General features: G+C 74.2%; 38 protein-coding genes and 1 pseudogene (1 of these 39 cut by a window edge). 7 read left to right on the top strand and 32 right to left on the bottom strand.

Translation table 11 applies throughout. The annotated features are described in order from the left end of the window. From MNY62_RS03655 to guaB, 6 genes are all read right to left on the bottom strand, one after another. Positions 1-4, bottom strand: the 5' portion of a protein-coding gene (locus tag MNY62_RS03655) for an AMP-dependent synthetase/ligase (RefSeq protein ID WP_242342740.1). 1811 nt of this gene lie to the left of the window's left edge; only the first 4 of its 1815 coding nucleotides appear in the window; its start codon is at positions 2-4; the stop codon falls past the left edge of the window. A gap of 10 nt (positions 5-14) precedes the next feature. Next, positions 15-773 (bottom strand): tetratricopeptide repeat protein, encoded by a 759-nt coding sequence (locus tag MNY62_RS03660; protein ID WP_242342741.1) that lies wholly within the window; start codon positions 771-773, stop codon positions 15-17. A gap of 92 nt (positions 774-865) precedes the next feature. Further along, positions 866-2095, bottom strand: coding sequence for a hypothetical protein (locus MNY62_RS03665; protein ID WP_242342742.1), 1230 nt, complete (start codon positions 2093-2095; stop codon positions 866-868). Then, positions 2092-3927: a hypothetical protein gene (locus tag MNY62_RS03670; protein ID WP_242342743.1), complete on the bottom strand. Its 1836-nt coding sequence runs from the start codon at positions 3925-3927 to the stop codon at positions 2092-2094. The genes MNY62_RS03665 and MNY62_RS03670 overlap by 4 nt, the downstream gene beginning before the upstream one ends. Positions 3928-4086: 159 nt before the next feature. Then, positions 4087-5643 (bottom strand): glutamine-hydrolyzing GMP synthase, encoded by a 1557-nt coding sequence (guaA, locus tag MNY62_RS03675; RefSeq protein ID WP_242342744.1) that lies wholly within the window; start codon positions 5641-5643, stop codon positions 4087-4089. Positions 5644-5763: 120 nt separating this feature from the next. Then, on the bottom strand, positions 5764-7227 hold the full coding sequence (gene guaB / locus MNY62_RS03680) for an IMP dehydrogenase (RefSeq protein WP_242342745.1): 1464 nt from the start codon (positions 7225-7227) through the stop codon (positions 5764-5766). Positions 7228-7462: 235 nt separating this feature from the next. On the opposite strand from guaB, the gene MNY62_RS03685 reads away from it, so the two are divergent. Further along, positions 7463-9766, top strand: coding sequence for a TIGR02266 family protein (locus MNY62_RS03685; RefSeq protein WP_242342746.1), 2304 nt, complete (start codon positions 7463-7465; stop codon positions 9764-9766). Positions 9767-9788: 22 nt separating this feature from the next. Here the strand turns inward: MNY62_RS03685 and MNY62_RS03690 are convergent, their stop codons facing one another. From MNY62_RS03690 to MNY62_RS03725, 8 genes are all read right to left on the bottom strand, one after another. Beyond that, entirely contained in the window at positions 9789-10469 is a 681-nt protein-coding gene (locus tag MNY62_RS03690) for a DedA family protein (RefSeq protein WP_242342747.1), read from the bottom strand. A gap of 165 nt (positions 10470-10634) precedes the next feature. Next, on the bottom strand, positions 10635-11093 hold the full coding sequence (locus MNY62_RS03695; RefSeq protein ID WP_242342748.1) for a cyclic nucleotide-binding domain-containing protein: 459 nt from the start codon (positions 11091-11093) through the stop codon (positions 10635-10637). Beyond that, the gene (locus MNY62_RS03700) at positions 11090-11617 is read right to left on the bottom strand and encodes a gamma carbonic anhydrase family protein (RefSeq protein WP_242342749.1); all 528 of its coding nucleotides are present in this window, start codon (positions 11615-11617) and stop codon (positions 11090-11092) included. Before MNY62_RS03700 ends, MNY62_RS03695 begins: the two co-directional genes overlap by 4 nt. Next, a complete protein-coding gene (locus MNY62_RS03705) occupies positions 11617-12009 on the bottom strand; it encodes a VanZ family protein (protein ID WP_242342750.1) in 393 nt (130 codons plus the stop codon). Before MNY62_RS03705 ends, MNY62_RS03700 begins: the two co-directional genes overlap by 1 nt. Next, positions 12006-13388, bottom strand: a complete 1383-nt coding sequence (gene miaB / locus MNY62_RS03710; RefSeq protein WP_242342751.1) for a tRNA (N6-isopentenyl adenosine(37)-C2)-methylthiotransferase MiaB — start codon at positions 13386-13388, stop codon at positions 12006-12008. The genes MNY62_RS03705 and miaB overlap by 4 nt, the downstream gene beginning before the upstream one ends. Before the next feature lie 232 nt (positions 13389-13620). Further along, positions 13621-14838, bottom strand: a complete 1218-nt coding sequence (locus tag MNY62_RS03715; RefSeq protein WP_242342752.1) for an energy transducer TonB family protein — start codon at positions 14836-14838, stop codon at positions 13621-13623. Beyond that, on the bottom strand, positions 14835-16238 hold the full coding sequence (locus MNY62_RS03720; protein WP_242342753.1) for a VWA domain-containing protein: 1404 nt from the start codon (positions 16236-16238) through the stop codon (positions 14835-14837). Before MNY62_RS03720 ends, MNY62_RS03715 begins: the two co-directional genes overlap by 4 nt. Before the next feature lie 10 nt (positions 16239-16248). Further along, positions 16249-16890, bottom strand: a complete 642-nt coding sequence (locus tag MNY62_RS03725) for a hypothetical protein (RefSeq protein WP_242342754.1) — start codon at positions 16888-16890, stop codon at positions 16249-16251. 40 nt (positions 16891-16930) lie between these two features. Between MNY62_RS03725 and MNY62_RS03730 the strand changes: the two genes are divergently transcribed. After that, complete coding sequence (locus MNY62_RS03730; RefSeq protein ID WP_242342755.1) at positions 16931-18208, top strand: M48 family metallopeptidase; 1278 nt, start codon at positions 16931-16933, stop codon at positions 18206-18208. A gap of 33 nt (positions 18209-18241) precedes the next feature. Here MNY62_RS03730 and MNY62_RS03735 read toward each other — a convergent pair whose 3' ends face one another. From MNY62_RS03735 to MNY62_RS03765, 7 genes are all read right to left on the bottom strand, one after another. Further along, positions 18242-20038, bottom strand: a complete 1797-nt coding sequence (locus tag MNY62_RS03735; RefSeq protein WP_242342756.1) for an AMP-binding protein — start codon at positions 20036-20038, stop codon at positions 18242-18244. A gap of 116 nt (positions 20039-20154) precedes the next feature. Continuing rightward, positions 20155-21480 carry a class I SAM-dependent RNA methyltransferase gene (locus MNY62_RS03740; RefSeq protein WP_242342757.1) on the bottom strand — a complete coding sequence of 442 codons (1326 nt, stop codon included), beginning with the start codon at positions 21478-21480 and terminating at the stop codon, positions 20155-20157. Positions 21481-21549: 69 nt separating this feature from the next. Next, positions 21550-21909 carry a TIGR02266 family protein gene (locus MNY62_RS03745; RefSeq protein WP_242342758.1) on the bottom strand — a complete coding sequence of 120 codons (360 nt, stop codon included), beginning with the start codon at positions 21907-21909 and terminating at the stop codon, positions 21550-21552. 75 nt (positions 21910-21984) lie between these two features. Continuing rightward, positions 21985-22752: an SAM hydrolase/SAM-dependent halogenase family protein gene (locus MNY62_RS03750; RefSeq protein WP_242342759.1), complete on the bottom strand. Its 768-nt coding sequence runs from the start codon at positions 22750-22752 to the stop codon at positions 21985-21987. Positions 22753-22767: 15 nt separating this feature from the next. Next, the gene (locus tag MNY62_RS03755) at positions 22768-23424 is read right to left on the bottom strand and encodes a 3-oxoacid CoA-transferase subunit B (RefSeq protein WP_242342760.1); all 657 of its coding nucleotides are present in this window, start codon (positions 23422-23424) and stop codon (positions 22768-22770) included. A 12-nt stretch (positions 23425-23436) separates the two neighbouring features. Then, entirely contained in the window at positions 23437-24138 is a 702-nt protein-coding gene (locus MNY62_RS03760) for a CoA transferase subunit A (protein ID WP_242342761.1), read from the bottom strand. 12 nt (positions 24139-24150) lie between these two features. After that, a complete protein-coding gene (locus MNY62_RS03765; protein WP_242342762.1) occupies positions 24151-25332 on the bottom strand; it encodes a thiolase family protein in 1182 nt (393 codons plus the stop codon). 144 nt (positions 25333-25476) lie between these two features. Here MNY62_RS03765 and MNY62_RS03770 point away from each other — a divergent pair, with 144 nt between their 5' ends. Beyond that, complete coding sequence (locus MNY62_RS03770; protein WP_242342763.1) at positions 25477-26466, top strand: isoaspartyl peptidase/L-asparaginase family protein; 990 nt, start codon at positions 25477-25479, stop codon at positions 26464-26466. Positions 26467-26507: 41 nt separating this feature from the next. Here the strand turns inward: MNY62_RS03770 and MNY62_RS03775 are convergent, their stop codons facing one another. The 6 genes from MNY62_RS03775 to MNY62_RS03800 form a co-directional block, all read right to left on the bottom strand. Next, positions 26508-26942 (bottom strand): response regulator, encoded by a 435-nt coding sequence (locus MNY62_RS03775; protein ID WP_242342764.1) that lies wholly within the window; start codon positions 26940-26942, stop codon positions 26508-26510. Next, the gene (locus MNY62_RS03780; protein WP_242342765.1) at positions 26939-28129 is read right to left on the bottom strand and encodes a sigma-54-dependent transcriptional regulator family protein; all 1191 of its coding nucleotides are present in this window, start codon (positions 28127-28129) and stop codon (positions 26939-26941) included. Before MNY62_RS03780 ends, MNY62_RS03775 begins: the two co-directional genes overlap by 4 nt. Before the next feature lie 141 nt (positions 28130-28270). Then, the gene (locus MNY62_RS03785) at positions 28271-28978 is read right to left on the bottom strand and encodes a head GIN domain-containing protein (RefSeq protein ID WP_242342766.1); all 708 of its coding nucleotides are present in this window, start codon (positions 28976-28978) and stop codon (positions 28271-28273) included. Positions 28979-29094: 116 nt separating this feature from the next. Further along, complete coding sequence (locus MNY62_RS03790; protein ID WP_242342767.1) at positions 29095-29859, bottom strand: slipin family protein; 765 nt, start codon at positions 29857-29859, stop codon at positions 29095-29097. Positions 29860-29913: 54 nt separating this feature from the next. After that, a complete protein-coding gene (locus tag MNY62_RS03795) occupies positions 29914-31284 on the bottom strand; it encodes an NfeD family protein (RefSeq protein ID WP_242342768.1) in 1371 nt (456 codons plus the stop codon). A 2-nt stretch (positions 31285-31286) separates the two neighbouring features. Continuing rightward, positions 31287-32096 carry a uracil-DNA glycosylase gene (locus MNY62_RS03800; RefSeq protein ID WP_242342769.1) on the bottom strand — a complete coding sequence of 270 codons (810 nt, stop codon included), beginning with the start codon at positions 32094-32096 and terminating at the stop codon, positions 31287-31289. A gap of 75 nt (positions 32097-32171) precedes the next feature. Here MNY62_RS03800 and MNY62_RS03805 point away from each other — a divergent pair, with 75 nt between their 5' ends. Next, positions 32172-33116, top strand: a complete 945-nt coding sequence (locus MNY62_RS03805) for a zinc dependent phospholipase C family protein (protein WP_242342770.1) — start codon at positions 32172-32174, stop codon at positions 33114-33116. Between the two features lie 15 nt (positions 33117-33131). On the opposite strand, the gene MNY62_RS03810 is transcribed toward MNY62_RS03805, so the two are convergent. The 4 genes from MNY62_RS03810 to coaBC form a co-directional block, all read right to left on the bottom strand. After that, on the bottom strand, positions 33132-36341 hold the full coding sequence (locus tag MNY62_RS03810; RefSeq protein ID WP_242342771.1) for an ATP-binding protein: 3210 nt from the start codon (positions 36339-36341) through the stop codon (positions 33132-33134). Further along, on the bottom strand, positions 36334-36588 hold the full coding sequence (locus tag MNY62_RS03815; RefSeq protein WP_242342772.1) for a hypothetical protein: 255 nt from the start codon (positions 36586-36588) through the stop codon (positions 36334-36336). The genes MNY62_RS03810 and MNY62_RS03815 overlap by 8 nt, the downstream gene beginning before the upstream one ends. After that, positions 36585-36968: a response regulator gene (locus MNY62_RS03820; RefSeq protein ID WP_242342773.1), complete on the bottom strand. Its 384-nt coding sequence runs from the start codon at positions 36966-36968 to the stop codon at positions 36585-36587. The genes MNY62_RS03815 and MNY62_RS03820 overlap by 4 nt, the downstream gene beginning before the upstream one ends. Positions 36969-37112: 144 nt before the next feature. Further along, positions 37113-38336: a bifunctional phosphopantothenoylcysteine decarboxylase/phosphopantothenate--cysteine ligase CoaBC gene (gene coaBC / locus MNY62_RS03825; RefSeq protein WP_242342774.1), complete on the bottom strand. Its 1224-nt coding sequence runs from the start codon at positions 38334-38336 to the stop codon at positions 37113-37115. 44 nt (positions 38337-38380) lie between these two features. Between coaBC and MNY62_RS03830 the strand changes: the two genes are divergently transcribed. Beyond that, on the top strand, positions 38381-39361 hold the full coding sequence (locus MNY62_RS03830) for a CPBP family intramembrane glutamic endopeptidase (protein ID WP_242342775.1): 981 nt from the start codon (positions 38381-38383) through the stop codon (positions 39359-39361). Positions 39362-39386: 25 nt separating this feature from the next. On the opposite strand, the gene MNY62_RS03835 is transcribed toward MNY62_RS03830, so the two are convergent. Next, positions 39387-39932 carry a hypothetical protein gene (locus MNY62_RS03835; RefSeq protein ID WP_242342776.1) on the bottom strand — a complete coding sequence of 182 codons (546 nt, stop codon included), beginning with the start codon at positions 39930-39932 and terminating at the stop codon, positions 39387-39389. Positions 39933-40127: 195 nt separating this feature from the next. Here MNY62_RS03835 and MNY62_RS03840 point away from each other — a divergent pair, with 195 nt between their 5' ends. Both MNY62_RS03840 and MNY62_RS03845 read left to right on the top strand, forming a co-directional pair. Beyond that, positions 40128-41687 carry a hybrid sensor histidine kinase/response regulator gene (locus tag MNY62_RS03840; protein WP_242342777.1) on the top strand — a complete coding sequence of 520 codons (1560 nt, stop codon included), beginning with the start codon at positions 40128-40130 and terminating at the stop codon, positions 41685-41687. Between the two features lie 454 nt (positions 41688-42141). Continuing rightward, positions 42142-42391 (top strand): annotated as a pseudogene (locus MNY62_RS03845) (HNH endonuclease); the annotation flags it as partial.

Raw genomic sequence — 42391 nt, forward strand, 5'->3', positions numbered from 1 at the left:
TCATCGCGTTCTCCTCAGTCGGCGAGCTTGCGGCGGGCGATCTCCTGCCAGCGCCGCTCCTCGGCCTCGTCATAGCGTCCGGGCGTGGCCGCGGCAGCCTTCTCGAGCTGCTCGCGCGCCTCCCGGTGCCGCCCCTGCTTGCGGTAGGTGTCGGCGAGGTAGACGCGCGCCCGCACGTTGTCCGGGTTCTTCCCGAGCGCGTCCTTGAGCGCCCGCTCCGACTTGCGCGCGTCGTACTTGGGCCAGGGCAGCTCGAACCAGAAGCGCCCCCAGGCGGTCTGGATCGCGCCGCTCTCGAAGTTCGGGTCGATCTTCTCTGCGTGCGAGAGCCGGTCCTTGAACTTCCCCTCGAGGCCCTCGCGCAGCGCGCGCAGGATCCCGAGCCCGAGGGCGTACTGGCCCATGCCCGCCGCCGCGTAGTCCCAGCCCTCGACCCGCGCCGCGTTCGCCTGGATCGCCCGCTCACCGTAGTCCCAGGCGCGCTTGCCGATCCGCGTCTGCTCGGCCTTGGGCAGCGCCGGGTCGTCCGCGAGCCAGACGTCGAGGCGCGCACGACGCCAGAGCACCTCGTAGTCGCCAGGCGCGAGCCGCTCGGCCTCGTCGAGGGCGGCGCCGACGGTCGCGAGCTGGGCGGGATCGGCCCGTCGGACGTAGGCGGCGTCGGCGCGCGCGATCAGCGACGCGAGGGAATGACGCGCCGCGTCAGGCGCCGATCCGGTCTGACCTGGCGAGGCGAGCGCGATCGCGAGCCCGAGCGCGAGGGCGGAGAGCATGAACGTGTTGTTGCACACCCGCGCCCGCCCGCGCAGGCTCCGGACGGAGGTCGTTCACGATCCGTCACGCGAAACGGGGCCGGGGGGCCCGGTCAGCCGGCGCAGATGAGCTGGATCTGTACGCGATCGCCCTGCTGGAGCCGGCACGCGTTCTGGAACGTGACGGTCGCCGGGCGCCCCGCGAGGGGAGGTGTGTAGACCGCGCCGGCCGTGGCGGCTTCCGCGGTCCCGTCGAGCGCCACCGTGCAGGGGATGGCGGCGAGGCCTGCGCGATCCACCCCGACGGCCAGCATGCGCCAGTCGGCCGGGGTGCCCTCGAGCGGCACGGACTGCGCGACGAGCAGGCCGGCGATGTCCTCGAGGATGCTCTTGAAGCTTGCGTCGCAGATGGAGCCGGTGCGGGTCCGCACCGTCCCGAGCGCGCTCGCGAGCTCGGTGAAGCGCAGCCCGCCGTCGAGCGCCGTCCCGCACGCATTGTTCGCGCAGCCCTCGCACGACGGCTCTCCGCTCGCCGGATCGACGCCGACGATGGACGCGACCACGATCTCCCGGCTCTCCCCTGCGATGGGCGCGTGCAGGAAGTCGACGACGTCGCCGATGGGATCGAGGCTCGAGGCCTTGAAGGCCGGGTTGTGGCAGTCGATGTCGTCGATGGCGAACGGCTCCGCCGTGTCGGAGCAGTCGTCCTCGTCGGAGACGAAGACGACCGCGAGCCGGGCCCCGTCCCGCAGGAACCCTTCGTTCGTGCCGTCGGCGATCCGCTCGGAGAGCGCGAGGCGCGCCGCCCGGAACGGCTGCTCCTTGAACGTGCCGTAGGTGCCTACCCGCACGTTTGCCTTGAAGTCGTCGACGAGCGTGGGCGACGAGGCGGCGAGGATGCGCGCCCCGCCGAAGCCCGTCCCGGCCGTCCAGACGATGTCGCCGGCCACGCCGACGCCGGGTGAGCTCTGGTGGATCGCGATGAGCGCGCCGTCGGGGAAGGGCTTGCCGCTCGCCGGGCCGCCCGTGTACGTCTGTCCGAGCGTGGAGGTCGCGCCGTAGTCCTCGACCGACGTGGTGGTGACGCCGATCTGGAACTCGTTCGCGACGGGCGCGGCGACGAGCGCGTCGATGAACGCGTAGAGGTTGTCGCGCAGGTTCGCCTGCTCCGCGTCCATCGAGATCGAGTCGTCGATGACGAAGAGGATGTCCGTCTTCACCGCGGCGGGGACGACCTGCGTCGACTCGCAGCGGGTCACCGCGCCGGACGGCACCTGCTCGCAGGCGGCGAGCGCGAGCGCGCCCGCCGCGAGGAGTGATCCGGCGCGGACCGCGCGGCTCACGGCTGGCACTCCGGCGCCGTGGAGCCGGGCGCGCAGCACACGCAGGTGCCGCGGCCGGTGCCCGGAGGCGTGTAGCAGCCCCAGTCCTCCACCCGGCCCCCGAGCGCCTGCTGGCACTCGGTGCGCGTCGTGCAGCCGCCCGGCGGGTTCAGCGCGATGTAGTCGGCGGAGTACGTCTCGCCCGGATCCGCCTCGCAGTTGCCGGTGGCGTGGTTGATGTAGATGAACTTCGAGACCTCGACCGCGTCCCCCGGGTCGGCGGTCGCCGTGAACCACCAGTCGCAGCGCACGGCGGCGCCGGTCGCGTCCTTGCAGAGGGGCTGATCCACCGCCGCCGCGAAGGTCGTGCCGGCCGGGGCGGGGCCGTTGCAGGTCTTCCTCGGCTGGCCGTTCGTCTTGGCGATGCGGAGGAGCGAGATCTGGCCCTCCGCGGGCTCGGTCTGGAGCTGCAGCCCGACGGGCGGCTTCACGATGTCGGCGAGCTCGTCGAGGAGCGAGCCGAAGTCCGGATCGCAGACCGATCCCGTGATCACGTCGGCTCCCTTGGCGCGAAGCGCGTTGGCGGCCGCGAGGAGCCGGTTGCCGGGGGCCTGGCCGCCGCAGTTGTCCGTGCCCTGGATGCAGACGCCGGCGTGGTTGGGGCAGTCGGTCTGGCAGCAGAGCCCGGCGGTGCACGTGTCGCCCGAGCAGGAGGTCTGGGCGGCCGGGAAGATGAACGCGGCGCCGAGCGGCCGGCCCAGGCCCGCGAAGTAGTCCACGATCTCGTTGACCGGGAACTGCTTCTTCTTCGTGGGATCCGTGGACTCGTAGTCGCGCACGCAGGCGTCCGCGCCGGTCGGATCCGCGCGCATGACGATGCCCGCGCTGGGGTCGTCCGGGGACGAGCAGTCGTCCTCGTCGCCGACGAACACGAGCACGAGCTTGGAGTCCTTGCGCGGCCACTCGGCCGTGGCCGAGGCGGTGCGGGTCGAGGGGGCCCACGACGCCTGGCCGGAGATCGTGTACGTGTCCTTCTGCCGTCCGGCGAGCGCCTTCTGCAGCGCGAGCCGCCCCGCCTGGAGCGCCTGCTCCTGGCCCGAGCCGCAGGTGCCGACGATGACGTTGCCGCCGACGGACGCGCTCCCGACGAACCAGTCGATGAGCTGCTGGCGGGTGAAGCCCTGGCGGTTCTTCTGCGTCGCCCCGTAGAGCTCCTTGTCGAAGTGCAGGACGCGCGGGTTGGCGGCCGAGGCCTTGTCGTCCCACGACACGAAGTCGCCCTGCGGGTACGCGGCGCCGTCCACGGCGAGGCCGACCGGGCTCCCCTGGCTCGTGCAGAACGCGAAGTCGTAGGTGTGCTCGATCTGCCCGCAGCCCGCCGCGCCGTTCCCGCCGAGCTGATCGGCGAGGACGTTCGTCTCGCGGCTGCACTTCACCGCCTGGCCGTCCTTCCCGAGCATCGGGGCGCCCGCGGAGTTGACACACGTCCCCGACTGGCACGTGTACGTGAAGGAGCTCGCGTACTCGGGGTTCCAGTACACCGACGTCGTGGTGACGGCGATGTGGAAGTCGATCGGCGAGCGCCCGGCCGCCGCGCGCTCGGCGTTGAACCGGTCGAGGTTGTCGACGAACCGCGTGAAGTTCGCGGCGAGCTTCGCCTGCTCGGCCGCCATCGATCCCGAGTCGTCGACGACGAACAGGATGTCCGCGGACGAGAGGTCCGAGAGCGTGACCCGCTGGTTGCCCGGCTGGACCAGGCAGTGGCCGACGGGGTTGAAGTTGTAGTCCTGGCACCCGGCCGCCGCGAGCATTGCCAGCGGGGCGAGCGCGCGGACCGCGGACGATCGCGCCATCGTTGAAGCCTCCGATCCGCCGGGATGATAGCCCTCCGCCGCCAGCCGGCAAACTAAGGAAGCGAGCGACGCGGGCCTACACCGGCGACTTCGTGCGCGCACGGGGCCACCTCGCCGGCTCGAGCGCCCGGCCGCGTCACGCCGCGCCGCGGCGGCGCGCTACTCCCACTCGATCGTGGCCGGAGGCTTCGAGGAGATGTCGTACACGACGCGGTTGATGCCGCGGACCTCGTTGATGATGCGCGAGGACATGCGCCCGAGGAGGTCGTATGGGAGCCGCGCCCAGTCGCCGGTCATGCCGTCGGTGGACTCGATCGCCCTGATGGCGCAGGTGAACTCGTAGGTGCGCTCGTCGCCCATGACGCCGACGCTGCGCACCGGGAGGAGCACCGCGAACGCCTGCCAGAGCTTCTCGTAGAGCCCGGCCGCGCGGACCTCCTCCTGGACGATCGTGTCCGCCCTGCGGAGCACGGCGAGCCGCTCCTCGGTGACCTCGCCGAGCACCCGGATGGCGAGCCCCGGGCCCGGGAACGGCTGGCGCTGGACGATGTGCTGCGGCAGGCCGAGCTCGATCCCGAGCCGGCGCACCTCGTCCTTGAAGAGCTCGCGCAGGGGCTCGACGAGCCCGAGCTTCATCACCTCGGGGAGCCCGCCGACGTTGTGGTGGCTCTTGATGGTCGCGGACGGCCCCTTGAACGAGACCGACTCGATGACGTCCGGGTAGAGCGTTCCCTGGACGAGGAACTGGGCGCGCTCGCCGTGCGCGGCGAGCTCCTCGACCTGCTCCTCGAACACCGCGATGAACTCGCGGCCGATGATCTTGCGCTTCTGCTCGGGGTCGGTGACGCCGGCGAGCTTCGCGAGGAAGCGCGCGGAGGCGTCCACGGTCACGAGCGGCAGGTGGAACATCCGCCCGAAGACCTCCTCGACCTGCGCGCGCTCGCCCTCGCGGAGCACGCCGTTGTCGACGAAGATGCAGCGGAGCCGGTCGCCGATGGCGCGGTGGACGAGGAGCGCCGCGACGGCGGAGTCCACCCCGCCCGAGAGGGCGCAGATGACGTGCCCGTCCTTCACCTGGGCGCGGATCTGCTCGACCGCGATCTCCGCGTAGGCCCGCATCGACCAGCTTCCGGAGCAGCCGCACACGCGGTAGGCGAAGTTCCGGAGGATGTCCTTGCCGAGCGGCGTGTGGACCACCTCGGGGTGGAACTGCACGCCGAAGAAGCGCCGGCGGCGGTCCTCGACGGCGGCGAACGGCGCCGAGGTCGTCGCCGCGATGGGCTCGAACCCGGGCGGCAGCGCCTCGACCCGATCGCCGTGGCTCATCCAGACGTCGAGCTTGCGGGGGAGCCCCTCGAACAGCTCCGCGCCCTCGCGGGTCTCGATGGTGGCGGGGCCGAACTCGCGGTGCGCGGCCTTGTCCACGCGCCCGCCGAGCTCGTGGGCGAGGAGCTGCAGGCCGTAGCAGATCCCGAGGACCGGGACGCCGAGCTCGAACACCAGCCGGTCGGCGCGCGGGCTCCCCTCGGCGAGCACCGACATCGGCCCGCCGGAGAGGACGACGCCCCGCGGCGCGAACGCGCGCATCGCCTCGGGCTTCATGGTGCACGGGTGGATCTCGCAGTAGACGCCGAGCTCGCGCAGCCGCCGCGCGATGAGCTGCGTGTACTGCGACCCGAAGTCGAGGATGAGGATCTTCTCTGCGTGGATGTCCAACGCGGCCTCCGGCGCCGATGTACGAAGCGCTCGCCCGTCGAAGCCTGTCGAGTGGGCGAGCGGAACCGCCGCGCTGCGCCGGCTCGTGGTCGACAGGCTCGCCACGAGCGAGGGGGCGGATCAGTCCGCCCGGTAGTTCGGCGCTTCCTTCTCGATGATGACGTCGTGCACGTGGCTCTCGCGCAGGCCGGAGGCGGAGATGCGCACGAAGCGCGGCTTCACGCGCAGCTCCGGGATCGCCTTGCAGCCGAGGTAGCCCATGCCGCTGCGCAGGCCGCCGACGAGCTGGAAGAGCGTCATCTCGACGGTGCCCTTGTACGGCACGCGCCCCTCGATGCCCTCCGGCACGAGCTTGTCCGCGTCCGAGACCTCGGCCTGGAAGTAGCGATCCTTCGAGCCCTGCTTCATCGCGCCGAGCGAGCCCATGCCCCGGTACGACTTGTAGCTGCGGCCCTGGTACAGGATCACCTCGCCGGGCGCCTCCTCGGTGCCGGCGAGCAGCGACCCGATCATCACGCTCGACGCGCCCGCCGCGATCGCCTTCACGAGGTCGCCCGAGAACTTCACGCCCCCGTCGGAGATGACCGGCACGCCGTACTTCTCGGCGGCGCGCGTGCAGTCGTCGACGGCGGTGATCTGGGGGACGCCCACGCCGGAGACGACGCGCGTCGTGCAGATGGAGCCGGGGCCGACGCCGACCTTCACCGCGTCGACGCCCGCCTTGCAGAGCGCCTCGGCGGCGTCGCCGGTCGCGACGTTCCCCGCGACGAGCTCGACGTTCTTGAAGGTCGCCTTGGTCGCCCGCACCGCCTCGAGGACGTCCCGGTGCGCGCCGTGGGCGGTGTCGATGGCGATGACGTCCACGCCCGCCTTGAGGAGCGCCTGGATCCGCTGCTCCCGATCGGCGCCGACGCCCACCGCGGCGCCGCAGAGCAGCCGTCCGAGCTTGTCCTTGGCGGCGTTCGGGTGCTTCTGGACCTTCTCGATGTCCTTGATGGTGACGAGGCCGCGCAGCTCGAACGCCTCGTTCACCACGAGGAGCTTCTCGATCCGGTGCCGGTGGAGCAGCTCCTTCGCCTCCTCGATCGTCACGCCCTCGCGCGCGGTGACGAGGTCCTTCGTCATCACCTGCTCGACCCGCTGCTCGAGGTTCTTCTCGAAGCGGAGGTCGCGGTTCGTGAGGATGCCGACGAGCCGGCCCTTCTGGACGACGGGGATGCCGCTGATCCCGTTCTCGCGCATGAGCGCCACGGCGCGGTGGATGGGCGCCTCGGGCTCGATGGTGATGGGGTCCCCCACCACCGCCGACTCGTACTTCTTGACCTTGTGGACCTCGGCTGCCTGCTGCTCGACCGTCAGGTTCTTGTGGACGAAGCCGAGCCCGCCCACCGAGGCCATGGCGATGGCCATCCGCGCCTCGGTGACCGTGTCCATCGCGGCCGAGACGATCGGGATGTTGAGCTGGAGGTTGCGGGTGAAGCGCGTCGACGTCTCGACCGACTTCGGGAGGACGTCGGATTCCGCTGGGAGGAGCAGGACGTCGTCGAACGTCAGCGCGAGGCGGAGGTCGTCGCGGTTGAGCATGGGGACGTATAATCGAGCGCACTCGGACCGGTCAAGACGCCCGCGCCGCCTCCGGATCTTCCGGCGCCGGAGCGCGCGCCGGGGCCCTCGGCGCGCAGGGCCGGGCCCGGCGACGGAGGCCCTCGCCGCCAGCGGTTCCGGAGTGCGCGGCGGCCCACACGCGCCGCGCGGACGCCCTGCCGCGCGGTGAACGCACGCTTGCCCGCCCGTCCGCCGCGAGGGGATAATCCGCGCGGTGGAGGGGCCACACGACAAGCGCGGCGGGGGACGGAGGCCGGTGGGCCTCGCCGTCCGGCTCTCCTACGGCACCCTCGACGAGCTCGTGGAGCGCTTCGCGGTGAACATCTCCCGCGGCGGCGTGTTCATCCGCACGCGCGATCCGAAGCCGGTCGGCACGCTGCTCGTCCTCGAGCTCAGGCTCTCCGGGGGCGAGGCGGCCATCCGTGGCGAGGGCGTCGTGCGCTGGATCCAGGCGGAGGATCCGACCGCGCATCCGCGGCGCGCGCCGGGCATGGGCGTGCAGTTCACGAAGCTCGACGACGCCTCGCGCGCGCTCGTCGAGCGGATGGTGGAGCTGAAGGAGCGCCGCGGCGTCGCGCCCGGCGTGGTCGCCCCGGCGCCGATCGCGGACCGGCCGGACGGGACCCCCGCCCCGACGCGTGCGCCCAGCGCGGCGATCCCCGCGCCGCCCCGCGCGGCCGCGACGCCCACGCCCGCTCCCGCCTTCCCCTCGCCCGCCCAGGCGGACCTCGCCGCGCCCCACCGCGCCGAACAGCTCCTGGCCGGCCCCGCGCGGCTCGACCTCGGCCTCCCCGCCTCGCCGCGGCCGGTCGCGCGCCCCTCGCGCGCGATCATCGGGATCGATCTCGGGACCTCCAACTCGTGCGCGGCGATCGTGAAGGACGGGCGGCCGTACGTGATCCCCTCGCGCGAGGGACACAACACCGTCCCGTCGATCGTCGGGCTCAACGCGCGCCACCGGATCGTCGTCGGTCACCTCGCGAAGGCGCAGCTCCTCACGAACCCCAAGGCGACCGTCTCGGGGGCGAAGCGGCTCATCGGGCGCGCCTACGACACGCCGCTCGTGCAGGAGATCCGCGCGAAGTACCCCTACGCGATCGTCCCCGGCGAGGACGGCGCCGCGGCGGTCCGGCTCGGGCCCGAGACCGTCTCGCTCGAGCAGATCTCCGCGCTCGTGCTGGGCGAGGTCCGCGACGTCGCGCAGAACCACCTCCGCGAGGAGGTCAACCGCGCGGTGATCACCGTGCCCGCCTACTACAACGAGCGGCAGCGCGCCGCCGTTCGCGAGGCGGCGGCGCTGGCGGGGCTGCGGGTCGAGCGGATCCTGAACGAGCCGACCGCCGCCGCGCTCGCGTACGCCTACGGCCGCCACCTGAACCAGCGCGTCCTCGTCTACGACCTCGGCGGCGGCACCTTCGACGCCTCCGTGCTCGAGCTGTCCGACAACGTCTACGAGGTCGTCTCGACCGGCGGCGACACGTTCCTCGGCGGGGTGGACTTCGACGGCCAGATCGTCGACCGGCTCCTCGCGATCTGGGAGGAGCGGACCGGCGTGCCCTTCCCGGATGACCGCGTGGCGCTCTCCCGCCTCGTCGACGCCGCCGAGCGCGCCAAGTGCGCGCTCTCCGAGCGCGCCGAGTTCCCGGTGAGCCTGCCCTACCTCGCCCTGCGCGACGGGGCGCCCATCGCGCTCGAGGCCGTGCTCACGCGCGAAGAGATCGTCGCGCTCGTCGAGCCGCTCGTCGATCGGACCCTGGACGTGTGCCGGGAGGTGCTCCTCGCGAAGGGGCTCGGGACGAAGGACATCGACGAGGTGCTGCTCGTCGGCGGGCAGTCGCGGATGCCGCTCGTGCACCAGAAGGTGGCGGCGTTCTTCGGCCGGCCGCCGTCGCACGCGGTCCACCCCGACGAGGCCGTCGCGCTCGGCGCGGCGCTCCTCGCCCACTCGCTCGGCAGCGCAGAGGGGGTCGTCCTCATCGACGTGCTGCCGATGTCCATCGGCATCGGGCTCCCCGGCGGGCGCGTGAAGACCATCATCGAGCGGAACACGCCGCTGCCCGCCCGCAAGCAGTACGGGCTCACCACGACGCGCGACGGGCAGACCGAGTTCGAGCTCGCCGTGTTCCAGGGCGAGAGCGGCGCCGCGTCGGAGTGCGAGTACCTGGGCACGCTCCGGCTCGGCGGGCTCCCGCCCGGCCCGCGCGGCATGGTCAAGATCGCGGTCGGCTTCGAGCTCGGGGCGGAGTGCCTGCTCACCGTCACCGCTCGCGAGCTCAACACCGGTCGCGAGGTGCAGGCGGTGATGTCGGCGCGCGAAGGGGCCGAGGCGGCACGGCGCAAGCTCGAGCAGGGCGGCGGCGCGGACGCGGCGCGGGCGCAGACCGGGAACTTCCCGGCGCCCGGCCCTGGGGACGTGGCCGCGGACGCGGGGGCGGGCGGAGCCGCGGTGTCGAACGGCGGCCGCGCGCTCGGCGGCCTCTTCCGCAAGCTCTTCGGCCGGCGCCCGGAAGCGCGCTGAGCCTCGCGTCCGGTCGGGTCCGCTACTCCCGCTCCGCCTCGGACGCCAGGGCGGGCGGGGCAGCGCGACGCCCTTGCGCCCACCGGAAGGCGAAGGCGAGGAGCACGACGGCGACGCCGAGCAGGATGTAGTTCGAGAACCGCCCGGCGACGCGGGTCGCCGCGTGGAGGTCGGAGCCGAACCAGAAGCCGACGCACACCCACAGCGGCGCGGAGACGAGGGCGGCGACGCCGTCGAAGAGCAGGAACTCCCAGTACGGCATGCGGGCGTGGCCGACGGTGAAGAAGGTCGGCGCGCGCAGGCCGGGCAGGAAGCGCGCGAACATCACCACCACGTTGCCGCGCGTCCGGACCTTCCGCTCGACGAGCTGGAGCTTCTCCGGCGTGATGATCCGGCGGAGCGGGCGGAAGTCGGCGATGTGCGTCCCGAACCTTCGCCCCGCGAAGAAGATCACCGAGTCGCCGGCCAGGATCCCGGCGAGGCCCATCGCGATCATCGTGAGGAGCCCCTCGTCGTGGAGCATCCCGGACAAGGTCGCGTGGGTCAGGTCGGACGCGAGCCAGGCGAGGGCGCCGGCGGACACGAGGACCACGTCCTCCGGCATCGGCAGGCCGAACCCGCAGAGGAGCAGCATGAGGAAGACGACGCCGTAGCCGACGTGGAGGGAGTGGCCTCCCAGGATGGCGACCAGGCGTTCGAGCATGCGGCCTTCGTTCTCCTCGAATTACCTCGAAACCGGGCGCGGCGTCACGCGCTCAGAGCGCCGTTCGTGTCTCGATGTCTCGACGCCCCCCCGGACGAGAACGACGGGCGGGTCGCGCCGCTTCCCGCCCGCCCGCACGGAGGGGGGGCAGGGAGGCGAGCGTCCCTAGATCGCGCGACGTGCGGCGAGCTCCCGGAGGGCGTCCCGGTTCTCGGCGACCTTCTCGGCGAGATCGCCGGCGATGGCGAGCGCGAGCTTGAGGCAGGCCTGCGGCTTCTGGGGCTGGAGGCGCACGAAGTCGCGCTGCGTGATCTCCACGACCTCGCAGGCGGTCGCGGCCACCGCCGAGACGAGGCGGACGCTCCGGCCGAGCAGCGCGAGCTCACCGAGGTGCTCGCCCGCGCCGACCACGGCGAGCTCCTTCTCCCCCTCGGTCGTGCGCCGCGAGATGCGGACGGTGCCCGACTTCACGATGAAGAGCGACTCGCCCACCATGTTCTCGGCGAACAGCGGCGTGCCCGCCGGGATGGCCTTCTCGAGCGCGATGCCGGCGAAGATCCTGAGCCCGGTCTCGGTGAACTCCCTGAAGAGCGCCGCGCGCTTCAGGGCATCGAAGGCGGTCATCCCCCACCCCCCTCGCCGCGGTACCGCGCGGCGTATCCCGCGTACCGCTCCGCGGACGTCCGGAGGAATGCGCGCTCCTCGGGCGTGAGCTCGCGCCGGGGCTTCGCCGGGGAGCCCAGCACCAGGGTGCCGGGCGGCACGATCGTCCCGGGCGCCACGAGCGCTCCGGCGCCGACCATGGCGTCCGGCCCCACCACCGCCCCGTCCATGACGATCGCGCCGATCCCGACGAGGCAGCGATCGCGGATGGTGCAGCCGTGCAGCACGGCACGGTGACCCACCGTCACGTCGTCGCCGATGACCGTGGGGTGCGTCCCGGAGGTGACGTGGACGACGGTGAGGTCCTGGAGGTTCGTGCGCGCGCCGACGCGGACGTGATTCACGTCGCCGCGCACGACGGTACCGAACCAGATCGACGAGCCCTCGCCGATCTCGACGTCCCCCACCACGACCGCGTTCTCGGCCACGAACACGGATCCGTGCAGGCGGGGCGCCCGCCCGGCGTAGGGCGCGATGAGGGGCATCAGCGGCGAATGCTAGCCCGCGCACCTACACGCCGCAAGATGAGCGCCATCGCCGCCGCGCCCGCGGCGGCGCCGAGCGCGTCGGAGGCGAGGTCGGCGGGATCCGACGAGCGGTTCGGCACGAACGACTGGTGCCACTCGTCGGTGGCCCCGTACGCGGTCCCCACCGCGATGGTGAGACCGAGCGCCCTCCAGGGCCGGAGCCGCCAGCCGCCGAGCGCCCCGCACACGAGCGCGCCGAGCACCGCGTACGCGCCGGCGTGCAGGAGCTTGTCGTGATCGAAGAGGCTGCGCGGCAGCGCGGGGAACGGGTTCGACTGGGAGGACGCCCAGAAGATGAGCGCGGCCCAGGCGACCGCCCCCGCGGCGAGGAGCGCCGTGCGCGCGGTCACGCGAGCGTACCGGAGAGCGAGCTGCCGCCGGCGCGCGTGATGCGCGCGCGGACCAGCGCGCCGGTCGGCGCGGCCGCCTCGTCGGCGGCGAGGTGGACGACGGAGTTCTCCGGCGTGCGCCCGAGCCGCTCGCCCGGCTCGTCGGAGGCCCCCTCGACGAGGACCTCGACCACCTTCCCGAGCGCGGCCGCGAGCGCCTCGCCGGCGATGCGCCGCTGCGCGGCCTGGAGCCGCTCGAGCCGCTCGACCGCCACCGCGCGCGGCACCTCCTGCCACTCGGGCCCCGAGCCGAGGCGCAGGTTCGCGACCGTCTTCGGGCGCGGGCTGAACAGGAAGCTGAAGCTCTGCTCGAAGCGCGCGCGCTCGAGAAGCGCGAGCGAGCCCTCGAAGTCCGCGTCGCTCTCGCCGGGGAAGCCGACGATGAAGTCGGTGGTGACGGCGATGCCGGGGCGGGCTGCGCGCAGGCGATCGAAGCGGTCGAGGTACTCCGCGACGGTGTAGTCGCGGCGCATGCGGGCGAGGACCGGATCCGAGCCGGACTGCACCGGCAGGTGGAAGTGCGGCATCACCTTGGGCTCGTCGCGGAACACCTCGACGAGCGCGTCGGAGAGGTCGTGCGGGTGGCTCGTGGTGAAGCGGATCCGCGCGATCCCCGGCAGGGCCGCGACGCGGCGGAGGAGCTCCGCGAACGTGCAGCCGCCCGCGTACGAGTTCACGTTCTGGCCGATGAGCGTCACCTCGCGCACGCCCACCTCGGCGAGCGCCGCGCACTCGGCGACGATCTCCGGGAACGCGCGCGACACCTCGCGGCCCCGGGTGTGCGGGACGATGCAGAACGCGCAGACGTTGTCGCAGCCCTTCATCGCCGTGACGAACGCCGTCGGGCGGCCGCGCGCGGCCTCGGGGTCCGCCTGCGGAAAGACGTAGTCGTGCGAGTCCATCCAGCCGGTCTCGGCGAACCGCTCGCGCTCCGCCCGGGCGACCATCTCCGGCAGCTTGCCGATGTTGTCCGGCCCGAAGACGAAGTCCACGTACGGAACGCGCGCGAGGAGCCGGTCCTTCTCCTGCTGCGCGACGCAGCCGGACACCGCGATGAGCGCACCGCGCCGCGCCTTCACCTCGCGGTAGCGCCCGAGCGCGGAGAGGAGCTTCTGCTCCGCCTTCTCGCGCACCGCGCAGGTGTTGAGGAGGATGAGGTCGGCGTCCTCCGCGGTCTCGGCGCGCGCGAACGCGTGGCGGCCGAGGAGCTCGACCATCCGGTCCGAGTCCGACGCGTTCATCTGGCAGCCGAAGGTGTGGACGTACACCTTGCGGGGGGCGGCCGGACGGTCGCCGGGCGCGGAGGGGGCCTTCCGGGAGAGCGAGACGAGGTCGGGCACGCGGGGCGGAAACTAAGGAAGACGGGGGCGCGGAGTCAACCGCAGGCCAAGGCGGAGACCAGTTGATCTGGATCGCTACTGCGGCGCACGCTGGCTGGCTGCGCCGGGCAGACTCCTCCCTGCGCTGCTCGACGGGCCTTCCAGGCCCGCCTGCGCTGCTCGGCCTTCGTGTGCCCGGCTCGCCGACGCCATCGCGCGCCTCGTGACGCGCCCAGATCAACCGGGCTCCGCGCTACCCCGCGCCGCGCACCGCGACGAGCTCGATGCGGCTCTTCGCCGAGCGCTTCAGCGGGTAGACGAGCCCTTTCGGCTTGAAGTTCGCATCGAACGCCACGCCCGCGACCGGGAGCGGTGGGATGACCGAGAGCTCGGTCACGAACGCCCACTCCGTCGTCGTGCCCGCGAGCCGGCGCGAGAGGGTGCGGCCGAAGAGCCTCCGCGCCCGCTCGAGCGCGAGGCGGTCGTGGGCCGGGTTCCCGCTCGACGCCACGACGCGGGCATCCGTGACGACGCCGCCCTCGTCCTCGACCACGGCGACCACCGTGACGAGCCCCTTCGACCAGGCCTGCGCGAGCCCCTTGCCGCCGGTCGCGGCGAGCGCGTCGCTCCCGGCGGCGAGCGCCTCGCGGTCGCGGCTCCCCTCCGCGGCGGCGTGCACCGCGGCGTCCTTTCCCGGCGCGACGCGACCGGGGGCGTCCGGCGCGTTCGCGAAGGGTCGTCCGGTGCGGCCGTAGGCCTCCGCGGCGCCGAGGTAGGCGCTCGCGGTGTCCGCGAGGAGGTCGCCCACCCCCTGCCCGCCCCCGCGCAGCACGCCGAAGTCCGGGGCGAACCCGCCGGCGAGCGCGTCGCGGAGGTCCATCCACGAGGCGTCCGGGTAGCGCGCGAGGTCGCGCGCGCGCATCTCGGCGAGCATGCCGTCCACGCGCCGCTTCGCGCGCGCCGCCGGCGCCTCCTCGGCTCCGTCGCCGCGGGAGAAGAGCGACGCGGGCGGCGAGACCGCGAGCGCGTCCCGCCCGCCCGACCGGCGCTCCCCTCCGAGCCCCTGCGCGTCGAACCAGCCCTGCGCCGCCGACGCGGCCCCGGGCGGGAGCTCGCCCTGCGGCGCGATCCGGGCGCCCCGCTCGCGCGGCCCCGCCCCCCGGCTCGGCGCGATCGTCGCCGCCGGGGGCCGCGCGCGCTGCTCCGGACCCGGGCGGGCGCCCTCGCCTGCCCGCCGGGCGTCGCGCTCTGCCTGCCCGCGCCCGGGCGGTCCGGCGGTCTCTCCGCCGGGCTCGACCTCCACGAGCGAGACGGTGATGGGCCCGGGCGGTGGCGGTGCGGAGGGTCCGGGGCGAAGCGCGGCGAGGAGCGCAGCGTGGAGCGCCGCGGACAGGCCGACCGCGAGGAGGAGCCAGCGCCGCTCGCGCGCGCGCGCCTCGCGCGATCCCCGCTCCGGGCCGCCCACGCTCACCCGCCGCCCCCCGGCACGAGCGCGTCGGCGATCTCCTCGAGCTCCTCGAGCGAGCCGAGGGTCGCGACGCGGCTGCAGCGGGGCGCGTAGAGCGGCATCTCGCTGTCCCCCATGCCCCACGCAAGGCGCGGCTCCGGGCAGATCCAGAGCAGGCGCCGCGCGCGCCGCCGGAGCTCGTCGAGGACCCACGCCTCGGGCGCGTTGTAGTTGTTCCGGCCGTCGCCGATGACGATCACGGTGGTGCGCCGGGTGACCGCCCCGCGGAAGTCCTCGTGGAACACCTTCAGCGCGCGGCCGTAGTTGGAGTTCGCCGAGAGGCTCACCGCGCGCGCGGCGACCGCGAGCTGCGCCGCGCGGGTCGGGTCCTTCTCGGCGCGCAGCCGGTCCGTCACCTCGGCGAGGTCGGACACGAACACGAACGTCCGCACGCGCGTGAAGAGGCTCTGGAGCGTGTAGAGGAAGAGCAGCATGAGCCGGGTGACGTGCCGGACCGACTCGGAGACGTCGCAGAGCACGACGACGTCCGGCCGCTCCGGCCGCCGGTGGCGGAACACGAGCCGGGCGGGCACGCCGCCGAGCCCGAGGTTCCGCCGGAGCGTCCTGCGCACCGCGAGCGCACCGCGCCGCCGCGAGCGCTCGCGCCGCACGAGCCGCGCGCGCAGCCGCTCGGCGAGCCGCCGCACCGCGACCTCCATCCGCGCCGCCTCCGCGGGCGTGACCGGGGCGAGCCCGCCCTCCAGCGGGTCCCGGCGCAGCGTGCGCGCCCGCCCCTCGAGCTCCGCCCAGCGCCGGGCCGCCTCCTCCACCTTCCGGAGCGCTCCCTCGAGCGAGCCGGTCACGAGCTCGCGCGCACCGGCCTCGAGGCCACGCTCCCGCAACGCCCGCTCGATCGCGGCCGCGTCGTCCTGGAGCGCGTTTCCCCCGGCCGCGGCGAGGAGCCGCCGCGCCTGGAACCCGGTCGCACCGGCGCTCGCGAACGCCCCGAAGTCGACCTGCAGCGCCGCGCCACGCAGGAGCCGCGCGAGCAGCGCCGGATCGCCGCCCAGCGCGGCGCGCGCGAGCGGGCTCATGCCGCGGAGGAGCTCCTCCATCGTCCGCGCGACGAGCTCGAGGTCGTCGCCCTCGAGCAGCCCCTGCGCGTCGAGCTCGCCCACGACGCCGCGCTCGAGCCCCTCGAGGACGCGCCCGAGCGCCGAGAAGTAGAGGTCGAACAGCCCGTCGAAGACCGGCACGTCGCGGGAGCGCTTCACGAGGGTCGCGCGGAGCGCCGCGCGGAAGCTCCCGCGGTCCGACGCGCCCACGAGCGCCGCGGCCTCGACGGCGTCGGCGACCTCGGCGGGCGAGACCCGCACCCCGTTCGTGCGGAGGAGCCCCGCGAACTCGGCGACGCGTGCGTGCACGCGCGGGATCCTAACCGGAGCCGGCTTGCCCGTCGCCGGGTCCCGCCGGGGCGCGCGGCAGACGCGGCAGCCGGGGCGGTCGCGCCCCGCGGCGCACCGCGCCGTCCACGGCCACGTAGGCGAGCTCCTCGCCCGCGCGCACGGCCCGCAGCAGGAGGCCGCCGCGGCTCATGTCGCCGCGGCCGACGAAGTCCTGCGGGAAGAGCAGGCGGCGGCCGAGGATGGCGAGGAGCGGCTCGACGTACTTGGGGCTCGCGATGCTGCCGAGGAGCACCACCTGGCCCTCCGCCCCGAGCCGCTCGCCGAGGAGCCGTGCGTCGCGCTCGAGCGCGCCCCGGAAGCGCGCGTCGGCGGCGTCCACCGGGACCGCCGCGAACGCGCGCAGGTCGCCCGCCCGGATCGTGGCGTCCACCGGGACGAGGCCCGCCCCCGGGGCGATGACGAGCGCGCCCGGGGCGCCCCGCGGCGGTCGCCCGAAAGCGCGCGCGTAGGCGAGCTTGCCCCGGAAGTAGAGGCCGCTCGCGAACGCGAAGACCTCCCCGAGGGGCGCGCCCTCGCCCTGGACCGCCTGCGCGAGCGCGAAGCGGGCGCGCGGAGAGAGGACGAGCGCCATGCGCTCGCCCCCGCTGTTCGCGGGGGAGAGGAGGAACACGCGGTGCGCCGCCCGCGCGTCCGGGGTATCACCTCCTCCGATGAGCTCGTGGGTCCTGCCCGTCTTCCTCGGCGTCTTCGCCATCCAGTACGCGGTCGAGACCGGCCTCCTCCTGCTCAACCTGCGCCACGTCGCCCGCGCGCGCGGGGTGCCGCTCCTCCTCTCCGGTCGCGTGGACGACGCGACGGCCGAGCGGAGCCGCGCCTACACGCTCGCGAACGGCCGCTTCGCGCTCGCCGAGGGGGCGTTCTTCACCGCGCTCACGCTCGCGGTCCTGCTCTCCGGCGTGCTCCCCGCGCTCGACGCCGCGCTGGCGGCGCGCGGGCTCGACGGCGCCCATCGGTTCGTCGTCTTCCTCGTGGCGCTGAGCCTCGGGTTCTCCGTCGCCGGGCTCCCCTTCGCGCTCTTCCACACCTTCGTGCTCGAGGCGCGCTTCGGCTTCAACCGCACGACGCCGCGGCTCTGGCTGCTCGACCGGCTGAAGGCGCTCCTCCTCCAGGTGGCGCTCGGCGTTCCCCTCCTCTACGCGACGTACGGGTTCATGCGCTTCACCGGCGGGCTCTGGTGGGTCTGGCTCTTCGCCTTCTACGTGGCGGTCCAGCTCGTCCTCCTGTGGCTCTACCCCTCCGTCATCGCCCCCATCTTCAACCGCTTCCAGCCGCTGCCGGAGGGGCCGCTCCGCGCGCGGGTCGAGGCGCTCGCCCGGGCGGCGGGGTTCGCGCACCGCGGCCTGTACGTGATGGACGCGTCGCGGCGCTCGGGCCACTCGAACGCCTACTTCACCGGGATCTTCCGGCCGCGGATCGTGCTGTTCGACACGCTCGTCGAGAAGATGAGCGTGGACGAGGCGGCGAGCGTGCTCGCCCACGAGATCGGCCACTACCGCGCGCGGCACGTGCAGCGCCGGCTCGCGCTCTCCGCGGCGGGAACGCTCGCGGTGCTGTTCGCGCTCTCGCGCCTCGTGCCCTGGCCGCCGCTCTACGCAGCGTTCGGCTTCGCGGGCCCGAGCCTGCACGCCGCCCTGGCGCTCGTCTCGCTCGGCGGCGGCGCGTTCGTGTTCTGGCTCTCGCCGCTCGCCGCGCGCCTCTCCCGCAGGCACGAGTACGAGGCCGATCGCTACGCGGTGCGCCTCGCCGGCGCGCCCGAGGCGCTCGAGACGGCGCTCGTCCGCCTCAACGGAGAGAACCTGTCGAACCTCCACCCGCACCCCTGGTACAGCGCCTGGCACTACAGCCACCCGGTGCTCGTGGAGCGGCTCGCCGCGATCGAGCGGGCCGCCGCGGCGGAGCGGCAGGCGTCCGCGCCGACGGCGGGGTGAGGCCCGAGGCGATCGCGAACCACGAACCGTCGTTCAGGCGCTCCCCTGCGGCGCCGTGTAGAGGTCCGTCAAGGTCGAGCCGAGGAACGCGACGAGCGCGTCCCGCTTCAGCTTGAGCGTGGGCGTGATGAGCGCCGGGTGATCCTGCGGCGAGCCCGGGATCACGAGGAGCCGCTTCGGCTTCTCGTAGTCGCTGAACGCGCCGAGCGCGGCGCGGGCGCGGGGGAGCAGCTCCTGCGCGGCGTCCTTCCCCGCCGCCGCGATCCGGGCGATCTCCTCCGCGGCGACGAACACCGCGGCGGACACGAAGGGCCGGCCCTCGCCGAGCAGCATCGCCGCCTGGAACGGCGAGGCCGACGCGATGGCCAGCTCGATGGGCTCGGGGGCGACCTTCTTCCCGGTCGAGAGCACCATGAGATCCTTCTTGCGCCCCTCGATGCGGAGCAGCCCCTCCGCGTCCATCCGGCCGATGTCGCCGGTGCGGAAGAAGCCGTCCTCGGTGTACGCGCCCTCCTCGTCCTCGCGCTCGAGGTAGCCGGTGAGGAGGAGCGGCCCCTTGAGGAGCAGCTCGCCGTCCGGCGTGAAGCGCAGGTCGTGGTCCGGCGTGACGATGCCGGCGCTGCCCGCGCGGCGGCCGCCCGAGAACAGGTTCGAGGAGATGAGCCCGGCCGTCTCGCTCATGCCGTAGAGCTCGACGAACGGCATCCCGAGCGCCTCGAAGAAGCGGAACAGCGCAGGCGCCGCGGGCGCACCCCCGGAGAAGAGGCCGCGCACGTTTCCGCCGAGCCTCGCGCGCACCGCCTTGCCCACGAGCCGGTCCGCGAGCCGCGTGAGGACCCGGTCCCTCGTCGAGCGCGAGCCGTCCAGCCGGACCCGCGCGGCGGCCGCGAGGGAGGCGCTCGCGAGCGCGCGCAGCGGCCCGGGGAGGCCCGCGAGCTTCGCCTCGACGGCGCCGCGGATCCGCTCGTACACGAGCGGCACGGAGAAGAGGTAGGTCGGCCCGAGCGCGAGGCCGCGCTCCATGTCCTCGCGGCGCGAGAGCATGATGAGGCCGTGCGTCTCCGCCAGCGCGAGGGCGAACTGGTCGTGCCCGGCGACGTGCGCGAACGGGAGGAAGTGGAGCCCCACGTCTTCGGGCGTCCGGCCGACGGCGACGTGGCCGCCCTCGATGGCGTGCACGATCGCGCGCTGCGGCAGGCGGACGCCCTTCGGCCGGCCGGTGGTGCCGCTCGTGAAGAGGAGGAGGAACGGATCCTCCTCGCCCGCGGCGCGGGCGAGCGCCTCGAGCGCGTCGAGGTCGAGCCCCGCGCCCGAGAACACCTCGGCGACGGTGGTGGTCTGGACGCCGGCCGGCACCGAGGCCGGGGCGAGCGGCTCGGCCGAGACGATCGTCACGAGCCCCGCGGCGGCGAGCTCCGCCGCGATGGGGGCGAGCTTCGCCCACTGCGCCGCCGACCCGACGAACGCGACGCGCGGCCGGACGCGCCGCGTGATCCCCTGCACCGGCTCCGCCGCGAGGCTGGCGAAGAGCGTGGCCGGCTCGGCGCGGAGGGCCTGCGCGCCGAGGGCGAGCATCTGCCACTCGGGCGAGTTCTCGGCGAGGATGAGGACGCGGGCGCCCGGGCCGACGCCCGCCGAGCGGAGGAACGCCACGGCGCGGCCCGCGCCGGCGGCGAAGTCGCCGAAGGTGAGGACGCGCGGCGGCGCGGCGGGGTGCTCGGGCTCCAGGTACCGGATGAAGGCCTTGCCAGGCACGCGCCGCGCCGCGGACACCATGAGCCGCGGCAAGGTCCGCTCCGGGAACCGCTCGATCGAAAGTCTTCGGTCCATGCTCTCGCCGCCTCCCCCGCCGTACGGGTGGGGAGCGTGGCGTGGGACTGTCATGGAGTTGTCACCGCCTGCGCGCAAGCGCCCGTCGCGACGGGGCCCCCGCCAGCGCCGGAGCCTCACGGGGCCGCGGTGAGGAGCGCGACCGCCTCGACGTGGTGCGTCTGCGGGAACATGTCCACGGGCTGCACCGCCCCGACCCGGTAGCCCGCCTCGACGCAGGCGCGAAGATCGCGCGCGAACGTGGCGGGATCGCAGGAGACGTAGACGGCGCGGGGCAGCCCGAGCTCGCGGAGCGCCGGGCCGATCCCCTTCGCCCCCTCGCGCGGCGGATCGAGGAGCACCGCCCCGAACCGGCGCGCGGAGGCGCCCGTCTCGCGCGCGAAGGCGAGCGCGAGCTTGAGCGCGTCGCCCGCGAAGAACCGGACGTTGCCGGCGCCGCCGAGGTCGGCGCGGGCGAGATCGAGCGCCGGCCCCTGGACCTCCACCGCCGCGACCGCGCGGGCGCGCGCGGCGAGCGGTCCGGTGAAGTTTCCCGCCCCGCAGTGCAGCTCGAGCACGTCCAGGCCGTCGGGCGCGAGGAGGTCGAGCGCGGCGCGCACGAGGAGCGCGTTCGCGCCGCGGTTCGCCTGCTGGAAGACGTCGGGCCGGGAGCGCTGCAACCCCGCGGCGGCGTCGCCGGGGACGCGGGCGTGGCGCAGCACGGGATCGCCGACCACCGCCGGCGGGCCGCCCTCCGCCTGGAGGACCACGCCGGCGAGCTCCGGCACCGCGGCGAGGAGCGCCTCGGCGCGCGCGCGCACCGCGGGCGAGAGCGCGGGGAGGAGGAGCCACGCCGCCCCGCGGTCCTCGTGGGCGGACCACTCGAGCGCGACCTCGCGCGCCGCGAGGCCCGCGCGGGCGAGCGCCGGTCCGACCGCCTCGCGGAGCGCGTCGAGCCGCGCGTCGAGCAGGTGGCACTCGCGGAGGCGCACCGGCGCGTGCGAGCGCCGCCGGAAGTACACGAGCCGGCCGCTGGCGCGGTCGAGGTGGAACTTCGCGCGCGCGCGGTAGCGGAGCGGCGACGGCGAGCCCAGGATCGGGCGCGCCTCGTACGCGCCCGGCTCGAGCCGCGCGATGCGCCGGAGCGCCTCGGCGACGGTCCGCGCCTTGGTGGCGAGCTGGGCGGCGTAGGAGACGTGCAGCCACTCGCAGCCGCCGCATTCCGGATCGGCGGTCGACGCCGCGTCGCCCGGCCCGAAGTGCACGCACGGCGGCGGCACACGGACGGCGCCGGGGGCCTCGAGCGAGACCAGCGTCCCGTGCGCCGTCCCCTCACCGGCGGGGACCTCGACGACGACGCGATCGCCGGGCGCGGTCCACGGCACGAACACCGTCCGCGCGCCGGAGCGCCCCACCCCCTCGCCCCCGGAGGCCAGGTCCTCGATCGTCAGTTCCGTTCGCACGGCCGGAGAGTTAGCGCGTACCGCGGCAGGTGTCACCGCGTCGTTCGCGAGGGCGCGAGCGACGCGGTCTCACGCCTCTTCGAGCTGGTGCCGGAGCCGGTTCACGAACGCCTCGAGGTCGCGCCGCTTGGAGTCGTCGAGATCGGTGAACTCGACGCCCATGCCCGGCACGAGGTTCACGCGGTTGTCGAACTCGGTGACCCGCGCGACGCGGCCCGTCAGCTGGTAGGGAAACGAGGCGCCGGGGAGCTGGATGAGGATCTTCACCCCCGTCCCGACCGGCAGCGGGCTGCGGGTGTTGATGAAGAGCCCGCCCTGGCTGATGTTCGTGGCCCAGTCGGTGAGGAAGCTGCCGACGCTGCGGTACGCCACCGGGATCTCGTGGTGGAGGCGCGCGGTCTTGCGCTTGTTCTCCGGCGGGCGTTGCATGCCGAAACTGTAGCACAGCGATCGGGCCGGCCAAGGACGCTGCGTGCGCCTCCCCGTGACCCCCGCCCAGAGCTCTCAAGCGAGGACGAGCTCCACGGGAACCCCGCGCGTGCCGAGCCGCGCCGCCGCGCTCCCCTCGCGCACCGCGAGCTCGACGCGCCCGCCGCTCCCCACGTAGGCGACGAGCTCGCCGGGCGCGCCGTCACCGAAGGTGCGCACGAAGCGCACCCGTTCACCCCCGGCGCGCGCCTCCGCGATCACGGCGCCCGCGAGGTCCGCCTCGCGCACCGAGGTGACGAGGTTCCCGAACGGATCCGCGACGAGCGTCACCCCGACGAGCGCGCCCCCACGCCGCTCCGCCCCCGGCCAGGCGAGCCGCACCGGGTCCTCCACGGAGGGGCCGAGCCGCTCCGCCGCGCCGCCGGCGAGGAACGCCGCGGCGGGGGCGAAGAGGTCCCGCCCGTGGAAGGTCGCGCTGCGCGGCGCCGGCACCGCCGTGCCCGGGGCGATCTCGAACGCGCGCGCGCCCGCGCCGAGGAACGGCGTGAGGAGCCCGTTGTCGGGGCCGACGAGGCGGCGCCCGGCGGGATCGACGACGCACAGCGCGCGCCGCGCCGTCCCGACGCCGGGATCGACCACGGCGAGGTGGATCGCCTCCCGCGGGAACCAGGGCGCGCACGCCTCGAGGAGGAGCGCGCCCGCCAGCACGTCGAAGGCGGGCACCTCGTGCGAGACGTCCACGAGCCGCGCCTCGGGGTGCGCGCCGAGCAGCACCGCCTTCAGCTGCGCCGGGTAGCCGGACCCGGCGCCGAAGTCGGTGAGGAGCGTGAAGAGCGGGCCCACGGAGCGCGTCGACGGTCAGACCCGCATCGTCCGCACGTCCGGGGCGACGATGAGCTTCGGCTCGGTGAGCCGCTGGACCGAGTCGACGGTCTCGCCGGGCGCGAGCTCGCGGAGCACGAGCCCATCCTGAGTGACGTCGATCCAGGCGCGGTCGGAGCAGATGGCGGAGACGCAGCGGCGGCCCGTGAGAGGCAGCGCGCACTGCCGCAGGACCTTGGGCCGCCCGTCCTTCGTCGCGTGGTCCATCATGACGACGACGCGGCGCGCGCCGGCGACGAGGTCCATCCCGCCGCCCATCCCCTTCACCATCTTGCCGGGCACGAGCCAGTTGGCGAGATCGCCGTGCTCCGACACCTCGAGCGCGCCGAGGATGGCGAGGTCGACGTGGCCGCCACGGATCATCGCGAACGACTCGGCCGAGGAGAAGAACGACGCGCCGGGGAGGACGGTCACGGTCTCCTTGCCGGCGTTGATGAGGTCGGGATCCTCCTCGCCCTCGTAGGGATACGGGCCGACGCCGAGGATGCCGTTCTCCGACTGGAGCACGACCTCCACGCCAGGCGGCACGTAGTTCGAGACGAGCGTCGGCATCCCGATGCCGAGGTTCACGTAGAAGCCGTCGCGCAGCTCCTGGGCGACGCGGCCGGCGATCTGCTCGCGGGTGAGCGGCATGTTCGGTCCTCCTCAGGCCGGCCGCGGACGGACCGTCCGCCGCTCGATCCACTTCTCGTACCGCTCGCCCTTCACGATGCGCTTCACGTAGATGCTCGGCGTGTGGACCGAGTCCGGATCGATCTCGCCCGGCTGCACCACGTGCTCGACCTCCGCGATCGTGACCTTCGCCGCGCTGGCCATCATCGGGCCGAACTGGCGCGTCGTCTTCCGGTAGAGGAGGTTGCCCCAGGTGTCGGCCTTCCACGCGTACACGAGCGCGAAGTCGGCCCTGAGCGGGCGCTCGAGGAGGTACTCGCGCCCGTCGATGACGCGCGTCTCCTTGCCCTCGGCGACCTGCGTCCCGACGCCGGTCGCGGTGTAGAAGCCGCCGATGCCGGCGCCGCCCGCGCGGATCCGCTCGGCGAGCGTGCCCTGGGGCACGAGCTCGACCTCGAGCTCGCCGGAGAGGTACTGCCGCTCGAACTCCTTGTTCTCCCCGACGTACGACGAGACCATCTTCCGGATCTGGCGCGCCTTGAGCAGGATGCCCAGGCCCTGGTCCGTCGTGCCGCAGTTGTTCGAGACGACGGTGAGGTCCTTCACGCCCTTGCGGTGCAGCGCGGCGATGAGGTTCTCCGGGTTCCCGCACAGGCCGAAGCCGCCGACCATGAGGGTCGCGCCGTCCCGGATGTCCGCCACCGCCGCGTCGGCCGACTCGACGAGCTTGTTCATGGGGGGGCTCCCTCAGCGCTCGACCACGAGCGCGACCGCCTCGCCGCCGCCGATGCAGAGCGACGCGAGCCCGCGCTTCTTTCCGAGGTCCTTCATCGCGTGGACGAGCGTCACGAGGATGCGCGCCCCCGAGGCGCCGATGGGGTGACCGAGCGCCACCGCTCCGCCGCGCACGTTGACGTTCTTCCCGTCGAGGTCGAGGAGGCGGTTGTTCGCGATCGACACCACCGCGAACGCCTCGTTGATCTCCCACAGGTCGATGTCCTTCGTCGCGAGCTTCGCCTTCTCCAGCGTGAGCTTCACCGCGTCCGCGGGGGCGATCGTGAACTCGACCGGCGCACGGGCGGCCCCGCCCCAGGCGCGGAGCCGGGCGAGCACCGTGCGGCCCTCGCGCGCCGCGCGCTCGGCGCTCATGAGCACGACCGCGGCGCCGCCGTCGTTGATCGACGACGAGTTCGCGGCGGTGACGCTGCCGTCCTTCTTGAAGACCGGCCGGAGGCCCGGGATCTTGTCGGGCCTCGCGTTCTTGGGACCGTCGTCGTCGGCGACGAGCGTCTTCTCGCCCCGCTTCGCCTCGACCTCCACCGGGACGATCTCGGCCTTGAAGGCGCCGCTGCGCCACGCCTCGATCGCGCGGCGGGTGGACTCGAGCGCGAACTCGTCCTGCGCGGCGCGCGAGATGCCCTGCGTCGTCGCGCAGGCCTCCGCGCACATCCCCATGTGCTGCTGGTTGTACACGTCCCACAGGCCGTCGTGGACCATCCCGTCCACGAGCTCGACGTTGCCCATCCGCGCGCCGGTGCGCGCGGCGCGGTCGTAGTACGGGACGTTCGACATCGACTCCATCCCGCCCGCGACCACCACGTCGGCGTCGCCGAGCGCGATCGCCTGCGCGCCCGAGATGACCGCCTTGAGCCCGGAGCCGCAGACCTTGTTGAGCGTCCAGCAGGGCGTCTTGTCAGGAAGGCCGGCGAGGAGCGCCGCCTGCCGCGCGGGCGCCTGGCCCACGCCCGCCTGGAGGACGTTCCCCATCACGACCTCGTCCACCGCCGAGGGCTCGACGCCCGCGCGCTCGAGCGCCGCCCGGATGGCGGTCGCCCCGAGTCGCGGGGCGGTGACGCTCGCGAGCGAGCCGAGGAACGAGCCGATGGGCGTACGCGCCGCCCCCACGATGACCACTTCGCGTCCGGGCATGATGACCTCTCGTCGTCGGGAGCTCCGGAGGGACCTCCGGGCGCCCGGGAACATAGGATGCGCCGATCCGGCGCGCCAACCGAAGCTTCCCCGCGCGGCGGGCTTGCCCGCGGGCGGAGCTCTCTCTAACCTCCCCGCCCCGACATGCACCCCGCCGCCACGCCCGCCATCATCGTCCACGGCGGAGCCGGAAACCTCGGTTCCGATGACCCAGCCTCATCCGGGGGCGCCGATGCCCCGCGCCTCGAGGGCGTCCGCCGGGCCTGCGAGGCCGGCCATGCGGTGCTCCGCGCCGGCGGGAGCGCGCTCGACGCGGTGGAGACCGCGGTGCGGGTGCTCGAGGACGACCCCACCTACAACGCCGGCACCGGCGCGACGCTCACCGCCGCCGGCGACGTCGAGCTCGACGCGTCGATCATGGACGGCGAGACGCTCCGCTGCGGCGCGGTGGCGGTCGTGAAGGACGTGAGGAACCCGGTGACCCTCGCGCGCGCCGTCATGGAGTGGTCGCACCACGTGCTGCTCGCCGGTCCGGGGGCGTCCGCCTTCGCGCGCGAGGTGGGGATCCCGGCGTACGAGAACGCGCTGCTCGTGACCCCCCGCCAGCGCGCGCGCTGGGAGGCGGCGCGAGCGGCGGAGGCCGGCATCGCGTTGCGAGCGCAGGCGCAGCCGGGTGAGGCTGCGCCGGAGCGAACGGGGGGTCCGGAGGGGCTTCATCCGCCCGGGAAGAAGTTCGGCACGGTCGGCGCGGTCGCGCGCGACGTCCGCGGCCACCTCGCCGCGGCGACCTCCACGGGCGGCATGCAGCTCAAGCTGCCCGGGCGAGTCGGCGACACCCCGCTCATCGGCTGCGGCACCTACGCCGACGACCTCCTCGGCGCCGTGTCGTGCACCGGCCACGGGGAGCGGATCATCCAGCTCACGCTCGCGCGCCACGTCGCGGATCTGGTCGGCCGCGGGGTGCCGCCCCCCGAGGCGGCTCGCCAGGGGATCGCCGCGCTCGGGAGCCGGGTGAAGGGCGAGGGAGGCTTGATCGTCCTCGGGCCGCGCGGCGAGGCGAGCTTCGCGCACAACACGCCGGTGATGGCGCGGGCGTGGACGCGCGAGGACGGGACGATCGTCGCGCAGCTATGAGCGCGCTCGCGCCGGCCGGTCACGCTCTGCGAACCCGGTCGCTACTCGCCCGGCTCGCCGCCGCGAAGCGCCAGCTCGAGCGTCCCGAGCAGGTCGTCGAGCGAGAACGGCTTCCCCACGTGATGACGGAAGCCGTGATGTGCCGCCAGGTCCGCGACGTGCTTCGACGCGGTCATGAGCACCGCCGGGAGCCGGGAAGGGCTCCTGCCCCGCATCTGCTCGAACACCTCGCCACCGTTCAGGCCGGGCATCCGGTAGTCAACCAGCAGGACGAACTCGTCGAGGGCTCGGGCGAGCGCGAGCGCTTCCTCACCGTCGTGAGCGGTCGTGACCTCCCATCCCTCGTCCCTCAGCACCTCGGCGACGCTCGCGCGGAAGTCGTCGTCGTCGTCGACGAGCAGGACGCGCCTCTGGAGGGCGGTCCGCTCGGCGTCGCGACCGGAGCTCGGCCCCGGCCCGCTGCGCTCGCGCGTCAAGGCGCCGCCTCGTAGGCGAGCTGCGCTGCGAGCGGGCCTGCCGGCGCGACCCCCGGCGCCGGGCTCGCCGACACGCTGACGACGGCGCGCCGCTCGCGTCGAGCCAGGCGGATCGCGATCTCCACGCTCCCCCCTTCGCCGGCGTTCTCGAGCGCGGACACGATCGCCCCGAAGATCTCGCGCGACGCCGCGCGCGCGTCCGCGACGACGCGCGCTTCCTCCAGCATGGACGCGACGAGCGCGACGCGTCGCGTCGCGGCGTCGGTCGCGAGCAGATCGACGATCTCCACGACGCGCTGATCGAGCCTGAACGGCTGACGCATGCCGAGCTCGTCCGAGGCGAGGTCGCGCCACAGCGCTGCGCGGTGCCTGAAACGCTCGATGGTGCGCTGCGCCTCGCGGACGAGCGCGAGCGTGTACTCGGACGCAGCGGGACCCCGTCTCGCTGCGGCCTCGAGCCGTACGCGCGCCGCCGCGTAGGTCTGGACGACGTCGTCTCGAAGCTTCGCCAGCGACGAGCCCGACCCGGACGCGAGCACCCGCTCGACGTCGCGCTCGAGCCGGAGCCGCAGCAGCTCGGCCTCGATCCCGTTCGCCGCGCAGACCAGGATGTCGCGGAGGCGCTGGGAGGCTGCGGGGCGGCGCACGGACGTGCTGATCACGCCCACCGTCCGGCCTTGCGGATCGTGAATGGGAACGCCCTGGCACGTGAACGGATGGAACCCGCCGATGAAGTGCTCGGGCCCGACGAACTCGACGTAGCCCTGCTCTGCGAGCGGCGACCCGATCCCGTTCGCGCCAGCCGTCTCCTCGGCGAGCAGACACCCGGGACCGGGCACCGCCTCCGGCCCTCGGACGCTCGCCTCGTCGCCGACGACGTCGAGCACGACGCCGCGGCCGTCGCCCAGCATCGCGGCGTGGCGGTCGCTGGACGCCGCTCGGGACAGCGCCGCCATGAACGGTGTCGCCGCAGCGATGAACTCGCGCTGCTCGGCCAGCAGCCGCTCCGTATCCGAGACCGAGAGCGCCTCCGCCTTCAGGAGATGAGGGCTGGCGCCGAGATCGTGGCAGCGCGCCCACGCGTGGTACGTCGACCGCCTCAGAAGCCGTCGGGCGACCGCGCCTGTCGAGACGTACCGTCGCCATGCCTCGCGGGCCTCGTCGGCGTTGAAAGGTGAGCGCGCCATCCGCTGATGGGTAACTACTCCGTGCCTAGGGCGCTCGCAGGACCTCTTTTCGACTTCGCAGCGCACACCGCATCACCCAGCGCGCTCCCTGCCTGGGTCGTGGGCTCGGCCGAACGTCTGCGTCGCCGGCGAGAGCTCTCCTCATCGTCCGCGCGCGATGTCCCCGCTCCCCGCGGCCTTCGCCTCCTCCACGCGCCCCTCGCCGTGCCACGTCACGTCTCCAGAGCCGCTCGTGCGCGCGCGGAGGACTCCGCCACCCAGCGTCAGCTCCACGTCGCCCGACCCGGAAGTACGGACGTCGGCGTCCCGCGCGGTGAGCTCGCGCGCGCGGATCTCACCCGAGCCGGAGGTGCGTGCAACGAGCACCTCCGCCTTCCCGGCGAGGACGATCTCGCCCGAGCCCTTCGTCGTGACCTCGAGCCGCGCCGCCTCGCCTCGCCAGCGGATCTCTCCCGAGCCGAGGGTATCGAGCGCGAGGTCTCCCTTTCCGCCGTCGACGAGCGCGTCGCCCGAGCCGCGGGTCTCGATCGCCCGGAGCTCCGGGACGGTCACGATGACGCGCGCGTCGCGGGACGGCCGGACGTCGTCGGTGTCCACGACGAGGGTGCTGCCCTCGACGCGCGTGCGGACGCGAGGCTGGAGGTTCGAGTCGACCACCACCGACACGCCGCGCGGCGGGCCGACCTTCACCACGGCGTCGACGGCGCCGCGGAGCGAGATGCGATCGAAGGCGCCGACCTCCCGCTGCTCGGTGGTGACGTTCCCGTCACCCTCCAGGCGCCCGCGGGCGAGGGCAGGCGAGGCGGCGGAGAGGCTGGCGGCGGCGGCGAGGACGACGGCGAGGCGCATGGAGGCTCCCGATCCGGACGGAAAGCGGCCGAGGGATGCCCGGCCCGTGCGCCGGACACCCCCCGCCGGTCCTCTCTCCCCAGAGGGACGGATGGCTCTACGCGCGCGCCGCGGACTTATTTCGCGGCCGGGAGCCGGCCCATGTCGAGGAACGGCTTCACGAGGTCGATGGGGAGGGGGAACACCACCGTGGAGTTCTTCTCCGCCGCGATCTCGACGAGCGTCTGGAGGTAGCGGAGCTGCAGCGCGCCCGGCGAGCGGGCGATGACGTCGGCGGCCTGGCCGAGCTTCTCGGCGGCCTGGTACTCGCCCTCGGCCGCGATCACCTTCGAGCGCCGCTCGCGCTCCGCCTCGGCCTGCTTCGCCATCGCGCGCCGCATCTCGTCGGGCAGATCGACCTGCTTCACCTCGACTGCGGTGACCTTCACGCCCCACGGCTCGGTGTGCCGGTCGATGATCTCCTGGAGCTGGCGGTTGATCTTGTCGCGCTGGCTGAGGAGGTCGTCGAGCTCCACCTGGCCCAGCACCGAGCGGAGCGTCGTCTGGGCGAACTGGCTCGTCGCGAACAGGAAGTCCGTCACCTGGAGGAAGGCGCGGTCCGCCTGGAGCACGCGGAAGTAGATGACCGCGTTCACCTTCACGGAGACGTTGTCCCGCGTGATGACGTCCTGCGGCGGCACCTGCTCCGCGGTGATGCGCATGTCGATGATGATCATCCGGTCGATGAACGGGATGATCCACTTGAGCCCGGCGGTGCGGATCCCGGCGAACCGGCCGAGCCGCAGGATCACGCCCTGCTCGTACTCGTTGATGATCCGGATGCCGGACAGGAACCAGAGCAGGACGACGGCGATGGGGATGGCGATTCCGATGAGCGGCACGTCAGGACCTCCGGCGACGGTTCGTTGGCGCGGCTGCGTTGGAGCGTGGCCCTACTATCCCGCGGCGACGGCCTCGGCGACCACTTTCACGGTGAGACCGTCGACCGCGACGACGCGGACGCGCGCCCCCTTCGGGATCGGGAGCGCGCTGCGCGCCTGCCAGTACTCTCCGTGCACGAAGACCTCGCCCGCGGCCGGGCCGACGTCCGAGAGCGCCTCGCCCGCGGTGCCGACGAGGCCGGGCGCGCCGAGCTGCAGGGGGCGCCGGCGCGAGCCGGCGATCTTCCAGGCCATGAAGCCGAGCGCGAGCGCGACCACGATCGGCGTGGGCCAGACGATCCACGGGGAGATGGTGAGCGCGCCCGGGTCGAAGCGGTAATCCGGCGACGCCCGATCGACGAAGAAGAGCAGCCCGATCACGAGGCAGGCCGTCCCCGCGACGCCGGCGAGGCCGTGGGTCGTGACGTACGCCTCGACGACGAGGAGCGCGGCGCCGACGAGCAGGAGGATCACCGCGCCGGCGTTCACCGGGATGACGCGCATCCCCATGAACGCGAGGAAGAGCGCGAACGCGCCGGCGACGCCCGGCACGAGGGAGCCGGGGTGGTACAGCTCGAGGGCGATCCCGAGGGTCCCGACGAGCATGAGGATCGCGAGGACGTTCGGGTCGGCGAGGAAGGAGAGGACCTTCTGGCGGAGGGTCTTCTCGTAGGGCTCGAGCGCGGCGCCGCGGGTGCGCAGCGTGCTCTCCCCGGCGGCGGTCTTCACCTTGCGGCCGTCCGCGGCGTCGAGCACGAGCCGCAGGTCCGTCGCCGTGAAGTCGACGACGCGCTGCTTCACCGCGTCGGCGGAGGTGATGGCGACGCTCTCCCGGACCGCGCGCTCCGCCCAGTCGGCGTTCCGGCCGCGGGCGGCCGCGACGCTGCGGGCGAAGGCGGCGGTGTCGTTCTCCACCTTCTTCGCCATGTCCTTCCCGGCCTCCTCCGCGACGTCGCGGCCCGAGCCGGTCACCGGGTGGGCGGCGCCGATGTTGGAGGTGGGGTGCATCGCCGCGACGTCCGCGGCGAGCGTGAGGAACACGCCCGCCGAGCCGGCACGCGCGCCCGCGGGGCCGACCCACACGACCGTCGGCGTCGGCGAGGCGAGCATCGCCTGCACGATCTCGCGCGTCGCGTCGAGCGCGCCGCCCGGCGTGTCGAGCGTGATGGCGAGCGCCGCGTACCCGCCGTCGCGCGCCTTCGCGAGCCCGGCCTCGACGTACTCCGCGGTCCCGCCGGTGATCGGGCCGCGGATCTCGAGCGTGAGCACCCTCGGCGCGCCGGCGGCGGGCGGCGCGACCGGCGCGACCGGCGCGGCGAGCGCGAGCGCCGCCGCGATGGCGGCCACGGCCGCGAGGGTGAGGCGCGCTCTCGAGGGACGGCGCATGGCTACCTCCGCGGCGCGAGCCGCCCGAGCTCCTTCATGACGAGCTGCAGGTCCTCCCACGCCTTCTTCTTCTCCTCCGGGCTGCGGAGGAGGTAGGCGGGGTGGAAGGTGGGCATGAGCTTCACGCCGCCGTAGCTCGACCAGCGGCCGCGGAGCTTCGTGATCGGCGTCGGGTCGCGGAGCAGGGTCTGCGCCGCGAACTTGCCGAGCGCGACGATCACCTTCGGTGAGATGGCGGCGATCTGCTGGCGCAGGAACGGCTCGCACGCCTCGATCTCGTCCGGCTCCGGGTTGCGGTTCCCGGGCGGGCGGCACTTCACCACGTTCGCGATGTAGACGTCCTCGCGCCGGAAGCCCATCGCCTCGATCATCCGCGTGAGCAGCTGCCCCGCCTTGCCGACGAAGGGCTCCCCCTGCGCGTCCTCGTCTGCGCCCGGCCCCTCGCCGACGAACATCAGCTCGGCCCGCGGGTTCCCCACCCCGAACACGACGTGCGTCCGGCCTCCGGCGAGCTTGCAGCGCGTGCACTCGCCGAGATCCCGCCGGATCGCGAGCAGCGAGGGGCTGCCGCACCCCTTGCCGGTGAGGGAGTACGCGCCCGTGGAGGGCGCGGCCGGGCTCGCGGCCGGCGCGGGGAGCGGCTCTGCTCGAATCGCTCGCGGCGGGGCCGGCTCCACCGAGGAGGACGGCGGCGGGAGCACCGGCTCGGGGACCTCGGCCACCCCCGCGGAGCGCAGCCACGCGAGGTGGCGCAGCGCCTCCTCGGCGACCGCGGCGAGCTCCTCGCTCCCCTGCCCGACGTGCTTGCTCACGACCGCTCCACCCCACGAGAAATACGGATCCGCGCGTTGCGACGCGAAGGTCCCGAAACCTAGAATCCCGACCAGATGACCACGAAGCGCCTGCTCGCCATCCTGCCACTCGCCGCCGTCGCCCTGCTCGTACTCTTCCTACCGTCCGAGGCCCACGCGTGGGGCCCGCTCGCGCATCTCAGCTTCTCGGCGCAGGCCCTCGCGAGCCTCGGCGCGGCGCAGCCCTCGATGCGCGGCCTGCTCCAGGACTTCGGCCACGACTTCCTGTACGGGTCCCTCGCGGCGGACATCGTGGTCGGCAAGAACATGGCGAGGTACCTGTACCACTGTCACAACTGGCGCGTGGGCTTCAACGTCTTCAAGCAGGCGAAGCCCGGGGCGGAGCAGGCGTTCGCGCTCGGCTTCCTCGCCCACCTCTCCGCCGACACCGTCGCCCACAACTACTACGTCCCGTTCAAGACGGTCGCCTCGTTCCACAAGACGAACACGCGCCACGCCTACTGGGAGCTGCGCTACGACCAGGGCATGGACCGGGCGCTGTCGCGGCTCGCGCGGCAGGTCTCGACCCGCGCGCTGAGGGAGCACGACGCCTTCCTGGACCGGACGCTCGCCGGCGCGTCGGTGCTCCCCTTCGGCGTCTCGAAGCAGCTCTTCCGCTCGCTCCTGGCGAGCGCGCGCATGACCCGGTTTCACAACGTGTCGCGCTCGCTGCTCGCGCGAGAGCGGAACCTCGTGCTGGAGCCGGACCTCGTCACGGAGACGAACGGCCTCGCGCTCGAGGCGATCCTCGGCATGCTCGCCGAGGGCGAGCGCTGCGAGGCCGCTCGCGCGGACGCGACCGGCGCGCGCAACATCCGGCTCGCGACCGACATCCGCAAGCAGCTCAAGGAGCGCACCGCCCGCCGTCACGTCCTCCCGCGCGACGCCCACGAGATCGCGGCCGAGACGCGCGAGAGCTTCCGCGGCGCGATCAACGGCAAGCTCGTCCTGCCGCGCTCGCTGGCGAAGCTCTCGGCCTGATCCGGCCCCGCCTGCTCACGCAGGGGTCGGCGGCCTCCGCGGCAGCTCGATCGTGAACGTCGTCCCCCGCCCGGGCGCGCTCTCGAGCGTGACGCGGCCTCCGTGCGCCTCGACGATCTGCCGCACGATGAAGAGCCCCAGGCCGAAGCCGCTCACCTCGAGGTAGCGCGCCGCCCGCTCGAACGGCAGGAAGATGCGCTCCTGATCCTCCGGCGAGATGCCGGACCCCTCGTCGTGGACGGCGATGAGCGCGCGCCCGTCGTCGGCCCGCACGCTCACCTCCACGCGCCTCCCGGGGGCGTACTTCGCGGCGTTGAGCACGAGGTTCGTCACCACCTGCTCCACCCGCAGCCGGTCCCAGGTGCCGCGCACCTCCTCCGGGGCGTCCACGCGGACCGGGCAGCGCGCCTCGGCGAGCTCCACCGCGTGACGCTCGACGACCGCGCGCACGCTCGCCGCGACGTCCATCGGCTCGGGCCTGAGCTTCAGGCGGCGGGCGGAGATGCGGGACACGTCGAGCAGGTCGTCGACCAGCCCCACGATGCGGAGCACCTGCTCCTCGGCGCCGACGAAGAGCTGCAAGAGCTTCTCGCGCGGGACGCTGTTCAGCTCGCCCCGCGTGACGAGCCGCTCGATCGCCTGGATCCGGATCCGCAGCGGCGTGAGCGGCGTCTTGAGCTCGTGCGAGGCGACGGCGAGGAACTCGTCGCGGGCGCGCACCGCCGCCTCCGCGAGCTCGTAGAGGCGCGCGTTCTCGAGGGCGATGGCGAGGCGCCGCGCCACCTCCTCCGCGAGGGCGACGTCGTCCCCGCCGCCCCACCGCGGGCCGCCGAGGAGCGTGAGGGTGCCGAGGGCCTTCCGTCCGGCGAGCAGCGGGAGCGTGACCTCGCTGGCGCGTCCGAGCGCCGCCCGCAGCGGCTCGGGCCATCCGGGATCCGGCCCCTCGCTGCGCGCAACGGCCCGGCCGGTCGCGAGCGCGCGGGCGACGCTCGACACCTGCTCGAGTCGCCCGGCCGCGCCTTCCGCCGCCTCCCGCGCCGCCGCCTCGCGCGCCGGATCGGGGAGCGCCACCCACGCCCGCCCCGGTCGGCCGCCGGCAGGCGCGAGCCACAGCACCGCCGCCTCGGCGAGCTGCGGGACGGGCAGGCGCACCGCGGTGCGCGCCACGTCCTCGAGCGCGAGCGACGCGCCCAGCCGGCCGCTCACCTCCGCGAGCAGCCGCTGCGCCTCGGCCTCCTGCTGCAGGATGCGCTCGCGCTCGCGGTGATACTCCCGCTTGCGCTCGAGCTCGGCCGGGGAGACGTCCAGGGACGCGAGGATCTCCGCGTACGCCGCCGAGATCGCCCGGGACTCCTCCGGCAGGACGAGCGGGTTGCGCCGGAGCGCCGCGTGCGCGGCGGCGCTGCCGATCGCGGCCGCCAGCGTGGTCTCCACCTCCGCCTGAAGCTGTGCGAGCTGGATCGCCGAGAGGCCGCCGTCGCGCGGGGCGCCGGCGCGCGCGAGGCACTCGTCCGCGAGGCGAGCGCCGTCCTCCTCCCCGTGGTACCGCCCGAGGAGCCACGCCGCGGCGGCGCGCTTGTCCGCGACGCGCGCCACCCTCGGGCTCTCGTCGGGCCCGGCCGGCGCGAGCGGCGCCGCGCGGACGCCGACGATGCGCTCGATCCTCACGAGCTCATCGCGCGACGGCGGGAAGAGGAGCGACCCCGCCGCGAACGCGCCGCCGTTCAGGACGAGGGTCCACAGCACCGCGTGCGACACGGCGTCGAGGTGCACGTCGAGGAGCCCCTCGGGCCGGAGCGGCTCGATCCCGAGCGGGCCCAGGGAGAGGAGCGACTCCGGGAGCCAGCCGGAGCGGGCCAGGACCGGCACGACGAGCGTGTACGCCCACGCCGCGAACCCCAGGGACATGCCGGCGAGGGCGCCGGTGCGGCTCGCGCCGGGCCAGAAGAGGACGCCCACCACCGCGGGCGCGAGCTGGAGCACCGCCACGAAGGACACGAACCCGATCGACGCGAGCGAGAAGTGGGCGCCGAACGCGCGCTCGTACGCGAACGCGGTCCCCAGGATCGCGGCGGCGCTGACCCACCGCACCGGGCGCAGGCGGCGGCGGAGCCCGGCGAGCGGCGGGAAGCGCTCCGCGGCGGGCACGACCACGTCGTTCGAGATCATCGTGGCGAGCGCGGTGGTCTCGACGATGATCATCCCGGTGCCGGCCGAGAACCCGCCGAGGAACACGAGCCACGAGAGCGCGTTCCGGCCCTCCTCGAGCGGCAGCGAGAGGACGAACGCGTCCGCCTGGGCGGCGGGGAGGCCGAGGAGGAGCCCCCCGAGCGCGATCGGCAGGACGAACACGTTCATCGCGAGCAGGTACGCGGGGAAGAGCCACATCGCGGTGCGCACGTGGCGCTCGTCGGGGGCCTCCACCACCGCGACGTGGAACTGGCGGGGCAGGAGGAGGACCGCGACCCCCGAGACGAGAATGTGCAGGAGCCACGTCACGACGCCGCGCCCCCCGAGGAGCTCCGGCACCGGCGGCGCCGGAGCCGCCGCCGCGCGACGGAACACGTCGAGGAGGCCGTCGTAGCGGCCGTAGGACACGTAGACCCCCGCGGCGACGAAGGCCACGAGCTTCACCACCGACTCCGCCGCGAGCGCGACCATCAGGCCCGGGTGGCGCTCGGTCGGGCGCACGCGCCGGAGGCCGAACAGCACGGTGAAGAGCACCAGGACCGCGACGAGCGGAGGACCGACGCGGTCCCCCACCCGCGGATACGCGAGCGCGCCCGTCCCGCCGGCCACGAGGCCGAGCGTCGCCGACAAGGTCTTGAGCTGGAGCGCGAGGTACGGCACGAGGCCGACCACGAGGAGGGCGGTGGCGAGCAGGGAGACCCCGTGCGACCGCTCGTAGCGGAGCGCGAGGAGGTCGGGGAGCCCCGTCACGCGGTACTCCGCCTTGATCCGGATGAGCTTGCGGAGCGTCCACCACCACCCGATCGCGCACAGCGTCGGGCCGAGGTACACGGTGAGGAAGAGGACCCCGTTCCGCGCGGCGAGCCCGACGCTGCCGTAGTACGTCCAGGCGGTCGCGTACACTCCGAGCGAGAGCGCGTAGACGAGCGGGGTCGATGCCACCCGGCGACCGCGCCGCTCCGCCCAGGCCGCGATCGCGAAGAGGACGCCGACGTACGCGCCGACGATCGCGGCCGCGGCCCCGAGGTCACCCACGGCGCTCGTCCTCGTCGCCGCCGGCGTCCGGCTCCCCGCGCGAGAGCGCCCGCGCCATGGCGGCGAGCCCGAGCACGACGAGGCCCCACGCGACGACCAGGTGCACGAAGGCGGGCACGAGCTGGAGCGCGGGCGCCCGCACGAACGGCCAGGTGAACACGAGCACGCCCGCGACGAGGAACGCCACCGCGAACGCCCGCTGCCGCAGCACGCGCCGTAGCCGGGCACCCTCCGGTTCGTGCCTCATGGCCGCACCGCGACCCGGCTCCCGCACCTCCCCGCCACGACCGCGAGGACGTCCGAGAGGCTCACCGGCTTGTGGAGCACCCCGTCCGCCTGCGCGAGGGCCCCGTCCGCCGGGGACGCGAACGCCGTGACGAGGACCACCGGCAGCCGCTGCAGCCGCTCGTCTGCGCGGATCCGGGCGAGCAACGACGCGCCGTCGAGCACGGGCATCGCGAGATCGAGCAGGACGAGCGCGGGCCGGACCCCGCCATCGAGGAGCGACCAGGCCTCGCCGCCGTCGCGCGCCAGCGTGACCGCGTACCCCTCGAGCTCCAGCGCGAGGGCGAGGATCTCCCGGATCTCCGCGTCGTCGTCGACGACGAGAATGTCGAGGGTGTCCATGGGCGCGGACCGGTGACGCGATCGCCATCGTGATCCGCGCGCTCGACGCCTCGGCAAGGGCCACCCGGGCCGGCGCTCGCCGCCTGCCTCGTCCGGCTGGCGCCCGCCGGAGCCCGCGCGAGAGGCGCAGGGGCCGCCGGCGCGTCACCCGTCTCGCGGCCGGCGCGTCTCGAGCACCGGCAGGATCCAGTCGAGGATCGCCTCGGCGACCTGCTCCTTCGTCCCCTCGATCTCGGCGAGCTCGTCCGAGGAGACGAGGGCGACCCGGTTCGTGTCCGAGGCGAAGCCCGCGCCGGGCGCGCCCACCTTGTTCGCCACGACGAGATCGCAGCGCTTCGCCTTCAGCTTCTCGCGCGCGTTGGCGATGACCTCCTCGGTCTCCGCCGCGAACCCGACCAGCACCGGCGCGTCCGGGCGCCCCGCGAGCCGCGCGCCGAGCCCGGCGAGGATGTCCGGCGTGCGCGCGAGGACGAGCGTCTCCTCGCCCGGGGTCTTCTTCCGCTTCTGCGGCGCGACCTCGCGCGGCCGGTAGTCGGACACCGCCGCCGCGCCGACGAAGAGATCCATGCCGGCGGCCGCCGCCGCGTCCACCGCCCGCGCCATCTCCTCCGCGGTCTCGACGCGCACCACCCGCGCGCCGGCGGGATCGGCGAGCGCGGTGGGCCCCGAGACGAGCGTCACGTCCGCGCCGCGGCGCGCCGCCCGCGCCGCGACCGCATAGCCCATCTTCCCGGTCGAGGGGTTCGAGATGAAGCGCACCGGGTCGATGGGCTCGCGCGTCGGACCCGCGGTGACGACCACGCGTCGCCCGGAGAGGTCCTGCCGGCCGAGGAGCCGGGCCGCCGCGAGCGCGATCTGCGCCGGATCGGCGAGGCGCCCCTCCCCCACGTCGCCGTCGGCGAGCTCCCCCGCCTCCGGGCCGACGACGTGCATCCCGCGCGCGCGGAGCGCCGCGACGTTCTCCTGCACCGCCGCGTTCGCCCACATCCGCGTGTTCATCGCCGGCGCCACGAGCACCGGGCACGTCATCGCGAGGAGCGTGGTCGTGACGCCGTCGTCCCCCATCCCCGCCCGGATGCGCGCGATGAGATCCGCCGTCGCGGGCGCGACGATGGCCAGGTCCGCCGAGCGGGCGAGGCCGAGGTGGCCGTACGCGAGGTCGGTCGCGGGGTCGAGCAGGTCGACGAGGACGGGCGCGCCGGAGATCGCCTGGAAGGTGAGCGGCCCGACGAAGCGCGTCGCCGCGGGAGTCATCGCGACGCGCACCGTGCCGCCCCCCTTCACGACGAGGCGCGCCACCTCGCAGGCCTTGTACGCGGCGATGCCGCCGCCGACGCACAGGACGACCGTGCGGTTCCGGAAGTTCATGCGGGCCATTCTACCCTCGAAGCGCTTTGCGGCGGGGCCGCCCGATGCCATCCTGCGCGGGCGTGGATCCCCAGCCCGCCGCCGATCCGACGACCGCGCCCCCGCCGGCGAGGAAGAGCGCGCTCGCGTTCTTCGGGGTGCTGCTCGTGCTGTTCCTGCCGGGGCTCCTCGCCCAGGCGCTCCACGTCTTCGCCGGCCTCCTCTGGTCGGAGCTGTTCGTGTTCCTCCTGCCCGCGGTCGCGCTCACCGTGGGCTCCAACCTGCGCGCCGTGCCGTACCTGCGGCTCGGGCGCGTGCGTCCCGCCACGGTCGTGCTCGGCGCGCTCTGCGGCGCCGCCGGGACCCTCCTCGCCATGGCGGTCATGGCGGCCGCGCAGCGGGTGCTGCCGCGCTCCTGGCTCGAGACCTTCGACGTCGCGAAGCTCTTCGATCGCTCGCTCACCGAGCGGGTCCTCCTCGGCCTCATCGCGACGTTCGTCGCGCCCCCGTGCGAGGAGGTGGCCTTCCGCGGGTATCTCCAGACGACGCTGCTCGCGCGTCACGCGCCCGCCGTCGCGATCGCCGGCTCGAGCCTGCTCTTCGCGGTCATCCACCTCGACCCGGTCCGCTTCCCCGCCCTGCTCGTGCTCGGCGCGGTGTTCGGCTGGCTCGCGTGGCGCTCGGGGTCGCTGTGGCCCGCCATCGCCGCCCACGCCGCGAACAACGGCGTCGTCTCGCTGTTCGCGATCGCCGCGCCGCGCGGGGCGCCCGAGGTGGAGAACCCTCCCCTCCTCGCGCTGCTCGGCGCGCTCGTCCTCGGCGCCGGGGCGCTCGCGCCGCTCCTCGCCGCGTTCCGCTCGGTCGCCGAGGGGCCGCGCTCCCCGGACACCGCGCTCGTCCTGCGCGATCCCGCCGATCCCTCGACGCGGTTCCGCCCGGGGCGCGTGCCCACCTGGCTCCGCCTCACGCTGCTCCTCGGCGTCCAGATCCTGCTCGCGCTCGTCCTCGCCGTCCGCATGGGCGTCCTGCCCGGCGCGCGGCGTTGAGCTCGCCGGGAGGCCCCGCGGCCGCTCAGATCGAGCCGCGCGGCACCGGCCCCATCCCCTCGTCGTCCTGCGGCTTCCCGCACTCGGCCATGGTCTCCTCGACGAGCTGCGCGAGCCGCCCGCGCTTCTGCGCCTCGACGAGCGCGTCGAGCTCCTCGCGCCGCGCCTCGGGGTCGGCCCGTACGAGCGAGCGGTACGCCCGGAGCACGCTCTCGATGCCCGCCGTCTGGACCGCCACCCAGTCCTCCTTCGCGCGCGGATGCTCGATGAGGTAGGTCGCCATCCCGAAGATGGATTGGAGGTAAAGGGGACGCCCGTAAGGGCCGGAGTCCTCCACGAGGACGTCGAGCGGACCGGAGCAGCTCCGCACCTGGACGTCGGGGATCGCCACGATCCAGTCGAGGAGCCACCGGCGGGAGGCGTTCGCGTCGCGCGCGAGCGGGTCCTTCTCGAGCTTGCGCGTGGTCTGCACCGCGCGCCGGCGCTCCTCGGCGGTCGAGGGTCCGCGCGCGCCCGCGACGGCGGGGGCGAGGAGCGCGAGCGAGAGGGCGACGAGCAGCGAGCGGATCACGGGGACCTCCGTAGCAGAGCAGACGGATCCGAGCATGGGCCGCGCCACGCGTCGAGCGCGACCGCACCGTCTCCTCCTTGGGGCGGAACCTCGGTAGGCCCCTCGACAACGCGGTGCGGGTAAGAGAGCTATCGACCCACGGCGGCGGCGTGCGGGCGCCCTCAGGGGCGGCGGAGGCGGGGACCGGAGGCATCGATGGGGAACGAAGGTTCGCAGCTCGAAGACCGGGTCCTCCTGCTCATGCCCACCGCCCAAGGCGCCGACCTCGCCGGGCCGGCGCTCCGCCGCGCAGGGCTCACCGTCGTGTCCCTCCCCGACGCGACGGCGCTCGCCGGCGAGCTGGGCCGCGGCGCGGCGGCGGTGGTGGTCGAGTCGGAGGCCCTCGGACCGGACGCCCTCACCGAGCTCTCCGGGGCGCTCGGGCTGCAGGAGGCGTGGTCGGATCTGCCGGTGATCGTCCTCTGCCCCGCCGGGCTCCGCCTCCCTGCCGCGTCGCCCGCGCCGGAGACGCTCGAGGCGCTCGGCAACGTGACGCTCGTCGAGCGCCCCGCGCAGGTCCTCACGCTCGTCGGCGCGGTGAAGATCGCGGTCCGCAACCGCCGCCGCCAGTACGCGGCGCGCGACCTCATGCGCCAGCTCGGGCGCGCGGTGGACGCCCGCGACGAGTTCCTCGCGATGCTCGGCCACGAGCTGCGCAACCCGCTCGGCGCGATCCTCCTCGCGCTGCCGCTCGTCCGTGCCTCCGACGACGAGCGCCCTCGCGGGATCATCGATCGCCAGGCGCGCCGGCTCGCGCGACTCGTCGACGACCTCCTCGAGGTCTCGCGCGTGACCCGCGGGCAGATCACGCTTCGGCGCGAGGTCGTCGACCTGAACGAGATCGTCGGCGAGGCGGTGGCCGGGCTCGCCGAGGCCGCACGGCTCCAGGGGCTCGATCTCGCCGTGTCCCTCTGGCGCGAGCGCGTCCCCGTCCACGCCGACCCGGTCCGCGTCGAGCAGATCGTCGCGAACCTCCTCGCGAACGCCCTCAAGTACACGCCCTCGGGCGGGCGCGTCACCGTCCTCGTCGCCCGGCGCAACGAGAAGGCGTCCATCCGGGTCTGCGACGACGGCATCGGCATCCCCGGCGAGATGATCTCCCGGATCTTCGAGCCGTTCACCCAGGCCGCGACGACCATCGACCGCGCCCAGGGCGGCCTCGGCCTCGGCCTCGCGCTCGTGAAGCGGCTCGTCGATCAGCACGGCGGGATCGTCGAGGCGCGGAGCCCCGGGCCGGGCCTCGGCAGCGAGTTCGAGGTCTCCCTGCCGATCGCGGCGGTCACCGAGGTCGGGGAACGGCCGCTGCCCCTCCAGGAGCCGCGCGCGGGCAAGCTCCGCGTCCTCGTCGTCGAGGACAACGAGGACAACCGCGACGCGCTGCGGCTGCTCGTCGAGCACCTCGGGCACGAGGTCGACGCGGTCGAGGACGGGCTGCGCGGGGTCGCGCGCGCCCTCTCGGATCATCCCGACGTGATGCTCGTGGACATCGGCCTCCCGGGGCTCGACGGGTACGAGGTCGCGCGGCGCGTCCGGGGCGCGCTCGGGCAGGGCGTGAAGCTGGTCGCGGTGACGGGCTACGGGCAGCCGGAGGACCGGCGCCGCGCCATCGCCGCGGGCTTCGACCAGCACCTCACGAAGCCCGTGGACTACGACACGCTCTTCAGGCTGTTCAAGCCGGGCGCGTGGTCGTCGCCGATCGGCGCCGCCGCGGGCTGAGCCGCCGCGCCCCGGCCCACCGCCGTCCATGTCGGGTGCGGGGCCGCGCTGCCGGGCCTACACGACCGAGCATGATTCGGAAACAGTCAACGAGCGAAGCGAGCCCGCCGGGACGACACCGCGATAGCGGCGGCGCCGCCCGCGGTGGCGCAAGGGACGCGGCGAAGGGGTGGGGGCGCAGACCTCAGGATTCATCACATCAAGGCCGACCGCCCGGAGGGCCGTACGCCGATCGACGGGCGTATGGATGCGCACATCGGACTCGGGCATCGACGAGTTCGAGGCGGCGCGACAGAGCCACTCACGCGCGCGCACCTGGGCCTGGCGCGCGCGTTCGACCGCGGCAGGGGGTTGCCGAGGGGAGGCCGAAGATGGCCGCGCTGGCGCGAGCCTGGAGCGCCTCCGGAGCTCCCGAAGACGCATGTTACGAAGGGTGCATCTGGAGGTGCACTCCATGTCTTCGCTCGCCCCCGCTTCCCTCGACTCGAGCGTCCTCGCCGTTCGCCTGCGCGACCTCGCCGGAGAGGAACGAAACGTCCAGGTGGACTTCCTCCTTCACCTCGACGAGTTCGAACGACGGCGCGCCTTCGTCGAGGCGGGGCATGCCTCGCTCTGGGCCTATTGCCTGAAGGTCCTCCACCTCCGGGAGGGGGCCGCCGGCCGGCGCATCCAGGCCATGCGCGTGCTGCGCCGGTTCCCGAGCC

This window comes from Anaeromyxobacter terrae (assembly GCF_022690685.1).
Lineage (GTDB): Bacteria > Myxococcota > Myxococcia > Myxococcales > Anaeromyxobacteraceae > Anaeromyxobacter > Anaeromyxobacter terrae.

Excerpts from the sequence above, each read along its gene's own strand:
- MNY62_RS03735 (WP_242342756.1), bottom strand. The coding sequence starts at position 20,038 with ATGGACCGAAGACTTTCGATCGAGCGGTTCCCGGAGCGGACCTTGCCG.
- MNY62_RS03805 (WP_242342770.1), top strand. The coding sequence starts at position 32,172 with ATGACCACGAAGCGCCTGCTCGCCATCCTGCCACTCGCCGCCGTCGCC.
- MNY62_RS03745 (WP_242342758.1), bottom strand. The coding sequence starts at position 21,909 with ATGCAACGCCCGCCGGAGAACAAGCGCAAGACCGCGCGCCTCCACCAC.
- MNY62_RS03760 (WP_242342761.1), bottom strand. The coding sequence starts at position 24,138 with ATGAACAAGCTCGTCGAGTCGGCCGACGCGGCGGTGGCGGACATCCGG.
- MNY62_RS03670 (WP_242342743.1), bottom strand. The coding sequence starts at position 3,927 with ATGGCGCGATCGTCCGCGGTCCGCGCGCTCGCCCCGCTGGCAATGCTC.
- MNY62_RS03840 (WP_242342777.1), top strand. The coding sequence starts at position 40,128 with ATGGGGAACGAAGGTTCGCAGCTCGAAGACCGGGTCCTCCTGCTCATG.
- MNY62_RS03785 (WP_242342766.1), bottom strand. The coding sequence starts at position 28,978 with ATGCGCCTCGCCGTCGTCCTCGCCGCCGCCGCCAGCCTCTCCGCCGCC.
- MNY62_RS03690 (WP_242342747.1), bottom strand. The coding sequence starts at position 10,469 with ATGCTCGAACGCCTGGTCGCCATCCTGGGAGGCCACTCCCTCCACGTC.
- coaBC (WP_242342774.1), bottom strand. The coding sequence starts at position 38,336 with ATGAACTTCCGGAACCGCACGGTCGTCCTGTGCGTCGGCGGCGGCATC.
- MNY62_RS03795 (WP_242342768.1), bottom strand. The coding sequence starts at position 31,284 with ATGCGCCGTCCCTCGAGAGCGCGCCTCACCCTCGCGGCCGTGGCCGCC.
- MNY62_RS03770 (WP_242342763.1), top strand. The coding sequence starts at position 25,477 with ATGCACCCCGCCGCCACGCCCGCCATCATCGTCCACGGCGGAGCCGGA.
- MNY62_RS03730 (WP_242342755.1), top strand. The coding sequence starts at position 16,931 with ATGAGCTCGTGGGTCCTGCCCGTCTTCCTCGGCGTCTTCGCCATCCAG.
- MNY62_RS03815 (WP_242342772.1), bottom strand. The coding sequence starts at position 36,588 with ATGAGGCACGAACCGGAGGGTGCCCGGCTACGGCGCGTGCTGCGGCAG.
- MNY62_RS03755 (WP_242342760.1), bottom strand. The coding sequence starts at position 23,424 with ATGCCGCTCACCCGCGAGCAGATCGCCGGCCGCGTCGCCCAGGAGCTG.
- MNY62_RS03700 (WP_242342749.1), bottom strand. The coding sequence starts at position 11,617 with ATGCCCCTCATCGCGCCCTACGCCGGGCGGGCGCCCCGCCTGCACGGA.
- MNY62_RS03765 (WP_242342762.1), bottom strand. The coding sequence starts at position 25,332 with ATGCCCGGACGCGAAGTGGTCATCGTGGGGGCGGCGCGTACGCCCATC.
- MNY62_RS03780 (WP_242342765.1), bottom strand. The coding sequence starts at position 28,129 with ATGGCGCGCTCACCTTTCAACGCCGACGAGGCCCGCGAGGCATGGCGA.
- MNY62_RS03820 (WP_242342773.1), bottom strand. The coding sequence starts at position 36,968 with ATGGACACCCTCGACATTCTCGTCGTCGACGACGACGCGGAGATCCGG.
- guaB (WP_242342745.1), bottom strand. The coding sequence starts at position 7,227 with ATGCTCAACCGCGACGACCTCCGCCTCGCGCTGACGTTCGACGACGTC.
- MNY62_RS03660 (WP_242342741.1), bottom strand. The coding sequence starts at position 773 with ATGCTCTCCGCCCTCGCGCTCGGGCTCGCGATCGCGCTCGCCTCGCCA.
- MNY62_RS03695 (WP_242342748.1), bottom strand. The coding sequence starts at position 11,093 with ATGACCGCCTTCGATGCCCTGAAGCGCGCGGCGCTCTTCAGGGAGTTC.
- MNY62_RS03830 (WP_242342775.1), top strand. The coding sequence starts at position 38,381 with ATGCCATCCTGCGCGGGCGTGGATCCCCAGCCCGCCGCCGATCCGACG.